This window comes from Kordia algicida OT-1, from assembly GCF_000154725.1.
Lineage (GTDB): Bacteria > Bacteroidota > Bacteroidia > Flavobacteriales > Flavobacteriaceae > Kordia > Kordia algicida.
In genome coordinates this window covers 1754674-1812344 of the sequence record NZ_DS544873.1, presented here as the reverse complement: position 1 = coordinate 1812344, position 57671 = coordinate 1754674, and the positions used below count along the sequence as shown (strand labels likewise).

General features: G+C 34.0%; 58 protein-coding genes, 2 pseudogenes and 1 riboswitch (2 of these 61 only partly in view). Of the genes and pseudogenes, 29 read left to right on the top strand and 31 right to left on the bottom strand.

Features of this window, described 5'->3' with window-relative positions:
• Window positions 1–1658 carry the 3' portion of a VIT and vWA domain-containing protein gene (locus KAOT1_RS07680; RefSeq protein WP_007094199.1) on the top strand. The gene continues 499 nt to the left of window position 1, outside the view, so the window shows 1658 of its 2157 coding nt (coding positions 500–2157); its start codon lies beyond the left edge, outside the window; it ends in the stop codon at window positions 1656–1658.
• Window positions 1659–1662: 4 nt separating this feature from the next.
• Complete coding sequence (locus tag KAOT1_RS07675; RefSeq protein ID WP_007094198.1) at window positions 1663–2673, top strand: hypothetical protein; 1011 nt, start codon at window positions 1663–1665, stop codon at window positions 2671–2673.
• Window positions 2674–2682: 9 nt separating this feature from the next.
• Here KAOT1_RS07675 and KAOT1_RS07670 read toward each other — a convergent pair whose 3' ends face one another.
• On the bottom strand, window positions 2683–3399 hold the full coding sequence (locus KAOT1_RS07670; protein ID WP_007094197.1) for a carboxypeptidase-like regulatory domain-containing protein: 717 nt from the start codon (window positions 3397–3399) through the stop codon (window positions 2683–2685).
• 225 nt (window positions 3400–3624) lie between these two features.
• Between KAOT1_RS07670 and KAOT1_RS07665 the strand changes: the two genes are divergently transcribed.
• Window positions 3625–4197: a hypothetical protein gene (locus tag KAOT1_RS07665; RefSeq protein WP_007094196.1), complete on the top strand. Its 573-nt coding sequence runs from the start codon at window positions 3625–3627 to the stop codon at window positions 4195–4197.
• Between the two features lie 344 nt (window positions 4198–4541).
• Here KAOT1_RS07665 and KAOT1_RS07660 read toward each other — a convergent pair whose 3' ends face one another.
• From KAOT1_RS07660 to KAOT1_RS07640, 5 genes are all read right to left on the bottom strand, one after another.
• Window positions 4542–5360 (bottom strand): SDR family oxidoreductase, encoded by an 819-nt coding sequence (locus KAOT1_RS07660; RefSeq protein ID WP_007094195.1) that lies wholly within the window; start codon window positions 5358–5360, stop codon window positions 4542–4544.
• Between the two features lie 219 nt (window positions 5361–5579).
• Entirely contained in the window at window positions 5580–7010 is a 1431-nt protein-coding gene (gene rmuC, locus KAOT1_RS07655; RefSeq protein WP_007094194.1) for a DNA recombination protein RmuC, read from the bottom strand.
• A gap of 177 nt (window positions 7011–7187) precedes the next feature.
• Entirely contained in the window at window positions 7188–7667 is a 480-nt protein-coding gene (locus tag KAOT1_RS07650; protein ID WP_007094193.1) for a hypothetical protein, read from the bottom strand.
• A 9-nt stretch (window positions 7668–7676) separates the two neighbouring features.
• A complete protein-coding gene (locus KAOT1_RS07645; RefSeq protein ID WP_007094192.1) occupies window positions 7677–8204 on the bottom strand; it encodes a GNAT family N-acetyltransferase in 528 nt (175 codons plus the stop codon).
• 887 nt (window positions 8205–9091) lie between these two features.
• Complete coding sequence (locus KAOT1_RS07640; protein WP_007094191.1) at window positions 9092–9823, bottom strand: ABC transporter ATP-binding protein; 732 nt, start codon at window positions 9821–9823, stop codon at window positions 9092–9094.
• A 277-nt stretch (window positions 9824–10100) separates the two neighbouring features.
• Here KAOT1_RS07640 and KAOT1_RS07635 point away from each other — a divergent pair, with 277 nt between their 5' ends.
• A complete protein-coding gene (locus KAOT1_RS07635) occupies window positions 10101–10553 on the top strand; it encodes a hypothetical protein (protein ID WP_157560080.1) in 453 nt (150 codons plus the stop codon).
• A 65-nt stretch (window positions 10554–10618) separates the two neighbouring features.
• Here the strand turns inward: KAOT1_RS07635 and KAOT1_RS07630 are convergent, their stop codons facing one another.
• Both KAOT1_RS07630 and KAOT1_RS07625 read right to left on the bottom strand, forming a co-directional pair.
• Window positions 10619–11650 (bottom strand): FecCD family ABC transporter permease, encoded by a 1032-nt coding sequence (locus tag KAOT1_RS07630; RefSeq protein ID WP_007094189.1) that lies wholly within the window; start codon window positions 11648–11650, stop codon window positions 10619–10621.
• A complete protein-coding gene (locus tag KAOT1_RS07625; RefSeq protein ID WP_007094188.1) occupies window positions 11651–12868 on the bottom strand; it encodes an ABC transporter substrate-binding protein in 1218 nt (405 codons plus the stop codon).
• A 31-nt stretch (window positions 12869–12899) separates the two neighbouring features.
• A riboswitch (cobalamin riboswitch) is annotated at window positions 12900–13135 on the top strand.
• Window positions 13136–13201: 66 nt separating this feature from the next.
• Here KAOT1_RS07625 and KAOT1_RS07620 point away from each other — a divergent pair.
• Entirely contained in the window at window positions 13202–15064 is a 1863-nt protein-coding gene (locus KAOT1_RS07620) for a TonB-dependent receptor plug domain-containing protein (RefSeq protein WP_007094187.1), read from the top strand.
• Window positions 15065–15201: 137 nt separating this feature from the next.
• Here the strand turns inward: KAOT1_RS07620 and KAOT1_RS07615 are convergent, their stop codons facing one another.
• Entirely contained in the window at window positions 15202–16695 is a 1494-nt protein-coding gene (locus KAOT1_RS07615) for a S41 family peptidase (protein ID WP_007094186.1), read from the bottom strand.
• A 136-nt stretch (window positions 16696–16831) separates the two neighbouring features.
• On the opposite strand from KAOT1_RS07615, the gene KAOT1_RS07610 reads away from it, so the two are divergent.
• From KAOT1_RS07610 to KAOT1_RS07595, 4 genes are all read left to right on the top strand, one after another.
• Window positions 16832–17341, top strand: a complete 510-nt coding sequence (locus KAOT1_RS07610; RefSeq protein ID WP_007094185.1) for an RNA polymerase sigma factor — start codon at window positions 16832–16834, stop codon at window positions 17339–17341.
• A complete protein-coding gene (locus tag KAOT1_RS07605) occupies window positions 17328–17750 on the top strand; it encodes a hypothetical protein (protein WP_007094184.1) in 423 nt (140 codons plus the stop codon). Before KAOT1_RS07610 ends, KAOT1_RS07605 begins: the two co-directional genes overlap by 14 nt.
• Window positions 17751–17754: 4 nt before the next feature.
• Window positions 17755–18303, top strand: a complete 549-nt coding sequence (locus KAOT1_RS07600) for a DUF4252 domain-containing protein (protein WP_007094183.1) — start codon at window positions 17755–17757, stop codon at window positions 18301–18303.
• 86 nt (window positions 18304–18389) lie between these two features.
• Window positions 18390–18932 (top strand): DUF4252 domain-containing protein, encoded by a 543-nt coding sequence (locus tag KAOT1_RS07595; protein ID WP_007094182.1) that lies wholly within the window; start codon window positions 18390–18392, stop codon window positions 18930–18932.
• A 62-nt stretch (window positions 18933–18994) separates the two neighbouring features.
• Here KAOT1_RS07595 and KAOT1_RS07590 read toward each other — a convergent pair whose 3' ends face one another.
• From KAOT1_RS07590 to KAOT1_RS07580, 3 genes are all read right to left on the bottom strand, one after another.
• Window positions 18995–19549 (bottom strand): hypothetical protein, encoded by a 555-nt coding sequence (locus tag KAOT1_RS07590; protein WP_007094181.1) that lies wholly within the window; start codon window positions 19547–19549, stop codon window positions 18995–18997.
• Window positions 19550–19618: 69 nt separating this feature from the next.
• On the bottom strand, window positions 19619–20962 hold the full coding sequence (gene purB, locus KAOT1_RS07585) for an adenylosuccinate lyase (protein WP_007094180.1): 1344 nt from the start codon (window positions 20960–20962) through the stop codon (window positions 19619–19621).
• Window positions 20963–21031: 69 nt separating this feature from the next.
• On the bottom strand, window positions 21032–21604 hold the full coding sequence (locus tag KAOT1_RS07580) for a hypothetical protein (RefSeq protein ID WP_007094179.1): 573 nt from the start codon (window positions 21602–21604) through the stop codon (window positions 21032–21034).
• A 35-nt stretch (window positions 21605–21639) separates the two neighbouring features.
• On the opposite strand from KAOT1_RS07580, the gene KAOT1_RS07575 reads away from it, so the two are divergent.
• Entirely contained in the window at window positions 21640–22116 is a 477-nt protein-coding gene (locus KAOT1_RS07575; RefSeq protein ID WP_007094178.1) for a heme-binding domain-containing protein, read from the top strand.
• Between the two features lie 450 nt (window positions 22117–22566).
• On the opposite strand, the gene KAOT1_RS07570 is transcribed toward KAOT1_RS07575, so the two are convergent.
• Both KAOT1_RS07570 and KAOT1_RS07565 read right to left on the bottom strand, forming a co-directional pair.
• Window positions 22567–23256, bottom strand: a complete 690-nt coding sequence (locus KAOT1_RS07570; protein ID WP_007094177.1) for an SIR2 family NAD-dependent protein deacylase — start codon at window positions 23254–23256, stop codon at window positions 22567–22569.
• Complete coding sequence (locus tag KAOT1_RS07565; RefSeq protein WP_007094176.1) at window positions 23238–24422, bottom strand: tetratricopeptide repeat protein; 1185 nt, start codon at window positions 24420–24422, stop codon at window positions 23238–23240. The genes KAOT1_RS07570 and KAOT1_RS07565 overlap by 19 nt, the downstream gene beginning before the upstream one ends.
• Window positions 24423–24514: 92 nt before the next feature.
• On the opposite strand from KAOT1_RS07565, the gene KAOT1_RS07560 reads away from it, so the two are divergent.
• Entirely contained in the window at window positions 24515–25171 is a 657-nt protein-coding gene (locus KAOT1_RS07560; protein WP_007094175.1) for a TrmH family RNA methyltransferase, read from the top strand.
• A gap of 1 nt (window position 25172) precedes the next feature.
• Here the strand turns inward: KAOT1_RS07560 and KAOT1_RS07555 are convergent, their stop codons facing one another.
• On the bottom strand, window positions 25173–25646 hold the full coding sequence (locus KAOT1_RS07555; protein WP_007094174.1) for a DUF1801 domain-containing protein: 474 nt from the start codon (window positions 25644–25646) through the stop codon (window positions 25173–25175).
• 105 nt (window positions 25647–25751) lie between these two features.
• Between KAOT1_RS07555 and KAOT1_RS07550 the strand changes: the two genes are divergently transcribed.
• Window positions 25752–26117 (top strand): VOC family protein, encoded by a 366-nt coding sequence (locus KAOT1_RS07550; RefSeq protein WP_007094173.1) that lies wholly within the window; start codon window positions 25752–25754, stop codon window positions 26115–26117.
• A 6-nt stretch (window positions 26118–26123) separates the two neighbouring features.
• Here KAOT1_RS07550 and KAOT1_RS07545 read toward each other — a convergent pair whose 3' ends face one another.
• The 7 genes from KAOT1_RS07545 to rlmH form a co-directional block, all read right to left on the bottom strand.
• Window positions 26124–26630, bottom strand: coding sequence for a GNAT family N-acetyltransferase (locus tag KAOT1_RS07545; RefSeq protein WP_007094172.1), 507 nt, complete (start codon window positions 26628–26630; stop codon window positions 26124–26126).
• Between the two features lie 11 nt (window positions 26631–26641).
• Window positions 26642–28282 (bottom strand): alpha-amylase family glycosyl hydrolase, encoded by a 1641-nt coding sequence (locus tag KAOT1_RS07540; protein ID WP_007094171.1) that lies wholly within the window; start codon window positions 28280–28282, stop codon window positions 26642–26644.
• Between the two features lie 180 nt (window positions 28283–28462).
• Window positions 28463–29242, bottom strand: a complete 780-nt coding sequence (locus tag KAOT1_RS07535) for a carboxypeptidase-like regulatory domain-containing protein (RefSeq protein ID WP_007094170.1) — start codon at window positions 29240–29242, stop codon at window positions 28463–28465.
• 116 nt (window positions 29243–29358) lie between these two features.
• Window positions 29359–31134 (bottom strand): DEAD/DEAH box helicase, encoded by a 1776-nt coding sequence (locus KAOT1_RS07530; RefSeq protein ID WP_007094169.1) that lies wholly within the window; start codon window positions 31132–31134, stop codon window positions 29359–29361.
• A 187-nt stretch (window positions 31135–31321) separates the two neighbouring features.
• Window positions 31322–32308, bottom strand: a complete 987-nt coding sequence (locus KAOT1_RS07525) for a hypothetical protein (RefSeq protein ID WP_007094168.1) — start codon at window positions 32306–32308, stop codon at window positions 31322–31324.
• 6 nt (window positions 32309–32314) lie between these two features.
• The gene (locus tag KAOT1_RS07520) at window positions 32315–32893 is read right to left on the bottom strand and encodes a non-canonical purine NTP diphosphatase (protein WP_007094167.1); all 579 of its coding nucleotides are present in this window, start codon (window positions 32891–32893) and stop codon (window positions 32315–32317) included.
• A 14-nt stretch (window positions 32894–32907) separates the two neighbouring features.
• Entirely contained in the window at window positions 32908–33381 is a 474-nt protein-coding gene (rlmH, locus tag KAOT1_RS07515) for a 23S rRNA (pseudouridine(1915)-N(3))-methyltransferase RlmH (protein WP_007094166.1), read from the bottom strand.
• A 164-nt stretch (window positions 33382–33545) separates the two neighbouring features.
• Between rlmH and KAOT1_RS22825 the strand changes: the two genes are divergently transcribed.
• From KAOT1_RS22825 to priA, 6 genes are all read left to right on the top strand, one after another.
• A complete protein-coding gene (locus tag KAOT1_RS22825; protein WP_007094165.1) occupies window positions 33546–33695 on the top strand; it encodes a hypothetical protein in 150 nt (49 codons plus the stop codon).
• A gap of 153 nt (window positions 33696–33848) precedes the next feature.
• Window positions 33849–34709: a carboxylating nicotinate-nucleotide diphosphorylase gene (gene nadC, locus KAOT1_RS07510; RefSeq protein ID WP_007094164.1), complete on the top strand. Its 861-nt coding sequence runs from the start codon at window positions 33849–33851 to the stop codon at window positions 34707–34709.
• Window positions 34709–35656, top strand: a complete 948-nt coding sequence (locus KAOT1_RS07505) for a YihY/virulence factor BrkB family protein (protein WP_007094163.1) — start codon at window positions 34709–34711, stop codon at window positions 35654–35656. The genes nadC and KAOT1_RS07505 overlap by 1 nt, the downstream gene beginning before the upstream one ends.
• 68 nt (window positions 35657–35724) lie before the next feature.
• The gene (locus KAOT1_RS07500; RefSeq protein WP_007094162.1) at window positions 35725–36291 is read left to right on the top strand and encodes a chalcone isomerase family protein; all 567 of its coding nucleotides are present in this window, start codon (window positions 35725–35727) and stop codon (window positions 36289–36291) included.
• A gap of 15 nt (window positions 36292–36306) precedes the next feature.
• Window positions 36307–36738 carry a DUF2147 domain-containing protein gene (locus KAOT1_RS07495; RefSeq protein ID WP_007094161.1) on the top strand — a complete coding sequence of 144 codons (432 nt, stop codon included), beginning with the start codon at window positions 36307–36309 and terminating at the stop codon, window positions 36736–36738.
• Between the two features lie 72 nt (window positions 36739–36810).
• The gene (gene priA, locus KAOT1_RS07490) at window positions 36811–39264 is read left to right on the top strand and encodes a replication restart helicase PriA (RefSeq protein ID WP_007094160.1); all 2454 of its coding nucleotides are present in this window, start codon (window positions 36811–36813) and stop codon (window positions 39262–39264) included.
• A gap of 132 nt (window positions 39265–39396) precedes the next feature.
• On the opposite strand, the gene KAOT1_RS07485 is transcribed toward priA, so the two are convergent.
• On the bottom strand, window positions 39397–40089 hold the full coding sequence (locus KAOT1_RS07485) for a LytR/AlgR family response regulator transcription factor (RefSeq protein WP_007094159.1): 693 nt from the start codon (window positions 40087–40089) through the stop codon (window positions 39397–39399).
• 177 nt (window positions 40090–40266) lie between these two features.
• Between KAOT1_RS07485 and rpsF the strand changes: the two genes are divergently transcribed.
• The 5 genes and pseudogenes from rpsF to KAOT1_RS07460 all read left to right on the top strand — a co-directional run bounded on the left by rpsF (window position 40267) and on the right by KAOT1_RS07460 (window position 42344).
• Window positions 40267–40605, top strand: a complete 339-nt coding sequence (gene rpsF, locus KAOT1_RS07480; RefSeq protein WP_007094158.1) for a 30S ribosomal protein S6 — start codon at window positions 40267–40269, stop codon at window positions 40603–40605.
• A 2-nt stretch (window positions 40606–40607) separates the two neighbouring features.
• On the top strand, window positions 40608–40907 hold the full coding sequence (gene rpsR, locus KAOT1_RS07475) for a 30S ribosomal protein S18 (protein ID WP_193363745.1): 300 nt from the start codon (window positions 40608–40610) through the stop codon (window positions 40905–40907).
• 14 nt (window positions 40908–40921) lie between these two features.
• Window positions 40922–41371 carry a 50S ribosomal protein L9 gene (gene rplI, locus KAOT1_RS07470; protein ID WP_007094156.1) on the top strand — a complete coding sequence of 150 codons (450 nt, stop codon included), beginning with the start codon at window positions 40922–40924 and terminating at the stop codon, window positions 41369–41371.
• Window positions 41372–41549: 178 nt separating this feature from the next.
• Window positions 41550–41768, top strand: a pseudogene (locus KAOT1_RS07465) (carboxypeptidase-like regulatory domain-containing protein); the annotation flags it as partial.
• A gap of 105 nt (window positions 41769–41873) precedes the next feature.
• Window positions 41874–42344 carry a DUF6495 family protein gene (locus KAOT1_RS07460; RefSeq protein ID WP_007094154.1) on the top strand — a complete coding sequence of 157 codons (471 nt, stop codon included), beginning with the start codon at window positions 41874–41876 and terminating at the stop codon, window positions 42342–42344.
• Window positions 42345–42387: 43 nt separating this feature from the next.
• On the opposite strand, the gene KAOT1_RS07455 is transcribed toward KAOT1_RS07460, so the two are convergent.
• Together KAOT1_RS07455 and KAOT1_RS22820 are read right to left on the bottom strand one after the other, a co-directional pair.
• The gene (locus KAOT1_RS07455; protein WP_238528694.1) at window positions 42388–43455 is read right to left on the bottom strand and encodes a serine hydrolase domain-containing protein; all 1068 of its coding nucleotides are present in this window, start codon (window positions 43453–43455) and stop codon (window positions 42388–42390) included.
• Between the two features lie 106 nt (window positions 43456–43561).
• Complete coding sequence (locus KAOT1_RS22820) at window positions 43562–43717, bottom strand: hypothetical protein (protein WP_007094152.1); 156 nt, start codon at window positions 43715–43717, stop codon at window positions 43562–43564.
• 209 nt (window positions 43718–43926) lie between these two features.
• Here KAOT1_RS22820 and hisS point away from each other — a divergent pair, with 209 nt between their 5' ends.
• On the top strand, window positions 43927–45294 hold the full coding sequence (gene hisS / locus KAOT1_RS07450; RefSeq protein ID WP_007094150.1) for a histidine--tRNA ligase: 1368 nt from the start codon (window positions 43927–43929) through the stop codon (window positions 45292–45294).
• 218 nt (window positions 45295–45512) lie between these two features.
• Here hisS and KAOT1_RS07445 read toward each other — a convergent pair.
• A pseudogene (locus tag KAOT1_RS07445) lies at window positions 45513–46630 on the bottom strand (GTP cyclohydrolase).
• A 30-nt stretch (window positions 46631–46660) separates the two neighbouring features.
• Window positions 46661–47644: a transporter gene (locus tag KAOT1_RS07440; protein ID WP_007094147.1), complete on the bottom strand. Its 984-nt coding sequence runs from the start codon at window positions 47642–47644 to the stop codon at window positions 46661–46663.
• 178 nt (window positions 47645–47822) lie between these two features.
• Here KAOT1_RS07440 and KAOT1_RS07435 point away from each other — a divergent pair, with 178 nt between their 5' ends.
• From KAOT1_RS07435 to KAOT1_RS07425, 3 genes are all read left to right on the top strand, one after another.
• On the top strand, window positions 47823–48107 hold the full coding sequence (locus KAOT1_RS07435; protein ID WP_238528693.1) for a DUF4834 family protein: 285 nt from the start codon (window positions 47823–47825) through the stop codon (window positions 48105–48107).
• 82 nt (window positions 48108–48189) lie between these two features.
• On the top strand, window positions 48190–50691 hold the full coding sequence (locus KAOT1_RS07430) for a YfhO family protein (RefSeq protein ID WP_007094145.1): 2502 nt from the start codon (window positions 48190–48192) through the stop codon (window positions 50689–50691).
• A 15-nt stretch (window positions 50692–50706) separates the two neighbouring features.
• A complete protein-coding gene (locus tag KAOT1_RS07425) occupies window positions 50707–51990 on the top strand; it encodes a glycosyltransferase family 4 protein (protein WP_007094144.1) in 1284 nt (427 codons plus the stop codon).
• 77 nt (window positions 51991–52067) lie between these two features.
• Here KAOT1_RS07425 and KAOT1_RS07420 read toward each other — a convergent pair whose 3' ends face one another.
• Together KAOT1_RS07420 and KAOT1_RS07415 are read right to left on the bottom strand one after the other, a co-directional pair.
• Complete coding sequence (locus KAOT1_RS07420) at window positions 52068–53297, bottom strand: hypothetical protein (protein WP_007094143.1); 1230 nt, start codon at window positions 53295–53297, stop codon at window positions 52068–52070.
• 385 nt (window positions 53298–53682) lie between these two features.
• Window positions 53683–54330 (bottom strand): hypothetical protein, encoded by a 648-nt coding sequence (locus KAOT1_RS07415; protein ID WP_007094142.1) that lies wholly within the window; start codon window positions 54328–54330, stop codon window positions 53683–53685.
• A 225-nt stretch (window positions 54331–54555) separates the two neighbouring features.
• Here KAOT1_RS07415 and KAOT1_RS07410 point away from each other — a divergent pair, with 225 nt between their 5' ends.
• Window positions 54556–55239 carry a hypothetical protein gene (locus KAOT1_RS07410; RefSeq protein ID WP_007094141.1) on the top strand — a complete coding sequence of 228 codons (684 nt, stop codon included), beginning with the start codon at window positions 54556–54558 and terminating at the stop codon, window positions 55237–55239.
• Window positions 55240–55408: 169 nt separating this feature from the next.
• Window positions 55409–56365 (top strand): DUF3667 domain-containing protein, encoded by a 957-nt coding sequence (locus KAOT1_RS07405; RefSeq protein WP_007094140.1) that lies wholly within the window; start codon window positions 55409–55411, stop codon window positions 56363–56365.
• Between the two features lie 164 nt (window positions 56366–56529).
• Here KAOT1_RS07405 and KAOT1_RS07400 read toward each other — a convergent pair whose 3' ends face one another.
• Together KAOT1_RS07400 and uvrA are read right to left on the bottom strand one after the other, a co-directional pair.
• Window positions 56530–57069 (bottom strand): hypothetical protein, encoded by a 540-nt coding sequence (locus tag KAOT1_RS07400; RefSeq protein ID WP_007094139.1) that lies wholly within the window; start codon window positions 57067–57069, stop codon window positions 56530–56532.
• Window positions 57070–57084: 15 nt separating this feature from the next.
• Window positions 57085–57671 carry the 3' portion of an excinuclease ABC subunit UvrA gene (gene uvrA / locus KAOT1_RS07395; protein ID WP_007094138.1) on the bottom strand. The gene runs 2194 nt beyond the window's last position, so only the last 587 of its 2781 coding nucleotides appear in the window; its start codon lies off the right edge, out of view; the stop codon is at window positions 57085–57087.

Below are 57671 nucleotides of genomic sequence, written 5' to 3'. Positions count from 1 at the left end.
GTCCGCGATTCACAGGCGAAAATACTTCAGGCGAAACCGTGTTCAATCAGCCATATACAGAAAAAGGAGTAGGAGATACGTTCAATTATAATTTAGACGTACAAATCAACGCAGGAATTCCCATTGCAGATGTTTCTTCAAACACACACAACATCAAAGTTCACTATCCAAACACAAGAAAAGCAGAAATATCGTTGACAAGCGAAAACAAAAATCCATCAAATCGCGATTTCATCCTAAAATACAGCATGCGCGGCAATGAAATTCAATCAGGATTATTACTCTACGAAGAAAATGGAGAAAAATTCTTCGCGTATATGATGGAACCGCCAAAAGCTTCTGTAAACATAAAACTAACAGCAAAAGAATACCTATTCGTCGTGGATGTTTCAGGTTCTATGAATGGTTATCCAATGGAAGTTTCCAAAAAATTATTACGCAACTTATTGGTCAATTTACCAGAAACCGATCACTACAACATTCTACTATTCGCTGGCGGATCGAGCGTATTAGCACCAGAACCGTTGGCGTGTACAAAAGAAAACATTCAAAAAGGAATCAACTTCCTAACCAACGAACGCGGTGGAGGCGGAACTCGTTTGCTAAATGCACTAAAAACAGCATATGCATTGCCAAGAATGGACAAAACAAGCGCACGATCAATGGTAGTAATTACAGATGGTTACGTAAGTGTAGAACGTAAAGCGTTTGAAATGATCGAACAAAACTTAGGACAAGCCAATGTGTTTACCTTCGGAATCGGTTCAGGAGTCAACCGATATTTACTAGAAGGAATGGCAAAAATTAGCAACAGCGAAACGTTTATCGCAACCGAAATGAACGAAGCCAATGACGTCGCAGAAAAATTTAGAAACTATATAAAATCACCGTTATTAACGCAAATTCGAATCAAAGCAGAAGGTTTTGATGCGTATGACGTAACGCCAAGTAGCATTCCAGATGTATTTGCTTCACGTCCAATTTTAGTTTTCGGGAAATATAGAGGCGAAGCAAAAGGTACGTTGACAATTACTGGACAAACTGGAAACGGCGTTTTTCAAAAAGAATTTCGTGTAACCGATGGCATGTTGAGCAAAGACAACGAAGCACTTCGTTACTTGTGGGCGCGTAAAAAAATAGAACGTTTGGACGATTACAAAAGGCGTTTTGGAGACCAAACAAAACACCAAGTTACTCAACTTGGATTAAAGTATAATTTAGTCACACAATACACTTCTTTTGTTGCAGTTGATAATGAAGTTGTCAATAAAAATGGCAATCGAAAAACGGTAAAGCAACCATTGCCAATGCCAAAAAATGTTAACAATAGTGCCGTTGGAGCAGCAGCTTCTGTAAAAGGAAAAACATTCATTAAAAGAAAAAAACGTACCAAAACTGCGAAAACAATAGCTGATAAGTTGAATGAAAAAGCAACAAATTGGTTTCGTGAAAATTACGGAAAAATCATAGAAAAATACTTAAAAACCTATGATGGAATTCGTGTGGAAGTTGCCAAAGATGGAACGATTGTAAAAGTAGAAATCTTAATTAACGGAAGTTGGATAACGAACGAAGTTTTGCTAGAACGTATCAATTTGATGGACGCACATGAAGTATTTGATTTAGGCAAAAAAGTAACTATCACCATCAAAAAGTAAAAGGATGAAAACGATCTATTTTATAGTGTTTTTGTGTTGTTCGGTTTCCGCTTTCGCGGGAACTGAAACAGCACTAAATAAAAGTAAAAAGCAACAACCATTGGTGTTTATCGCAGGTTTTGATGAAGGCGACAATACGTATTACAGCAACGCGAAAAACTATTTTAACAATCAATATTGTCAGGTTGTGGAAGAAGCACAAAGTTTGTCGGAAATACTACATTGGTTGCGTTTGCATTATGATGCGAATGTATATGGCGATATTCATATAGTAAGTCACAGCAATCCGTGGCGCGGTTTGTCAATGAAAACTTCCACAAATGGCGAACGTATTACTTCGGAAACGTTGCAAGTAGCGATAAAAAATAGCGAAATTATTCCGTTAGTTTCCAATTTCTTGGGAAAAGACACGAACATCGTTTTTCATTCCTGCGGATTGGGAACCAATAAAAATCTGTTGAAAAATCTTAAAACAGCATTTACCGCAGATCAGAACATTCATGTATTTGCTTCGGAATTCTTTAATGTATTTGGCGGAAAGTATGCAGGACATTATTTGGCAAAAACCTATTACGGATATTATCCAACGGCACATTCGCCAGGACCGAGAGCATTGGCGAAGGAATTTAAAAAGAACTATCCGAACGTACAAACAGATTGGGAAACGGTTTTAAAAACACGCGCCGAGCAATTACCAGGCGAAATGTATACGTATCGTTTTAATATTCCGGTGGAATGGGAATTTGAGTTTGAAGCCAAAGAAGACATTCCCAATTTTAAGAACAAACAAGAAATCATAGATTGGATTTCGGAAGATGAAAACTTACTCAATACGATCAAAGCATTCAATATTCCGATAGAAAAATTTAGATGGTTGACAAAAATTCGTGGGAACACGTTAACAATCAAAGGGAAAACAACGGTTCTATGTGTCATGCAACCGATTATGAAATCAGAAGTTTCTAGTGAATATTTACCTGTGGTTGTAAACGAAAACAGTTACACGAAAGTGTGAACACAATTATTAAAAGAAATCAGCATACATTTTTTCATAAAAATCGGGCATATGTTTTTTTACTTTTCGCGCCAATTGCCATTGATTTACTTTTTTAAAAGTTCTTGATCTTGTGACAGATTCAAACGTTATGCGTGAATTTTTTATTTTAAGAATTTTAAAAGACATCTTTTCATTTTTTGGAATCGAATTTAAATAGCCAAAAGAAATTTTACCCGAAACTTTAGAAGCTTCTTTGGGAATACTAATTTCTATTGGATGATAACCAACATAGCGAATTTCGAGCGTGATTTGAGAAGTTGGTTTGTTGATAATGGTGTTTACATTTCCATCAAAATCGCCAATAAATTCTTTGTTTTGTTCTTTAATAAGTACAGAAACACCAGGAAGCGGAACTTCTTCATCAATGATAGTCAAATCGATTTCTAGGTTGTCACTCGCGTTCGTTTGTATATGATAATCTTTGTGCAATTTGGAAGTGTAATCGCTTTCAAAAGTCAATACTAGCGAATCATCATCAGTAATTTGATAGCTTCCTTTTCCAAAAGAAGTTCCTTGGCAGCCGCTATCAACATAAGCAAACTTGTCTGTTCCGTAAAACTCAAATACTTCTACTTGAAAACCAATATCTTTTTTTTGAACGAAATACATTCCGTTGGAAATTGTCTGTGCAGAAATTTCAGAAATAATGAGACTTATAATGAGTAACAAATAGCTTTTTTTCATCACAATGATTGTTTTATAAAGTAAAAATAGCACGTTTATAAACCTTGTAAAATATAGAATGAGTGAACACTACGGTTGATTGAGTAAACTTTTTTAATATGAATTTTAACAATTTACAACGAATTCTAGATAAGTCCTAACGAATACTAAAGCTAGCCAAATTGTACTACAATTTTGCCTGATATTTGAACTATAAATCAAGTATAACAATTAAAACAAACAATTATGAAACGTACAACATTCACAGTATTAGGATTAGCCGCAATGACATTCGTAGCTTGCAACACAACACCAAAACAAGAAGTAACTCCAGCAGTTAAAGAAGTAACTAAAGAAAATATAGCGGTAGAAACCACAAAGCAGTTTGAAGAAAAAGCAATGGAAGATTGCATTGCATATTCAAAAATCGTTAATGATATTAAATTGATGGAAGCTTTTGAAGCACAACGTGTAGCAGATAGTATTGCAAAAGCTGAGTTGGAATTGAAAGAAGCATTGGCAAAAGCGGAAGAAGCAAAAAGAAAACGAGCATCAACACCAGAAGCGTTGGCAAAAAGAGCGAAAGAAGCTGAGTTATGGTTTGAAACCAACTACGCAAACACAGTAAAAGCATATAACAAAAACCACGAAGGTTTACGAGTTAAATTGACAACAAATGGTAATATTTACGAAGTAGCTTTATTGGTAAATGGCGAATGGATAACAGATCAAAAGCTAATGAGAGAATTGGAAAAAGTTGAAGTTAGCAACGAATTAGCTCCAGGAAAAGCAGTCGCAATTACGGTAAAAAATGCGTAGTATGAATTGGTTACCAAACGAACGGAAACGTGACAAAAACACCTTATCTACATAAAAGATAAGGTGTTTTTTTGATGAAATGTCAAAATTTTACTTGTATTGAACTGAGTTGGAACATCGAGAAGTATTTGGGAATAGCGAACAACAAATAACGAATAACAAATATTACATGTTTAAGTATTCTGCTGTAAGAAGCAGATTCGCTCCAAAACTCAAAATATAAAAGTATTTGAAACGTCTTTACGAGCGTTTTGAAAAAACGCGTGGTAATCAGTTATTGAAAGTTCACTAAATTTTCTTTGAAGTACTCAAACAACGCTTTGAAAGACTTAGTGTGAAAAAAATCAAATCACAAACACCATAGGATCAGGATACTGATACGAATAATCAAGTAGTTCTTTACTTTTCATATTAGCTATTTTTTTGAAAGAAACTTCGTCTGTGTCTTTAAATTTTGGTGGAGTTAAGCCAATTTTTTTCGCGGCTAACGTATAGAATTCTTCCCGTAACGGATGCTCGTCAGCACAACCATTGATAATTTCTCCCCAAACATTTCTATCAGTAATTGCCTGAATGAGTCCGATGCAATCATCTTGATGAATCATGTTGATCGGCGCTTTTCCATTGGCAACGTCTTTTTTATTTGCCAAAAATCGTCTTGGAACTCTGTCATATCCAAAAAGTCCTGCAAAACGGAGAATCGTCAATCGATTTTTTAATGTAGCTTTAAGCAAATTTTCCACAGCAAATACTGCTTTTCCAGAAGCTTTTTCTGGTTGATTGTGTTGATCTTCCGTTACCCAATCGTTTGTATTTTGATATACAGAAGTAGAACTCACAAAAATAACACGCTGTGTTTCATTGGTAAATGGTAAAATAGTCTGAATTTGCTTTTGGTAGATTTCTTCAATATTTGGAACTCGTTTCGGAGGAAAATTAATTACGATTACATCACTATTTTTGAAAAAATCGATCAATAACTCATCGTTTTCAGTCGTTCCAAGTGTAAAAACATACGGTTGAATTCCTACTTCTTTTAGTGTTTCAACTTTTTCCGCAGAAGTTGTAGAACCTTTTACAGTATAGTTTTTCGCTATAAAATGCTTTGCTAATGGCAATCCTAACCAACCACAACCTAATATGCTAATTTGTTTATTTTTCACAACGTATTTTATATTTTAGAGAACTATAATTGAATTATTAAAAATGTCAATTCGAATGAGATTTTTTATGTTGAGCAGAGTCGAAATGAAGGGATTTTTATCGATAAATACTCAAACTTTCAAGTTGTTCACGATACACTAAATCAAAGATTTAAAATCGAACTGACATTTTATATTTCAAACTAAAAAGGTATTTTTTTAAAACCCAAAACCCAAAACCTAAAACAACTTCCTTGGTTCTTCATTTTCAGAAATAGCATCTGTATCTGATTCACTTTCGGCACGTTTCAAAATAGATTCTGGAAGTGATTTCTTTGCTTTCGCGCCCATTTTTTTAATCTTTTCAATACTTTTGATGATGTTTCCACGACCTTCAAAAAGTTTGTTCATTGCAGAAGAATAATCAGATTTTGTAGCGTCAATCTTTTTACCAATTCCGATCAAATCATTCATAAAACCTTCAAATTTGTCATACAATGCACCAGCTTGTCGCGCAATTTCAATCGCGTTTCGTTGTTGCTTTTCATTGTTCCACATTGTATCAATGGTACGCAAAGTAGCGAGTAACGTAGTTGGCGTTACAATCACAATATTTTTTTCAAATGCTTTGCTATATAAAGTAGAATCTTCATTCACAGCAATGGCAAATGCAGGTTCTATCGGAATAAACATCAAGACAAAATCGGGACTTTCTATTTCGTATAAATCTTCGTATTTCTTTGCAGAAAGCTGATCTACATGACGTTTTATTGATGTTAAATGTTCTTTTAAACTCAACTCTTTCATTTCATCTTCGCTGTTTACATAACGTTCGTATGCGGTCAATGAAACTTTGGAATCGATAACCATTTTCTTGTTGTTTGGCAAATTAATCACCACATCAGGCAACACACGCGAACCATCTTCACGATTAAAATTTTGCTGTACTACATATTCACGATCTTTTTCCAAACCACTTTTTTCCAAGACGCGTTCTAAGACCAATTCGCCCCAATTTCCTTGCATTTTACTATCACCTTTCAAGGCTTTTGTCAAGTTCACAGCTTCTTGACTAATCTGAATATTGGCTTTGCTCAGTTCAGATAATTTCTCGCGCAAAGCAGAATGAATACTAATATTTTCCTTCTGACTGTCTTCTACTTTCTTTTCAAAATGCAGAATCTTCTCTTGAAGCGGCGTCAAAATATTTTTAATATTCTCTTTATTTTGTTCGGTAAATTTGGTCGATTTTTCTTCGAGAATTTTATTGGCAAGCAATTCAAAATCTTTGCGAAGTTGTTCTTGTTGTTGTTTGAGCGATTCGTCACGTTCAATATTTTGTTTTTGTAGACTTTCAAATTCAGAATTCTTTCGCGCCAATTCTACATTTAAGAAATCTTTTTCACGTCTAATTTCTTCGCGTTCGTGTTCTGTTTTGCTCAAACTTTCTTTTACCGTTTGTAATTGCTGTTGAAACGACTCGTTTTGCTTCTCATTTTCAGTATGCATCGAAATTTTCAAATCTTCAAACTGCGATTGCAACTGCCGATTGCGTTCTTGCAAACCTTCTTGTTGTGCTTTGGTTTTTAAATTTCCGATATACATTCCCAAGAAAATACCAACGGCTAAAAAAACGACAATAAGCACTATATAAATTACGATTTCTGACATGAATTAGATTTTGCGTAAAGATACTACTTTGTATCAATTTTGAATTTAAAATGGTGAATTATGAATAAATTATTGCTGACTTAACATCACAAAAGAGGTGTAAGTAAAAAACACGATATAAGTTATGTTTACACTCAAGGATTTCTAAATACTTTTGGAAAATCGTTTTTTAAAATCTTAGCTGGCATTCTTATGTAACTTTCGCGTTTTAAAAGCCACAACAATTTCAATAAAAACCGTTAAAACAATCGCAAAATATCCTGAATATAAAAAGTTAGCTAAAACTTTATTCATGGAAGTTGCCATTTCTCTTGTGGTTGTTTCGCCCATATTACCTCGAAGTATGTCATTAAAATTATTGATAGAAATACAAACTAAAATAAAACATACAATTAGTAAAGCGTTAAAAAACAGAAAGATGTAATTGGCATATTTAATTTTAAACCGCGTAAATAAGATGCGAACAAAACAAGCAAACACAATTAAAATAAGCATAAAAATAAATAACAAATACTTCGTAGGAATTACAAAATACGTATCGTGTATATTAATATCTACTGTTGTGTCGCCCGTTAAATTATCGAATCCAAAAAATACGCCTGTAAGTAGCACGACACCTGTAATAATGGTAACGACATATAAAAGTTCTTTTTTCACGTTTCTTTTTTAATTTTTGTTCATGTCTGAAAGTTGTTCAGAAAACAAAAGTACCGTATTTTTTTCAGCAAGTTGCACTTCTTTTTCAAACTGCAAACCAATTTTATGCAGTAATCCGATAGAAGCGACATTGGAAGCGTCAGTAATAGCAACTACTTTGGAAATTTGTAACACTTCTTTTGCGTGCGTTAAAGTGGCTTTTGCAGCTTCAAAAGTATATCCTTTTCGTTCAAATGCTGGCAAAAGAGCAAAGCCAATATCAATATCTTCTAGTGAATCTCTGTTGACCAAACCACACATTCCAATAGGTTTTGAAGTATTTTTGAGTTCCATTAACCACAAACCAAAACCGTTTTGCGCATAACTTTTAAGCAAATTTTCTTCAATGTATTTTTTTGCGGCTTCTAGTGTGTGGATGTTGCGATCGCCAATAAACTGAATCCAAGAAGGTGTATTGACCAATTTCAAAACAAAATCAGCGTCTTTCAATGAAAATTCGCGCAAGCGCAAACGATTGGTTTCTAATATCAATTTCAAAATATCGTCTTAAAACACTAAAGTATCCAATTAAAAGAGAAAGAAAAAACTACTAAAAAATAGTTTTGGCACGGTACTTGTTTTATACTATAACGTAACGCGGTGAGGACATTACACAGAGCTGGTTACTCGAAGTAAAGAGAGTCGCATTACATTTTGGTTGGTTAGTTAGTTAAAGAAAACACTTCACGCTTGTGGAGTGTTTTTTTTAGTAAAAAAGTTAATCTTACAAAGTCCTTAAAATGTACACACACTTGTAAGTCGATATTTATAGCTACGTGTTAACAAAACTTTTACTTATTTAACAAATAAACCGCTCTTTTTTAAGAATTCATGTAACATTTTGGCACAGAAGTTGACTTATATATTGTGTATTACGATAATGACCACGCAAAGAGTTGGTTACTTGAGCAACGCGAGTCGTATTACATTTGGTTGGTTAGTTAGTTAAAAAAACACTTCACGCTTGTGGAGTGTTTTTCTTTTTAGCATACTTTTCTAAACTTTAACACAAACACGGTTAATTTTACAATAAACTTTCCGTTTTGGCACGGAAGTTGGATTATATATTGTGTATTACGATGATGACCACGCAAAGAGTTGGTTACTTGAGCAATGCGAGTCGTATTACATTTTGGTTGGTTAGTTAGTAAAGAAACACTTCACGCTTGTGGAGTGTTTTTCTTTTTAGCATACTTTTCTAAACTTTAACACAAACACGGTTAATTTTACAATAAACTTTCCGTTTTGGCACGGAAGTTGGACTATATAATATGTATTACGATGATGACCACGCAAAGAGTTGGTTACTTGAGCAACGCGAGTCGTATTACATTTTTGGTTGGTTAGTTTTTATTGAAACGTCTTATCGCTTGATAAGGCGTTTTTTACGTTTTGGAAGTTGTATTTTTTACTTTAAAACTGCCAGAAGAAGCATCAAAAGTAATTAAATCGTTTGGAAACAAAGCTTCAAAAATACCTTGTTCAATCAATTCGCAAGGAGTTCCTGAAAAAACGCTGCCATTATTCATCACAATCATTTCATCACACAGCTGAATTGCCAAATCAATTTCATGCGTAGAAAACAACATAGTTTTTTGTGTATCGTGTGCTAATTTTTTTAAAAGATTCAACACATACGCTTTGTGATACATATCCAAATGTGTGGTTGGTTCATCTAAAATAATCATAGAAGTATCTTGCGCTAATGCACGTGCAATCATTACTTTTTGCAGTTGTCCGTCACTCAAGGTGTAACATTTTCGGTGTTTCAATTCGAGTAAATTTGTCTTTTTTAAAGCACTTTCTACAATGGCGTGATCGTTCTTAGAGAGATTTCCAATCCAATTGGTATATGGTTGACGACCGAGTGCAATCAATTCTACAACGGTTAAATTTTTGGAAGGAATTTGCTCAGTCAATACCAAACTAATTTCTCTTGCTAATGCAGCATTCGAATAGGAGTGAAGCAGTTTATTTTGTAATAAAATCTCTCCAGAAAGCGGTTCTTGAATCTTTGCCAACGTTCGCAACAACGTAGATTTCCCAATTCCATTTGCACCAACCAACGCGACTAATTTCCCTCTCGAAATCGTAACGTCAATCGCTTCTGCGATCACTTTAGCATTTGCTTTGTCTTGATAACCAATAGAAAGCGAAGTCGTTTGTAAAACCGGATATGTCTTTGTTGTAGAAATAAGTTCTTTATTGAGCGGACTAAAGTACGAATTTTATTTTTTGCTCCTAATAACATGAATTTCATAAAATACGTTTTCTTTCAAATCATAATCTATGTTAAAAATGAGAGAATTAATGATTGTTGGACTATTTTAGTTGAAAAGATTAATTTTTTTATAGTTAATGCGATATATATTTTTCCTCTTAATTCCATTTCTATTGTGTGCACAAACAAGTGATTTTTCTGAACTTTATTCTTTGGAAGATAATGAGCAAGTCACGATAGACATCATTATCGGCGGATGTTTTCACGTAAGTACGAATGCTAAGGTTTTCATCACAAAAAAAGAAACATTTTATGAGTTTATTTACATAGAAAATATATACAAAATTATAAAGAAGATTGACAGGAACCTTTTACTCTATCGAGATAAATTAAAAAAATGGATTGACGAAAATACGGAAACCTTAGCAAAATATGGGGCGAGAAAAATTATCACAGAAGAACAATATCAATCCAAAATTAAACTATTACATAACACAATCAAAGGTAATAAAGGTCGTTCTTCGAGGTTTGCTGGAGATTTTTCCATTATCAAAATCAATTCAAAACGTTTACAATTGAAAGAAAGTTTTTCTTGTAAGATAGTTTTGAACTTACAAATCAAATAATGATCTCAGAAACAACCTTAAATCCTTGAATTGAGCAAAGCGAACCTAAAAGCAAAGCGATCTATCTAAAAAATCATTTTCCGTTTTCTCACCAATAACCAAATCACTACTGGCGCGCCAATCATTGAAGTAATCGCGTTGATAGGTAAGGTAATTTCGCTAAGTGGAACTTGCGCAATACTATCACAAATCAACATCAAAATTCCACCAATCAAACACACGCTTGGCACTAGAATTTTATGATTGGTTGTATTAAAAAACAAACGTGTCAAATGCGGAACCGCCAAACCGATAAAAGCAATCGGACCAACAAAAGCGGTACAACTTCCAGCCATCAAACTAGTGGCAATAATCACAATATAACGAGATCGTTTGATGTCAATTCCGAGACTTCGTGCATAATTTTCACCCAAAAGAAAGGCATTTAATGATTTAATAGAAATAATACTCAAAATAATACCTAAAACAATCAAAAAACTAAGAATGCTCAATTCTTCCCAGTTTAAATTTCCTAACGAACCAAGCGTCCACAACATAAATTGTTTCAATTCTTCGGCATCGCTAAAATAGGTCAATACGCTTACAATTGCTGCAGTAATGCTTCCAAACATCAATCCGATAATCAAAATTGACATCGTATCTTTTACACGAAACGAAACAGCCATGACGGTTAATAATACCAGAAAACTCCCTAAACTTGCCGCAATGACCAAACTATAACTCGATAATAAAAAAGTTCCTAAAAAACCGCCAAAAATAGACGCACCCATAATCAACAACGCAACGCCTAAACTTGCACCAGAACTCAATCCGAGGACAAAAGGTCCAGAAAGCGGATTCCTAAATAATGTTTGCATCAACAAACCACTTAACGACAATCCAAAACCAACTAAAACTGCCGCAATCGCTTTTGGCAATCGGATGTCTAAAACGGTAATTCGCCAGGTTTCTTTCTCAATTTCGCCACCTGTAAATGCTGCGAAAATTCCATCAAGCGGAATTCCTACAGAACCCAAACTGATATTGAGCAAAAAACAGGCAATCAATACAAAACTAAGTACGATAAATGTGATGCGATATGATTTTTGTGCAACCAATTATAACAAAGGTTTAAAAAAGTATGGTTCGTAATTTGGTAAAATCTCAGGATGAATCGCTTTGATAATATCTTTTAACACAATATCTGGTCGTGTTGGTGCCAATTCATAATACATCGTTCCGCCTGTTTTACCAATCGTATTAGCGGTACTGTAGATTTTTTTATTTTTAAAAGGTGCAAATTTTGTGTACAATTCACTAGCTTTTTTGAGGTCTTCATAACTTTTAAAGCGTGCAGGTCCAATCCAAATATCTGCTTCCGAAGCTTTGTCTAACACACTTTCAATACTTAACGATAAACTTCCTGTTCCTTCCGAATCTTTCCAGAGATAATCAGCATTTGCATCAATCAAATATTGTGCTTGAAAACTTTCGCCCGCAGGCAAATACCAAATATCTTTATACATTGCGCCCGCTAGAATCGTAGGTTTTGTAGTGGCTTTTTTTGCCAATTCTTTAGCTTCATTGTAATTTTTTTCAATCGTATCAAAAACTTCAGAAGCTTTTGCTTCTTTATGAAAAAACGGCGCAAAAAAGTGAATCCATTCTGCGCGTCCAAGTGGCGTTTTTTCTGTCCAATCGCCATTGTAAACCACAGGAATATTTGCCTTTTGAATGGTTTTATACGTCGGATTTGAATTATTGATAGAAAATCCAATCACCAATTCAGGTTGTAAATCAATTAATAATTCAATATTTATCTGATCGTTTTGTCCAATATCTTTCACCTTATCGGAATCAATCAAAGCACGTGTTTTTTCAGAAGAAATGTAATCAGTATCTGGAAAACCAACCAACGTAGTTTCTACCCCAAGCATTTCTAAAGTAGGAATGTGTGTAGTAGAAGTTACTACAATACGTTCAACAGGAGTTAATACAATTGCATCATATGCATCGCGTGGCAGTGTCATAGCAGCGGCTTTTTCTCTCGGAATCAGTGCATAGGTAAAATCTTTATCAGCATCTGGCCAAGGCGATAGTACTTTAATAATCGTTAAATCTCCTTGTTTTTCAATAGTAAATCCTTTGGCGTGTTGAAGTGTACTTGTATTTTTTTCAGAAACGACAGGAATTGGAAGTTTTTGCTCTATAGCTTCTTTTTTCTCCGTTTTACACGAGAAAGAAAAGATGCATAATGTCAATAATAATAGGTAAATCGATTTGATAGGTTGCATAAATGGTGTTGCTAATTTTTTCAAAAATACTATTATTTTCATGTTTTATGTAGATAGATTCTAAAGAATGTTTATTTTTGCGCCGAATTTTGGTTTCGAGACTACGTTAGTATTCTCGGATTAAAAGGGAATCAAGTGAAAAGGCAACGCGCCTTCAGTCTTGAACTGTTCCCGCAACTGTAAGCATGTGCTGGCTTTGTTCAGTACCTCACTTCAAAATGAGTTGCTATAACTACATGACCACTGAATTTTCGGGAAGGTATATAGCAAATTGCAAGTCAGGAGACCTGCCAAATTTCATAATTAATGTCAAACTTTCGGGATAAAAGTTTGCGTATGGAAACCCATACTTTATTCCCATAAAACGAAAATTAAATGAAAAAAACAGTACTATCTGTTAGTGCCTTGTTTTTGGCTTGTACTGCCGTATTTGCACAACAACAAGATGAAACTGAAAACCTTGATGAGGTGGTCATTTCTGATTCGCGCCATGCGTTGAAAAGAGAAAATTCTGGTAAAACCGTGATTACGATTTCGAGTGAAGAAATTAAAAAAAATCAAGGAAAAACCGTTGCCGAAGTTATCAATACCAAAAGTGGAATTGAAATTTTGGGAAGTAGAAGTAACGCCGGACAAAACTTGAGTTATTTTGTGCGTGGAGGAAACAATCGTCAGGTATTGATTATGATTGATGGAATTCAGGTAAATGATCCTTCGTCAATTTCAAATGATTTTGACTTACGTCTGATTGCGTTAGATCAAATTGAGTCTATTGAAATCATAAAAGGTGCTTCAAGTACATTGTATGGAAGTGGCGCAGCAACTGCTGTAATTAGCATTACGACCAAGAAAGCTTCGGAAGATAACATTGCTTTGCGTGTGAATAGTTCTTTTGGAACGAATCAATCACAAGACGATTCCGATTATAATATCAACGATTTTTCAAACAGTGCGCGCATTGATGGAACGGTTGATAATTTGTCGTATGTAGTAGGTTTTGGACATCAAAATACAGTTGGTTTATCGGCTGTAATTGGAGAAGAAAGCGATCGTTTTTCACGAATTAATACCAATGTTCGTATTGGATATAAATTTTCGGATGCTTTTGAAGCAAGTATTTTTGGAAACATGGACAAGTTTAAAAACGATTTTGACAATTCTTCGCCAAGAGTCGATGCCAATTTTACAGGAGAAAGTGAACAATATCGTTTTGGAATTGCTCCAAAATATACGTACAAAAATGGTAGCGTAACCATGAATGCTGCTTATACAAAGATTGATCGTGAATTTCGTTCAAACTTTCCATCTACGTTTGAAGGAGAAACTATTGCGCTAGACATTTTTAATAAGTATAACTTTAGCAACAAATTTTACACCGTTGTTGGATTGAATTATATTGACAACCAAACGGTTTTCGCGGAAGAACAATCGTCTTCCATCGTAGATCCGTATGTAAATGTTGTATATGTATCTGATTTCGGAATGAACGTAAATGCTGGTGGACGTTTAAATAATCATAGTGAATATGGAACACATTTTACCTATAATTTAAATCCATCATATCGTATGCCACTTGGCAAAGGTTATGTAAAAGGATTTGCTTCGTATAGTACGTCATTTATCGCACCAACCTTGTCGCAATTATTTGGGAATTTTGGACCAAATCCAGATTTAGAACCAGAAGAAAATACAACGTTAGAAGGTGGAGTAGAAGTGAAGTTATCTAAAAAATTACGTGCAAGTGCCGTATATTTCAACAGAAAAGAAGAAAACTTTATCGATTATGTTGTTACGGATTTTACAACGTTTGCTGGAGAATATCAAAATGTAGAAGATGAGTTTACTGTAAATGGTTTCGAATTTGAAGTATTTGCAACGCCAATTGAAAACTTAACAATTGATGCAAACTATACATTTACAGAGAAAAAAGATGTAAAAGTGTTGCGTATACCAAAACACAAAGCAAACTTAAATGTTGGCTATGCATTTTCGTCTAAAACGAATGCAGGATTGTCTTATCAATTTACATCTGAGCGTTTAGATACTGATTTTACTACATTTCAAGATGTTACGTTGGAATCTTTCAACTTGATTGGTGCAAATCTAAATCATCAATTTAGCAAACGCTTAAGCGCATTTGTAAACGTATCAAATATATTCAACGAAGAATATACCGAAATTACAGGATTTACAACCAGAGGAACAAATGTTCGTGTTGGTTTTTCGCTAAACCTGTAAAGTTTATTTAATACAATAGTATGTCGATTAAAACCATTGGGAAACCGATGGTTTTTTTGTTTAAAAAAATAAAGTATAAAAAATGCTTCTAGAAATATAGAAGCATTTTTTTTATCGTGAAATGAATTGTTATTCCGTTATTCTGGAATCACTACTTTATGATTTTTCAATGCATCATTGTCTTCAATATTGATGTCAATATACATACGGTTTCCTGTAATTCTTTGTAGTTTCGTATCTGTAATTCCTTCAATAGGTAATGCTTTGCTACTATTGAAATTTAGAGGTCTTCCTGCGGCTGCAATATCTGCTAAGGCTGCTGCTAATAAAGGTTCATTTTCATCACCAAGAACGCCTAAATTTGTCAAATCTTCTGCGAGAACAATATCTGGATCCAATCCGTTAGTGTAGTTAGAGAAGCCTGCGCTATTCTCCAAACGAGAAATTAATGGTTGCATTGCCCATTTATGATTTGGATTCAACTGTTCATCTCCAAATGTCCATGAAGGCGAATCGTATAAAGAAACGGATGCTTCATTTTTTCCTGTCGTCGTTGTTCCTACTTGCACAACATCAATGTACGGATCTAAAGAGTTAATCACTAATTCACTTGCAGAAGCTGTACTTCCTGTAGTAATTATGTATACTTTAGATAGTCCTAAACTGTTGATTCCTGCACCTGTACTCAACGTGCTACGGAAGTAGCGATTTTCTTGCTCGTCTGTCAATATTGGTTGAATTTTATCGTTGTAACGGAATTTTGTAAATAATTGTCCTTCAAACTGTCCAGTTACCATGCTCCCTAAGTTGATCGCACTACTTACAAAACCACCAGGATTGTAACGGAAATCTAACACTAAATCAGTCACACCTTGCGCTTGAAAATCTGCAAAAGCACCATTTAATTGCGTATCAAAGTTTGCGATAAATTGGTTATACGTAATGTATCCAACTTTTTTTGCACCAACATCAATAGTTGTCGTTACCAAAATTGGATTTTCAGTAAGATTCGTTTTTGTTAAATCAATATTTCTTCCGTTTGGTGTAATAGATCGTACTCCATTATTAACAGTCAAATCAGCTAGGTTAAACGTATACGAAGTTGCATCTAACAAACCTAAATTATTATCTGTGGAAGAATTAAAGTATAAACTTTCTCCATTTACAGCATAAATAATATCTCCACGGCGAATATCTTTTCCATCCGCATCAGAGTTTGGCACAATATAACGTACATATCCAATAACTTCAGAGCTTCCACTGTTTAAAAAGATATATCGGACATCGGCTCCATTTGAATCTGAATTTCCTTGTTGTGATGCTTGTAAAAGATCGTAATCATCTACAATAATGCTAAAACGGTCGTCAGGGTGACGTAAATGTTCAAATAAATCAGCAGGGTTTGGATAACTGTTTAGAAAAGAAATATATCCTTCTGCATCATCAAGCTTGCTATCATCTAAATCAGCCACTTCACCTTGCCAAAAATACCATAAATTTAATCCTTTCCATACAAAATCTTGTACCTCTAAATCAGCAGAAACGCTAAACAGATTATCATCTTGATCTGTACAACTTACCGTAACGATAGAAGCCGTGACAAATAGAAAGAGCAACTTTTTTATATTCATAATTTTCTTTATCATAGTTTGTTTTTACTTTTATAAACACTAAAAATAGCGACATTATTGTAAAATAAAAATTATTTGTAACAAATTCGTAACTCGTTCGTCTTCCTTATAACTAACCGAAATTAATAGATCAAAAATGAAACAGGCAGATTTTTTAAATATGATATTGCCTTTTAAAGACAAGCTATACCGATTGGCAAAGCGTTTGTTGGTTTCTAGTGAAGAAGCAGAAGACGCAACCCAAGAAGTATTGTTGAAATTATGGTCTAAGAAATCGAAGATTAGTGCTTATAATAATGTGGAAGCTTTTGCAATGACAATGACTAAAAATTATTGCTTGGATAAACTGAAATCAAAACAAGCCAGCAATTTAAAATTGGTTCACAGTAATTACAAAGATGAAAATACCTCATTACAAAAAGAAGTAGAATTAAAAGATAGTGTCAGTTTTGTACATGAAATTATGGAACAGCTGCCAGAGCAACAAAAAATCATCATACAATTGCGTGATGTAGAACAGTATGATTTTGAGGAAATTGCCAAAGTTGTCAATATGAATCCAACAGCAATTCGCGTCGCATTATCTAGAGCAAGAAAATACATAAGACAAGAACTTATAAAAACACACAACTATGGAGTTAGCTAACATAGAAAATTTATTAGAGAAGTATTTTGAAGCAACAACAACGGTTCAAGAAGAACAAGAGTTACAAGCGTATTTTTCGCAAAATAATGTGGCGCCGCATTTGCAAGAATACCAACCCATGTTTCAGCACTTCGCTAATTTAAAAAGTGAGCAGTTTACTCGCAACGTTCCATTAAAACCTAGAAAAAACTATTTAAAATGGATTTCAGTTGCCGCCGTATTCCTTCTTACTACCGGACTATTTTTTAACGAATGGAAAAAACAACGTGAAGCCGAACAAGCTTTTGAAGATTTCAAAATGACCATGTCTCTTGTGTCAGAAAGTTTCAATACAGGAGCAAGTCACATCAATCATTTAGCACAATTTGAAGAAACAACAAACAAAATTTTTATAACAGAAAACAATTAAAAACATGAAGAAAGTAGTATTATTAGTAATGTTAATGGCTTTGCCAATACTTACATTTGGACAAAATATTTTTGAAAAATATGCAGATAATGACGAAGTAACGTACGTATCTATTAAACCTAAAATGTTTAGAATGCTTGCCACTATGGGAATGGATGCCGATGATCCTGAAGCAAAAGAATTTTTAGAAATGGTAAATAGTATGAAAAGTTTAAAAACACTTGCTACCAGCGATACTAAAATTTCTGCCGACTTAAAAAGATGGGTAAGCGGTCGTTCATCTGAGTTAGAAGAATTAATGGAAGTGAAAGACGGAGATACGCGTATGAAATTCTACGTAAAAGAAGGAAAAAGCGATACGCACGTTAAAGAACTTTTAATGTACATTACAGGTATTGAAGACAAAGTAAAAATGAAAGACAGAAGCATCAATACCGTGGTGGTTTCCTTAACTGGAGATATCGATTTAACGCAAGTATCAAAGCTTACCAGTAAAATGGACATTCCAGGTGGAGAACACTTAAAAAATGTAGATAAGAAAAAGAAAAACTAAAAACACATAGTTTTTACCACGCGTCAATGGATACGTATCTATTGGCGCGTTAGTATTTAAATTCATCATCAAAAAACAATCAAAAAATGAAAACGATACCATCAATCTTAATATTATTACTTGTTGCTGTTGGCATGAGTAGTTGTTCTGATAAAAATAGCTTGCAAAATTATATTTTAGACAATGCCGAAAGAGTCGGTTTTTCTTCAAGTACAGTTCCAATCAGTTCTATCAAAGAACAAGGAATGGAAATGACAGAAAAGCAAGAAGAAGCTTTTAATGCCATTGATCGTGTAAATATTTTAATGTTTAAAGCGAGTCCTGAAAATCAAGAGGAATTTATTGCAGAAAGAGACAAAGTAAAAACAATCTTAAAACAAAAGAAGTACGAAGAACTGATAGATTTAGGGAGAAACGGAGTTATCAAATTTTCAGGAGAAGAAGAAGCTATTGATGAAATAGTTATTTTATTATCAAATAAAGAAATGGGATTTGCCGTTACCAGAATTGTCGGGGATGATATGAACATGAAAAAATTCATGGAACTCTATCAAATGGTAAGTCAGCGTGATGCTTCTAAAAACAACTTCAACTTTGGAGAATTGACTAAATTTATTCCAATAAACTAAAAAAAGGATGAATGTATGTTAAAATACATTTACCCTTTTCTTTTTTTAAAGTCAGTTATATACTATAATTTTTTATCGAAAATGCTGCTTGAGAAAAAGTAAATTATTACCAACGCAATAATCGCTAAAATGATAAAAAAGGTAATTTCCTTAATTTCTCTTTTCTTGGTTTGCAGACGATTTTGATACTCTTTCTCAGTAATCTCTGCATGAACTTCTTTATTATATGTATCTAAAAAATCAGTCTTAAACTTCCCGATACCTTTCATAAATTCTTCAGAACTTACGCCTTCTTTTGCTAAAAAAGTACAAGTAAAACTATCGTATAAGTCAAAATCAGAAAATTCGTTAACCTGATCGTTTACAACAGATAGTGTATTCACATCGATCATTGGAAGTTTCACAGAACCTTCCATGATGTCATTTAATGATAGCTTCTTAAGAATTTCCTCTAGATTGTTATTCATACTTCCAAAGTGAATTCCAGAGCCATAATTTTCTTTAATAAAGGATTTGAGCGCTTTGTTATAGACTACTTTTTTAATTTGTAATCTTCCGTGATGCTGCGCTGTATCCAAACCTTTATCATCTTTCGAGTGTGTGAGTTTGATATTCACAGGATTAAATTTTGTTAGTTCTTGGCATTGCAAAATTAAAAAAAAAACAATGCCGACAACTATGAAAAGCTATATTCCTGTATAATTATTTGGATTTATGCTTTTTAATTCAGATTTTATATAGTCCGAAACGTCTAAAGTATCAATAAAACTAGCAATTGATTTTTGCGTTATTTTTTCGTTAGTTCTCGTAAGACCTTTAAGTGCTTCATACGGATTTGGATAACTTTCCCTTCTTAAAATTGTCTGAATCGCTTCTGCAACAACCGCCCAATTATTTTCTAGGTCTTGGTCAAATTTTACTTTGTTCAATAATAATTTATTCAATCCTTTTAGTGTCGATTGAAATCCAATAACGGTATGCCCAAAAGGAACACCAACATTTCTCAGCACAGTAGAATCTGTTAAATCGCGCTGTAAACGAGAAATAGGAAGTTTGGCTGATAAATGTGAAAAAACGGCATTGGCAATTCCTAAGTTACCTTCACTGTTTTCAAAATCAATCGGATTTACCTTATGTGGCATTGCTGACGAACCAACTTCACCTGCTTTAATTTTTTGTTTGAAATAATCCATGGAAATGTACGTCCAAAAATCTCTATCCAAATCAATTAAAATGGTGTTGATACGTTTCAATCCATCAAAAATTCCTGCTACATGATCGTAATGTTCTATCTGAGTCGTAGGAAACGAGTGATGTAATCCTAAAATTCGTTCAACAAAATCATTTCCAAATGCTTTCCAGTCAATTGTTGGATACGCAACCTTATGTGCATTAAAATTTCCTGTAGCACCACCAAATTTTGCGGCATGCGGAATTCCTGAAATAGATTCCACTTGCGCTTCAATACGCGTAATAAATACTTCAATTTCTTTTCCCAAACGCGTTGGAGAAGCAGGTTGTCCGTGCGTTCTTGCCAGCATAGAAACATCTGTCCATTCAATGGCTAACTCTTTTAATTTTTCTAAAACACGTACCAATTCAGGAAGATATACGTTTTGAATTGCTTCTTTGATAGAAAGCGGAATCGCCGTATTATTAATATCTTGAGAAGTCAATCCGAAATGGATAAACTCTTTATATTGTGAAATTGCCAATTGGTCAAATTTCTCTTTGATGAAATATTCAACAGCTTTCACATCATGATTGGTTACCTTTTCAATATCTTTAATCGCTTGTGCGTCGGCTGCGGTAAAATTTTCATAAATACTGCGCAAATCGTCATACAAAGACGCATCAAAATCTTCAAGTTGTGGTAATGGCACATTACACAAAGCGATAAAATATTCAATTTCAACCAAAACGCGGTATTTTATTAGTGATTCTTCACTAAAATAATTGGCTAAAGCGATGGTTTTGTTACGATATCTTCCGTCAATAGGAGAAATTGCATTAAGCGTAGTAAGTGTCATTGTAGTTGTGTTGTTGTTTTAAGCTCACAAATATACTTTTTAGATTGCTTGAAATAAAATTTTAAGACTTCATTTTCTAGCTTTTTTAATTCGTTTTATAAGGTCTCTAGCTCTTGCTTTAAATGCGGCACTTTGCGAATGATAATCACGCTCCAAGATAAGAACTAATTCTTCATGAATCCAATCAAACTCCTTTCCTAGTAAAAACAATGAACGCATGGAATACGCTTTTACAGCTACTTTTTGATCGGTAATCATCCAATCAAAACAAGTTTCTGTAATTTTTTCACGATGTTTTTTGGTTAATTTTTCTTTTGTCTGATTGGGATTTTTATGATAATATGCTTCAATCAAATATTCAGCAACTTTTGCTATAGGACGTACAGCAGGATCTAAATGTACGGTTTGCATGTGTTCTGTATACACATCTAAATGTGGAAGAATGGCGTCTAAACGTTCTCTAGCAACAAACTCAAACAACCAAGCGGCTCTAGCAGAAATTTTATCATCAACTGTAAAAACAACCTTTAATAATGTGGGAAGCAACGCAGGATTATTTAAAACAATTTTTGCATAATAATTTCGCTTCTCGCGAGAATGATTTACATAATTTAATTCTGAATAAAGTTGTTCAAATGTCATTGTTTTTATAATTTGGACTGCTTAAAAATAATAAAATGAAGATACTTAAAAAAATAGCGGTTTTAGCATTAATTGTACTGATAGTTTTACAGTTTTTCGGACCAGAAAAGAATGAAGGGGATGTAACTGATTTACAAGCTTTTCTAACAGAAACCAATCCACCAGCATCTGTACAAGCTACATTAAAAACGGCTTGTTACGACTGTCATTCTAGCAATACGCGCTATCCTTGGTATGGAAATATAGAGCCAATTTCTTATTGGATGGCAGAGCATGTGGAGCATGGAAAAGAAGAATTAAATTTTTCTGAATGGAGTTCGTACTCATACAAACGAAAAGATCATAAACTAGAAGAAGTAATTGAAGAAATAGAAGAAGGTCACATGCCAATTTCTTCTTATTTATGGACACATGGCGACGCAAAATTAACAGAAGCCCAAATCAAAGAAGTAGCAGATTGGGTAACAAATGCAAGAGCGATGATGGCAATTGGTCAGGAAAAGCCACAGTAGTTTTTTTGAAGTATAGAGGTTTTAGTATTTAACGTCAGTTCGATATAAATCATTCAATTTATATGTATAGTAATTTTAGAGATAATTCTGCTATGTAATTCATTTTTAAGGCTTTACTTTCTTTTTCTTTGCTTACCCAAAGAATACTGAATCAAGTTCAGCACAGGCATCAACAAAAGAAAGGGAACTTTTCCAGAGGTATTTTTAGTTTTTCTTTTATGGAAAAACTAAAACCGCATGAATTTTTCTAAATTTTCTCCAAGGTTTCGAAAATTTTTAACGAAAAACTCCTGCTATACTGCGGAAAAGAATAGTTTCAAACTAAAGTTCTTACGTCGAACTCACGTTATTTAGAATTTAGATTTCAAATAGGAATTGTGGTTTTGAAGTAAAAATATATTTTTAAGAGCCAAGAGCCAAGAGCCAAGCGCCAAGAGCCAAGAGCCAAGCCTACTTAATAAGTTCATTCACTACTTTTGGCACACCAACAGAAGCATTTTCCGCAATAACAGTAAGGTTTTCGTACGATTTTTGTGGAACCGCAGGATTTGGATCTATAAAATAGATTTTAGTATTTTTTGGTACAAAATCAATCAAACTAGCTGCTGGATATACTTGCATAGACGTTCCAATAATTAGTAAAATATCTGCCTGAACACATTCGGCAACCGCCGTTTCAATCATTGGAACAGCTTCGCCAAACCACACGATATGCGGACGTAATTGCGCACCATTTTCACATAAATTACCCAATACGATATCATCAGAACAATCATACACTTTATATGGCGCTTTGGTGCTTCTTGATTTTGACAATTCGCCATGCAAGTGAATGATATGAGAACTTCCTGCACGCTCGTGCAAATTGTCTACATTTTGTGTGATAATAACGACATTATAGTGTTTTTCCAAATCGACTAAAGATAAATGTCCTTTATTTGGAGCTACTTCTTTTAATTGTCTTCTTCGCTGATTGTAAAAATCCAACACCAACGCAGGATTTTTTTCAAAACCATCTGGCGAAGCAACTTCCATTACATCGTGTCCTTCCCATAAACCATCAGCATCACGAAATGTTTTAATGCCACTTTCTGCGCTAATTCCTGCACCTGTGAGTACGACTATTTTTTTTCTTTCCATCTTTTGTAAATTGTAGCAGTTGGTAAATTTTCGAATTCATTTTCTTTATCGTCAATAAAATCTACCAAATCCTTTTTTGTATATACTTTACTGGCAATCATTCTGTCGAGCAACACAATACTATCTTCATGTTTATTTAAAGAATCGTACATGTATAATAAGCTCAGCTTGGCATTTTCAAAATCGGGATATTCTTTTATAATATATGTGTACGCTTTTTCAGCGGCTTCATAATCTTCAAATTCCCAAGCGGCATTTCCACGAATATATTCCACAAAATCATCTTCGGTAACTTCTTCTAAATCATCAATAATTCGCATCGTGGCATTGTAATCTTTCAGCATGATAAAATAATCAACAGCCATGAGTTTGGTAGTTGGATCGTCTGGAAACTTCTTTAACAATTCGTCAATCGCTTCCATATGATATACTTCGTTGATCTGGGAAGCAATCTGAATTTTCATGATATAATAAATCTTCTTCTCTCTAAATTCTCCTTTAATATTATTGATAAGATTGAATGCTTGTTTGTATTTTTCGTTGCCAATTAAAGTTTGAAAACGCGTCATAAACAACATGGTTTTAAGACGTTCTCTATTGTATTCGGTATCGGTAGATTCAGTCGGAACACTCAATTCGTACAGATTACGTAAAGTTTCACTAAAATATTCACCTGTTGTATACACATACATATCTTGCAATTTAAAATCGCCATCTACATATTGCAATTGGTAATCGTGATAATTTAAACCTTCCTCATCATTATATAGGCGAAATAATATATGGTATTTTTGTTCGTCTAAATGATAATAAAAATTCACAATATCATACGAAGAACCTTTTTCTATATCATCAATGATTTTTTGTGGAAATTGTGAAAACTTATCTTTAAATCCTTTTATGAATCCTTTATTAAAGTTTTTGATAGATTTACTTGGATTTTCGCCATTAACTTCAGAAATCACTTTGGAAGCAAAACTATCAATATCAAAATGGTCAACAAAAAAATCTACATCATTTTCATAGAAAGAACTGAGGAGTTTTTTTGCAAATTCAATGACTTTTTCATCATTAGTATCATTGTTTTTTGCATACGTATCTTTAGTTTCTTGCGCGGTAACGGTACCAAAGCAAAAAGTTAGTAACAAACAGTAAAAATATTTCATTGGTATTTGTTTAATGAATTACTAAAATAGACAAATTATCAGTGATAATGCTATTTTGTTGCTTGCTGTTTTTATGATAGCTTTGCAAGATGATGGATCGCAATTTATTAGAACATTTGGAAGGATATCTTACCGAACGCAGAAAAGAACTGTTTATCAAAGTGTTATCGAAGCGAACGCGTCATTTTACAGTTGCTGTAGAAGATGTGTATCAAATGCATAATACGAGTGCTGTATTGCGCAGTTGCGACGTTTTTGGTATACAAGATGTACACGTAATTGAAGCGCGATTGGGCAAAAAGATGGACAGAGAGATTGCCATGGGCGCACAAAAATGGGTAGACATTCATCGCTATAATGATACGCAACAATGCATAGACACGCTTAAAAAACAAGGCTATCGAATTATAGCAACCACACCACATGAAGATTCTCAGTATTTACACGATTTTGACATTACGCAAAAAGCAGCTTTCTTTTTTGGAAAGGAGAAAGAAGGTTTGAGCGAAGAAGTATTGTCGCAAGCAGATGAATTTTTAAAAATTCCGATGGTAGGTTTTACTGAAAGTCTAAATATATCTGTTTCTGCAGCAATTACCATTCAAGAGGTAACAACTAAACTTCGAAACTCAGATATTCCTTGGCAGTTTACCGAAGAAGAAGTCTTAGCAAAACGATTTGATTGGTGTAAAAAATCGATCAAAAGTATTGAAGATATTTTAAAACGTTACCACGAACAGAATCCGTAGTCTATTTAGGCTTTTTTGTTTGTTTCATCACATTTTCTTCATACAAATTTATCCAATCATTTGGAGACATTTTTGTTGCCAACTCTGCAATTAAATCATACGGAATATCGTCCATTTTTTTAAAGCGAATACAGCTTTTTCCCATGTCGAGCTTACGTTTGCAATGCTTTGGATATTCAGCCACAAACCATTCCATTAATTCTTTATTTGCGTAAATTCCCATGTGATATAATGCAACAAAATTTTTCTGTGAAGCATAACTAATAAATGGCAACGGAAGTTTTGGATCACAATGATAACCGCCAGGATATATAGAATGCGAAACCACAAACGAAGGCATATTGTAATTTACCTGTTCGGAGAAACCTTCGGGTAAATTTTCCTGAAGAATTTTTCGTATGTTGGCAATTACTTCTTTGCGTTCTTCGGGAAGTTGGTCAATATATCCTTCTACAGAGTTTGCTTCGTATGTCATAATATTTGGCTTTTTGAGAAATTAAAGTGCTAAATTATTAAAATAATTATCATTTTTTAATCAAAATAAAAAGTATCTTTAATCCAATCGATAAAATAATACATTATGGTTTCTTGGTTTGAAATTCCTGTGATAGACATGAATCGTGCACAAAAATTTTACGAAACAGTTTTTAAAGTCTCCATCAGGGTGGAAGATTTTGGAGGTTTGTTGTACGGTTGGTTTCCACCAAAACCTGCTACTGAAAGTTGTACGGGCGCGTTGGTGAAGCAAGAATCGTATGTGCCGAGCAAAACTGATGGTGTTTTGGTGTATTTTGCTTCCGAAGATGTTGCTAACGAACTCGCTATTATTCTTAAAGCTGGCGGAACTGTTGTACAAGGAAAAACTCAAATTTCTCCAGAAACAGGTTATATGGCAGTTTTTGTGGATACGGAAGGAAACAGGATTGCTTTATTTTCTAGAGCGTAAAGTTTCTCAACAGATTTTTTTTGTGGAATAAATAACACCAACATTTCCATCAAAATCAAAATCGTGTTCATATTGCAAGCCGATTTTTTCAAGAACTTTTATAGAAGCTTTATTTGCTTTCATTGCTCTGCCAACGATTTTTGGTAATTCTAAAGTTTTTAAGCCATAATCAACACAAGCTTTGGCTGTTTCTGTGGCAAAACCTTTGTTCCAATATTTTTTGAAGAAGCGGAAACCAATATCATATTCGTTATTTTTTGGTGTAAATTTGATGCCGCACCAGCCTAAAAACTCCTGTGATTCTTTATGAATAACTGCCCATCTTCCAATTCCGTATTTTTGGTAATGATCGTAATTTTCTAGAAACTCTTTTGCGTGATTGATGCTTGCAAAAGCAACATCGCCTGTGAATTTTATGACTTCTTCGTCTAAATTTAAATCATAAAAAGATTTCGCGTCAGCGACTGTAAGTTCGCGTAAATATGTGCGTTTGGTTTCTAAAATAATGTTCACAGGAAAAAGAATTATTCATGCAATAACACAATTGAAAACTCTGAGTCAATTGTAACTTTTCCATCTTTAACAGTTGCCGTTTTTCCTGAATAATGATCGGTTACTGTTGCACCATTTTCAAATTGTTTTCCAACATTGATTTCTTTTTTTCCTTTGGCTAAATCCAATCCAACAACCACTTTATCACTGTTGAAAGTTCTCGAAAACACATACGGACTTTCTGAAATCAGTTGATGCTTTCCAGCGCCAATCGCAGGATGTGCTTTTCGGAATTGTCCTAGTTTTTGCCAATGAGTTAATAGTTTTTTGGTTTCGGCATCATCCATCATTTCCCAATTCATAAACGAACGTAAAGTTGCATCACCATTGGTTCCTTCAATAATTAACGGACGTTTGGTTTCATCACCGTAATAGACTTGTGAAATTCCTGGCGTTAATAACAATTTTGTTGCCGATTCATAAGGTTTTGTTCTTGTTCTATCAAAAGGATCGCCATCATCATGCGAACTGATGTAATTCATCACGCTTTTTCCCTTTAAATCATTGTGAAGAATATTGTTGTATTTTGAGAAGATACTTTCGTAATTACCTTTTGCATCGTATTTAAATTGAAAGTTGATTAAATTGTCAAAACCATTTGCGTAATAATCTACTTTTTTATCGCCAAAGTCATAAAAACGCTTGTGATCTATGGAATAACCGTATAATTCACCCAACATAAAAAAGTCATTTTCATCCAAAACGGCTTCAGGATTTGCTTCTTTCCATTCTGTAAATGCAGTTTTTGCTTGCTTGTTTAATTCGTTCCAAGCACTTTCTTCTACGTGTTTTACGGTATCAACTCTGTAACCATCAACTCCATATTCACGCACGTAATCTGTCAACCATTTGATGATATAGTTTTTTGGAGTTTTCGCTAAACCCGTTTTTTTAAAGAATTCATCTAATTCTTTCATTTCGGTTTCGTAGCGACCTTCTGCTTTCCACTTTTCAACCAATGGAGTAGGCAAGGAGACAGTTTCTGTGCTATTTGTCAATACATCAGGAAGATTTTTTACAAGTGTACAACTTACTGCGGTATCGTAGTTTTGATAGCTACAACTTGGCTCTGTACGTACCCAAGTATCATTCCAAACAGGATCTTTTTCAGTTACAGGACCTGTGTGATTCATCACAACGTCCATTAAAATTCGGATTCCGTGTTCGTGTGCCGTTTCCATCAATTCTTTAAAATCTGCTGCTGTTCCAAAGTTTGGATCAAACTGAGTCCAATCTTTTGTCCAATATCCGTGAAAAGCATATGTATTTCCTGTGCCTTCATCTGTACTATCGTGAATTTGCTCTAATACAGGCGAAAACCAAATAGCGTTGATTCCTAAATCATCAAAATAGCCTTCTTTTATTTTTTGTGTAATTCCTGCCATGTCACCGCCCATAAATCCACGAAGTTTTGCAGGTTCTTTGGTTCTATCAAAATTAAGATCATTTTCTTTGTTTCCATTATAAAAACGATCTGTCAACATGAAATATACATTGGCAGCTTCCCAAACAAAAGGTTGTGCTTCAGTGGTTGTTTTAGCCACTTCTTTTGGTTCTGATTTACATGCGAAAAGACTGAATGTGATAAGAAATAAGATGAATAATTGCTTCATTTTGCGTGACGGTTTTGCGTTAGTATACTTGCAATATAAAGGTTACAACGCTATTTTCATATAGCAAAATTAAGAATCGATCAAAAAAGTGTTACTACAACGATTGAGTTGATTATTTTCTTGATAACTTGTGTTGGATGTTAGGTATTGGATGTGTAGATTGTGGAAAAAATAAAAAGTCTATTTTTTCTTTTGTCTGCTTAAAACTTTATATTCTTCATAACAATCGTTAATGGCATCAAGAATTTGTAGATCATTTGCGTTTGTAATGAATGTTTTAGAGTAGTTACATAACGAAAGAATTTCATCAATATCTACACGTTCTACTTGAAGTAATTCGCGCAACATTTGTCGGTCAAATTTAGAAGCGAGCAATTCACGAATTCGATCATCTTCTTTCATTTGACGCAGTTTGCGCATTTGTTGTGGTTTCTTCCCGAAAAGATTCTGTAAAAAATCGGCAGGATTAAATATGGCTCCTAATACTGTTGAGACTGCTCCAGGCGCTTTTTCTCCAGCTTCATATCCTGTAGAAAGCCCAGCAATACGATAACGGTAATTTGGACGAATTGGAACATTTTTGGCATCAATATCTAAATATCCTGTAAGTTGATAAGGTGTTAAAACTACTTTTTCAAGTGCGTATGCTAATTCCGTTAATCGAATCGTAGAAGAACTTTTGTATTTTAACATGTCGTTCGTAACACGTACTTTAATCGATTTGAATCCTAAAAAAGAAAAGAATAGAATGTCTTCCGCTTTTGCTTCAATTTCAAACTCACCTTTTTCATTCGTAATTACACCTTTTATTGTGGTTAAATTGACAACATGAACGGCTTTCATTGGCTTGTCGTCAGCATCGTTGACCACTTTAGCATACAACTTCTTCATGTCTTTGTCTTGAGCAGAAAGAGTACTTATAGTTAACAATAAAAGTAGAAAAGTGTATACTTTTTTCATAAATGCAATTTTACAGCAAAATAGTCTTTTCGACTAATTTTAGTATAAAAATACTAAACAAAACTATAAAAAGTGCGCGAAAGCACACTTTTTACTTAATATTAACAATATTGTTGTTATTTTCTTCTCGATCTTCCTCTGAATTTTTCGCCGCTATTTTCATTTCTACGACGTCTTCCGCCACCTTCAAAAGAGTTTTCACTTCTTCGGCTTCTTCTGCGATCTCCGCCACCGCCATCTCTGCGTCTTCGTCCGCCACCATCTCTACGGCGTCTTCCGCCACCACCGCCAGTGTTGGTTGATTCTTCTACATTTACAAAACGTCCTTCCACTTTAAAATCAGTGAAGTGCGCTAATACTTGTTCTTTTTTGTCGTTGTCTGTATTGAAGAAAGAAAAACTTTCTTTTACATCCACTTTGTACACGTCATCGCGACCTAAACTGAGCGTTTCTTTTAAGAAATCTTTTAAGCGCATCCAATCATAACCATCTTTTGAACCAACATTGATGAAGTAACGTGTGCTGTGTTCGTTGCTTTTACCGCGCGAGCCACGATCTTCGTTGTTTCCTTTTGGCTGATTTAAGTCTCTTGTTTTGCTGTAATAATTGAAGAAACGGTTAAATTCTACCGAAACCATACGTTTGATGAGTTCTTCTTTTGAAGTATCTTCAAAGATTTCCATGATTGCTGGTAAATAATCTTCAATTTCATCGTTAGCTTCCGTATTGTGAATTTTGTTTGCTAAATGAAATAATTGCACTTGACAGATTTCAATTCCTGTTGGAATCGGTTTTTGTTCAAATTTCTTTTGAATTTTACGCTCAATCGATTTGATTTTACGCATTTCACTTTTGGTTACAATTACCATAGAAACTCCATTCTTTCCAGCTCTACCTGTACGACCGCTTCGGTGTGTATAAGTTTCAATTTCATCTGGAAGTTGGTAATTGATTACGTGTGTAATATCGTCAACGTCAATTCCACGTGCAGCAACATCCGTAGCAACTAACATTTGAATTTGACGTGTACGGAACGATTTCATTACTAAATCACGTTGATTTTGACTTAAATCTCCATGAATTGCTGCGGCGTTGTAACCATCTTCGATTAATTTTTCGGCAACATTTTGCGTATCACGTTTTGTTCTACAGAAAACTACTGAAAATATATCTGGATTGGCATCTGCCAAACGTTTTAATGCTAGATAACGATCGCGACCACTTACAGCGTAAAACTCATGACGAACGCTATCTGAACCAGAGTTACGCGATCCAACCGTGATTTCTTGTGGAGTGTGCATAAACTTTTTAGCAATAGTAGCTACTTCTCTTGGCATGGTTGCCGAGAATAACCATGTGCTTTTGTCATCTGGCGTATGTGATAGGATAGAAGTGATATCTTCATAGAATCCCATGTTCAGCATTTCGTCAGCTTCATCAAGTACACAGTATTCAATTTTAGAAATATCTACCATTCGGCGATTAATCATATCTTGCATACGCCCTGGCGTTGCGACTACGATTTGTGCACCTTTCTTTACTTGTCTTGCTTGATCTGTGATACTTGCACCACCATAAATAGCGACCACATTGATGTTTTCGTATTTAGAATAGTTTTTAAGTTCGTTGGTAATTTGCAGGCACAATTCTCGCGTAGGCGATAAAATCAGTCCTTGCGTTGTGCGACTGTCTGCGTTTATTTTTTGAATTAACGGGAAACCAAAGGCGGCAGTTTTTCCTGTTCCTGTTTGTGCAAGCGCTACAATATCAGTTTCTTCGTTAAGTAAAATTGGAATTGCTTTTTCTTGTACTTCACTAGGCGTTTCAAAGCCCATATCCTGAATTGCACGCAAAAGCGAGTCTTGAAGACCTAATTCTTCAAATTTTGTCATACTATAATTTTAAAAGGTTCGAACAGCTTCTTGCTGTCTTGAGAAGTTACATGGAGCGTTACGACCTAATAAAATACCCTGACGCTGCATAACTTCATCCCGCTCTGGGATTTCAAGCGGCAAAGGTAGTGTTTTATTTTTAAATAGAAGTTTTTAATGTAATTATTTGTAAATCAGTTGTTTTTGTTCAGTCTGACAAAGAGACTTTAATTTGCGGATAGTCAATTCCGAAGGCTTTTTCGTTTTTGAAGGGAATTTTGAGTGTGTCAGTTTTGTTAAATGGAATCCAGATTTCGAGTTCGTCGAGGGTTTTGAGATTGTATTGATTTAATGAAGTATCAAAAGACGCAATTTGTAGCGTATTATCATTTTTGAGTTTCAGATAAAAATTTCCGACATAGTTCATGTCATTAGAAATATCTGAGATGGTAATATATTGCTTTTTTCCATGTTTATTTTGAATAACTATTGTTGGATAGTCATATATTTCTCTTTTTAAAGAACTTATAAAATAGTGGTCATATTTGGTTTTAATAGCGCTGATAAAATCGTTAGAATGAAAAATATAATTACCTTTTAGATCAAATAATTTAAACTCACATGTGCTAGTACAACAACCGTAAATAGTGGTTAGAAAATAGCCTTCTTTGTGATACGTTTGTAGATTATCACTGTAAAAATTAAGCTCATACGATATATTACAGATACTTTTTGGATGAAGAAACTGTAGATTGTGTTTAGTTCCTGTGCGTCCTGATACTTTTAAATCTTGATATCGTTGAGTGAGTCTAGTTAGAATATAATCCGTTTTAAAACCTACTGAGTCTACTTGTGTGATATCTTTAACGATTGTTTTTTGTGTATATGTACCATGCTTACCAATTTTAACATGCTTGTCTTTAAAAGTTGCTTGGATATTATAGATACTATCAAATCGATCAAAAGCATATTTTCTAATACCAAAATTTTCATCGTAGGAGAAGATAGTATCGTGTCTTAAAATTTTAAATCGATACAAATTACCATTTTCCTTTGGTAGATTTATTTTCAATAAAGTATCATTTACTTTTTGAAGATATACTATTTCTTTTTCAACAACAGTTTCTGTAACTGTTTTTGTGCAAGAAAAAATAAAAACAGAAATAGAAACAACTAAAGGTATGCGTAGATTCAAGATTGATTATTTTTTGGTGTTCAAAAAATCAATCAATTTTTGTACCGCTTTTCCGCGATGTCCGACACGATTTTTTTCAGCTAATGATATTTGTGAGAAGGTTTCCGAAAAACCATTTGCCATAAAAATAGGATCGTAGCCAAAGCCTTTGTCGCCTTTTTTCTTTTTGATGATGGTTCCCTCACAGATTCCTGTAAATGTATGTTGTTCGCCATTTAAAATTAATGCAACAACCGTTTTAAAATGTGCAGAACGATCTTCTTTGTCTTCCAAATTGTGCAATAATTTGTTCATATTATCATCTGCATTTCGTTGCGAACCTGCGTAACGTGCAGAAAAAACACCTGGTTCGCCGTTTAAAGCGTGTACTTCCAAACCTGTATCATCGGCAAAGCAATCGTAACCGTAATGTTCTTTTACATATTGTGCTTTTTGAATTGCGTTTCCTTCAATTGTTGGTTGTGTTTCAGGAATATCTTCTTCACAACCAATGTCTTTTAGACTTAAAATTGTGATATGACTTGGAAGTAACGATTGTACTTCTTTGACTTTGTTTTGGTTGTTGGTGGCGAATACGATTTTCATGGATTTAAAATATGTTAACGATGATGATAAGGTTCATTTCTCAAAATAGTAAAAGCTCTATACAATTGCTCTACCACAAAAAGACGCACCATTTGGTGTGAGAATGTCATTTTAGATAAGGAGACTTTTCCCTGTGCTTTCGCGTAAACGTTCTCAGAAAAACCATACGGTCCGCCAATTACAAAAACCAATGTTTTAATACCCGCATTCATGCGCTTTTGTAAATAGTTTGAAAAATCTATGGAAGAAAATTGTTTGCCGTTTTCATCCAACAAAATCAAAACATCTGTTGGAGCGAGTTTCTTCAAAATCAATTCGCCTTCTTTCTCTTTTTGCTGTGCTTCGCTGAGGTTTTTGGTGTTTTTCAAATCGGGAATAATCTCCAAGGTAAATTTAATGTAGTGCGACAAACGTTTCACATACTGATCGATCAGCTGTTGCAATTGTTTATCGTCCGTTCGACCAATAGCGAGCAGTTTTATATTCATACAGCAAAAATAACAGAAAATTTAGGAATTAAAAGTGCCGTGAATTTCCAAAGCCTCTACAAGCGAATAAGTATATTTAAAGTGTAGTATAACAACGGTTTATCTGTAAGAAAAAACTATGAGTTCTTTGTATCTTATGGTTTTAACCTAAAAAATATATAACCATGAAAAAACGTCATTTAAAAAAATCATTAACGCTTCGCAAAAAAATCATTTCAATGTTGCACATATCCAATGTAAAAGGCGGCGGTCCAACAGTTGGGTCAGATTGTTTCTCGCATTGTTTAGGGCATGAATGTGAAGCACATCATTAAACTGAATAAGTCTTAAAAAAACATCAATCATATTCAGTAAAAGTACCATCTTTTTAGTTGGTGCTTTTTTTATTTCCAATAATTCTATGCGCACATTTTGGATATGCAATATAAACTTTGCAATTTTGAAGTAAATACAATTTTACTAAAAGAATGATTTCAGAAACGCAATTTCAAAAAGAATTAGAATTAATAATTTCAAATGCTATCCGTGAAGATGTTGGAGATGGCGATCACAGTTCACTTGCTTGTATTCCAGATACAGCCACAGGAAAAGCAAAATTATTGGTAAAAGATGAAGGAATTATAGCAGGAATTGAATTTGCTAAAATGGTTTTTGAATATGTGGATTCTGAAATGAAGGTAGAAACTCTTATTGAAGACGGAAGTCCTGTAAAATACGGAGATATTGCTTTTTATGTCACAGGAAAATCACAGTCCATTTTAAAAGCAGAACGTTTGGTGTTAAATGCCATGCAGCGTATGAGCGCAATTGCAACCAAAACAAATATGTTTGTAAAACTGCTTGAAGGAACAGGAACAAAAATTTTAGACACGCGCAAAACAACTCCAGGAATCAGAGCATTGGAAAAGTGGGCAGTCAAAATTGGCGGCGGCGTAAATCATCGTTTCGCTTTGTACGATATGGTCATGTTAAAAGATAATCATATTGATTTTTGTGGAGGAATCACACAGGCAATCACTCAAACAAAAACGTATTTAAAAGAAAATGATCTAGATTTAAAAATAATCGTAGAAGCACGCAATTTGGATGAAATTGCAGAAATTCTAAAAACAAAAGGTGTCTACAGAATACTGATTGATAACTTTAATTATGAAGACACGCGAAAAGCTGTAAAAATGATTGGCGAACAATGTTTGACAGAATCTTCAGGAGGAATCAATGAAAAAACCATTCGCGAATACGCACTTTGTGGTGTAGATTATATTTCTTCGGGTGCGCTCACGCATTCTGTATACAACTTAGATTTAAGCTTAAAAGCTGTTGAATAATGTCTAAAGAAATCGAAGAAAAGCTAGACCGGATTCCCGTACTAAACATTTTAGTTTCGATACTCAGAAAAATAAAGCTTCCTGGGCTTGAAGGTCTATCTATCTACGATTTAATGGAAATGTACATTGTTGGAATCATCAATGGTGCGCTTACATCTCGCGCAGGTTCAATTGCTTTTAGTTTTTTTATGGCAATATTTCCATCATTACTATTCTTGCTAAATTTACTGCCTTACGTGCCTATAGATGGTTTCCAAGGAAGTTTTATCCGAGCGATTACTTCCTTACTTCCTGACGAATCAGGAAATTTTATGAATGAAATTATTGTAGACATCGTAAAAAACAAACGTGGCGGACTCTTGTCATCAACATTCTTACTTTCTATATTCCTTATGGCAAATGGCGTAAGTGCTATTTTTGCAGGATTTGAAACCTCATATTACATTTTAAAAAAACGTAGATTCTTTCAGCAATATCTTTACGCATTAGGTGTCGGATTAATTTTGGCATTGTTGTTGATTTCTACTGTAATTGTATTGGGATATACAGAAATATACATTGTACGAATCAGTGATTTTGCAGTAAAAACAACAGGATTCAAAATTTCACAAACAAATGAATTTTGGATCACTATAGCAAAATTTTCATTTCTAATCGTCATGGTATATCTCGGAACAGCAATACTATATTACTTTGGAACGCATCAAGGAAGACGAGCAAAATTCTTTTCGCCAGGCGCGTTGCTTACCACAGTATTAATTGTATTAACATCCTATTTATTTGGAATTTACATTGCCAATTTTTCTCAATACAATGAATTATATGGTTCTATTGGAGCATTATTAATTCTGATGATGTATATCTGGCTAAATGCCAATATATTACTCTTAGGATTTGAGTTAAATGCTTCCTTAGACATGTTAAGAATCAAAAAGGAGACATCCTAAATTTATTATGTTTGCATAATAAAAAGTAGTATATTACAAACGAAAATTATAAATAAACCCAATAAGAAATGAAAAAGACAATTTATGCGTTAATCGCTTTTTTAATCGTAGGTATGAGTGCTGTAAACGCTCAAATTGAAATCGGATCAGCAACACTGCCAGAAACGGTTACTTTTGAAAGTCAAAAACTTGTATATAATGGAGCAGGAGTACGTAAAAAAGCATGGTTTAAGCTTTATTCTGGCGGATTGTACTTGAAGCAAAAATCAAGTGATGCAAAAGATATTATGAATGCTGATGAAACAATGGCGATAAAATTGCATATTACATCACGATTGATATCTAGTAGCAAAATGATAAATGCTGTTGATGATGGTTTTGAAAACGCTACTGGTGGAAATACCGCACCAATTGCTACCGAAATCGAAAAATTTAAAGGCTTCTTTAGTGACGAAATCAATGATGGAGACATATTTGACATTGCATACATCAAAGGAAAAGGAGTTGTAGTCTACAAAAACGGAGCCGAAAAAGGAGTCATCTCTGGATTAGAATTCAAAAAAGCACTTTTCGGAATCTGGTTGTCAGACAAGCCAGCAGACAAACGTTTGAAAAAAGGAATGTTAGGAAACTAATACTTGCACAATCGCATGAAAAATACAGCATATTTTTACATTACCTTACTATTGCTTAGCGTTCAAATTAGTGTTGCGCAAAGTGTTGTTGGCAAATGGAAAACCATTGATGACGAAACGGGAGAAGCAAAATCAATTGTAGAAATCTACGAGCAAAATGGTAAAATCTATGGGAAAGTTGCAGATATTTTAAATCCTGCCAAACATGATGGATTGTGTGAAAACTGTAAAGGACACCGAAAAGACAAACCTGTCTTGGGAATGGTTATCATGAACGATTTGGAAAAAGATGATGACGAATACAAAGGCGGAAAAATTCTAGATCCAGAAAAGGGCAAAGAATACAAATGTAAAATTTGGCTTGATCCTGAAGACAAAAATAAACTATACGTTCGAGGTTATGTGGCGTTTTTTTACCGAACTCAAAATTGGTATCGCGTAGAATAGCAATCGACAAAAAGTATAAAAACCACTCCGAAAACGAGTGGTTTTTTTATGCAAACTCAGTATCTTTGAGCAATGCCATATTTCATAGACGTCATATTGCCAATTCCGCTACAGCGACTGTTTACCTACAGTATCACAGAAGCTGAATCACAATTTCTCCAGCAAGGAATGCGTGTAGCTGTTCCATTTGGAAAAAGTAAAGTATATACGGCGTTGGTTTATAAAATTCATCAAACGGCTCCAGAAGTTTATGAAGCTAAAGAAATTCAGCAAATTCTAGATGAGCAACCAATTATTACTCCACAACAGTTACAACATTGGGAATGGATTGCAAGTTATTACATGGCAAGTTTGGGCGAAGTATTTCGATCTGCTGTACCGAGTGCTTTTCTATTGGAAAGTGAAACCATCATCACTAAAAAAGACAAAACTGAAGTAGATGAAAGCTTGTTAAAAGATGACGAATTTCTAATTTTTGAAGCATTACAGCATCAATCCTTATTGAAAATTCAGGAAATAAGCAGCATACTCGGAAAAAAGAATGTGTTGCCAGTTTTAAAACGTTTGATTGATAAAGAAGTCATTCAAGTATATGAAGAAATTTATGAGCAATACAAACCAAAATTGGTTCGATATGTAAAGCTTCACGAGAAATATGCAACTGAAGAAAATTTACAAAAATTACTTGAAACACTCAACAGAGCCAAAAAACAACGCGAAGTAATTCTTACGCTATTTTCCCTTTCCGCTACAGCGAAAAAACCAATTACTGTCAAAGAACTAACCAAACAAAGCAATGCGAGTTCGGCGGTTATAAAAGCATTGATAGACAAAGAAATTCTAGAAGAATATTACATTCAAAGAGATCGAGTAAGCTATAACGGAGACGAAACGGAAGACTCCAAACAACTCAATCAATATCAGCAAGAAGCTTATGAAACTATACAAACGGCATTTCAAACGCAAGATGTTTGTTTGCTGTATGGAATTACGTCTTCAGGAAAAACAGAAGTATATGTAAAGCTAATTGAAGAAATCATAGAAACCGGAAAGCAAGTTTTATACCTCTTGCCTGAAATTGCGCTAACGACACAATTAATCACACGATTGCAACAATATTTTGGTGAAAAAGTAGCCATCTATCATTCCAAATATTCGGTGCATGAACGCGTTGAGGTTTGGAATAATGTATTGCATGGTAAACAGAAAGCACAAATCGTTCTGGGAGCGCGTTCTTCATTATTTTTACCATTTTCCAATTTGGGACTCATCATTGCCGATGAAGAACACGAAACCTCATACAAACAATTTGATCCTGCGCCGCGCTATCACGCTCGCGATGCTGCAATTGTATTGGCAAAAATGCATCAAGGAAAAATCGTCTTAGGTTCGGCAACGCCAAGTATAGAAAGTTATTACAATACAAAGATTAATAAATATGCGTTAGCAACCATTACACGGCGTTACGGCGATGTACTTTTGCCAGATATGGAATTAGTCGATATCAAAGAAAAGCATCGTAAAAAACGTATGAAAGGTCACTTTTCCGATCGTTTGTTGGAGGAAATTGAAGAAACTATTGAAAATGGAGAACAAGTAATTCTATTTCAAAATCGTCGTGGATATGCGCCAATTATTGAATGTAAAACCTGTGGACATTCACCACAATGTCCCAACTGTGATGTGAGTTTGACATTTCATCAATACAAAAACCAATTGCGCTGTCACTATTGCAGTCATCACATTGCCATGCAGCAACAATGTTTGGCGTGCGGAAGTCACGAATTAGACACCAAAGGTTTTGGAACGCAGCAAATTGAACAAGAACTCACAGAATTAATGCCCAATGTAAAAGTCGGTCGTATGGATTTAGACACGACACGCGGAAAATATGGCTATCAAAAAATAATTTCGGCATTTGAACAGCAGGAAATTCAGATTTTGGTCGGAACACAAATGTTGACCAAAGGTTTAGATTTTAGAAACGTGAACTTAGTCGGAATTATGAATGCCGATAGCATGTTAAATTTCCCCGATTTTCGAGCGCATGAACGGAGTTTTCAACTCATTCAACAAGTTGCCGGTCGCGCTGGAAGAACCAAAAAGCGTGGAAAAGTTATCGTTCAAACGTACAATCCGTATCATCAAATATTGCAACAAGTTTCTGTTGGAGATTATGAAAATATGTTTAAAGATCAATTGAATGATCGCAGGCAATTTCATTATCCGCCATACTACAGATTGATAAAAATTACACTCAAACACAAAGAATACAATCGTGTAAATGAAAGTGCGGCTTGGTTTGCAAAATCGTTACGCAACAGTTTTGGAGACAATGTATTAGGTCCAGAATTTCCGCCAATTGCGCGCATTCGGAACTTATATCTAAAAAACATTCTATTAAAAATACCAAAACAGCAATCGTTAGGAAAAACCAAAGAAGTAATTTCACGAATTAAAAATAGTTTCTTGTCAATTTCTGAATACAGAAGTGTCCGTGTTATTATTGATGTAGATACGGTTTGATGTTTCGAGTGTTGGATTTTTGATCTTGGGAGTTTTCGAATAGTAATTGTAATCAAAAATGAAAAATCATTTAATTATTGAATCTTATAATCTTTCAATAAAAAAACAGAGAAGTCTGAGCGAAGCCGAATGCTAAATATTAGAAAGTGCTTCAGACAATTCCACCTTCTTATTTCGACTTAGCGGAATCAATTGACCTGCAATTTCTACATTTTTACTATTGAAGCGATCTACTTTGTCTAAATTCACAATATAAGACTTGTGAATTCTAAGGAATTTATTTTCAGGTAATTGCTTTTCAAAAGCTTTCATAGTAGATAATACTACAATATTGCTTTCGTCAGTCACTAATTTTACATAATCACCTAAAGCTTCAATCCACTTAATACTGTTTAAAATAACTTTGCGTTTCTTCAAATTACTTTTAACAAAAATATGATCGTCATCCTCGTTACTTTTAGATCCGTAGTTAGATTTTTCGAGCGCACGCGCAATGGCTTTGTCAAAACGATCTTTTGTTAACGGTTTGTGTAAGAAGTCAGTAACATCATAATTAAATGCTTTGAATGCATATTCAGTTTTACCTGTAACCATGATGACTTGTGGTGGATTTTTTAATGACTCTAGCAAGTCAAACCCATTGAGAACGGGCATTTCTATATCCAAAAAGATTAAATCGACATTATTTGTTTTAAGTCCATTTTTAGCCTCTATAGCGTTGCTATACTCTGCAATTAAGTTTAAAGAAGGATGATTTAGCGTCAACTTGGCGACTGCCATTCGTTGTATAGAAGAATCATCTACAATAATACAGTTAAGCTTCATACGTTAAAAGCGATTTTATAAAATTTGGGTACATGCAATGTTATAAAAAATAAATTAAAGACACAACAAAATCGCGTATTTATTATGGATATTCATCAAAAAAAAGAACTATTTTTGTTTGGTTTATAACAAATAAACAGTACATTTGCGCTCATTTTTAATTAAAAAATAGTATTTATGAATCATTATGAAACTGTTTTCATTTTAAATCCCGTTTTATCTGAAACTCAGATAAAGGAAACAGTAGCGAAATTTGAAGATTTCATCGTTTCTAGAGGTGGCAAAATGATTTCAAAAGAAAATTGGGGGCTAAAGAAGTTAGCGTATCCAATTCAACACAAAAAAAGTGGTTTCTATCACTTATTCGAATTCCAAGCTCCAGGTGAGATAATCAACCAGTACGAGCTAGAATTTAGACGTGACGAGCGTATCATGCGTTATTTAACTGTAAGATTAGATAAGCACGCAATCGCTTGGGCTGAGAAAAGAAGAAATAGAAAAACCGCTAAATCTTAAGAATTATGTCTTCAATAGAACAACAAGCAAAAGGAAAAAAAGAAGGAGAAATTAGATATTTAACTCCTTTAAACATAGAGACTACAAAGGCAAAGAAATATTGTCGTTTTAAGAAGTCAGGTATCAAATACATCGATTATAAAGATCCAGATTTCTTATTAAAGTTTGTAAACGAACAAGGTAAATTGTTACCACGTCGTTTGACAGGAACTTCATTAAAGTATCAACGAAAAGTGTCTGTAGCTGTAAAAAGAGCACGTCACTTAGCATTAATGCCATATGTTGGCGATATGTTAAAATAATATAGAGGCAGATTATGGAACTTATTTTAAGACAAGACGTTGAAAATTTAGGATTTAAAGATGATATCGTAACTGTAAAAAATGGATACGGAAGAAACTACTTAATTCCTCAAGGATTTGCAACATTAGCAACAAGTTCAGCTAAAAAAGTTTTAGCAGAGAACTTAAAACAAAAAGCATACAAAGAACAAAAATTAGTTGATGAGGCTAACGCAACTGCAAAAGCATTGTTAGACTTAGAGATTAAAATTACTGCAAAAACAGGAGCTGGAACAAAATTATTTGGTTCAGTGAATAACGCAAACTTAGCAGAAGCACTTGAAAAAGCTGGTCACTCAATTGAGAAGAAATTCATCAAAGTAATTGGTGGAAGTGTAAAAAGAACTGGGAAGTATGAAGCGAAAGTAAGATTGCACAGAAGTGTAATTGTTGACTTACCATTTGAAGTTATTGCAGAAGCATAATAAAAACAAACAATGTTTGTGTAAAAGCCACTCAAATTTGAGTGGCTTTTTTTTGATCTTTTTTTAAAATAGTTTCTTTATCTTTAAAGAGTAATTTAAAAAAACTAAAAAAAATATTATGGTAGAAGAAAGAATTGAGGGCGTAGTAACAGATAATAATCAATAACCTTTACCAGGTGTTGTGCTTATTTTGCAAAAGGATGGCAATGAACACAAAAAAGAAGAAATAAGCAGAGCTGATGGAAGTTTTGTCTTTACCAGACTTACTCCTGGAGGATATATACTTCAAGCACAAATGACTGGTTTTACGACTGAGAAACGACAAATCCAATTAGGTTTAAACGAAGTTTTAAAAATTGATGTTGTTCTTCAAGTTTCGCAAACAAGAGGGAACTAACATTCTCAATTATTAAAATATAGCACAATAAATTTTATTCCTTTTAAGGATAATTGTAAGTTTGCACACTTTTAAAACAAGTGTGCTTTTTTTATACAATATAACATGAAATATACGCGACTTTCCAAAGAACAATTAGAAGAACTTCATCAAGAATTTATCAACTTCTTAGCAACACAATCAATTACGGCTGACGAATGGGTAACTTTGAAAACAGAAAAGCCTGAAGTTGCTGAAGAAGAAATAGACGTGTTTAGTGATTTGGTTTGGGAAGGTGTATTATCGCAAACAAAATATCTAGAAAATATTTCACCGCAACACATGTACTTATTCCACTTGCGTGAAGATGAAATGAAATTGATTGCTGTAAAAATTCTAAATGACGCGATAGACATTACTACGAAAGAAGGTTTTGCTTGGTTACGTGAAAACTACACTACAGAAGAAGTAGAAATTTTAACAGCAAACAAGGGGTATTCAAACGATAGAAACGCTGATAAATTTGCTTTAATTCAACAAGGTTCCAACATTACCAAAGGACAATTATATCAATGGTTTGAAACCATGATGGCGTAATTTTTGAAAAAAATCTATCATGTTAGTTGATTATTGAAACTCTTTACGGTTTTGTCTTCTTATTTTGTTTCTTTATAATTTTTACAATTCTATTATTTATGATTTCTGATAAATTCCAATTGTACAATTTAGGGTCGGTTGTACTGTAAAATGTGACAACGACCGTGTCAATATCTTCATAATAATTTGCAAAACTTTGATACCCAGGAACCCAACCTGCATGTTCATATTTATAAATGGAGTCGTATATTGCTTTCTCGCCAGTTTTAAACACAGTTCCATCATTTAAAGCTCTAATAAAATTACCAACATCTTCAGCAGTTGCGAGCATGCCATGTTCATTTTCTTTTAAATCAGGAGTATAACCTTCATGGTAACCACTCATTACATTTTCTAAATTCACGTCGTTCAATGAAGCAAACGTATGGTTAAGATTTAGCGGAATTAATAGCTCCTTTTGAATAAATTGAAAGTTATCATAACCGAGCACATTATCCATAATTCTATTAATTAAAAGATAATTTGTGTTACAATATTCATAATCTTCATCAGGTTTAAAATTTGCAGGTTGATCTAAAATTAAAGCGAGACTTTCTTCATAGGTTTTTTTAGGTTCTCCCCAAAAATTTGGCGCATCTGTAAAATTTGGAATTCCGCTTCTATGCTGTATCATAAGTCTCAGGGTAATTTTATCAGCGTTTTCAATTCTTCCAACAAGTTCAGGCAAATAATCAGCGATTGTTTTATCTAGTGAAAGCTTTCCACTATGTACCAATTTAGTCACCGCTACGGCATCATACAATTTACTAATGCTGGCAATTTTGAATAAAGCAGAAGGTTTTGCGGGAATTTTAGTTTCACGATTGTGCCAACCTGAAGCAAAATATTGAGGTGATTTGTTTGCTTGGTCTACATACACAATCATTCCATCGAAACCATGACCAATAGCTTCATCTGCTTGTTCTTGAACGGTGTTTGGTAATGGAAGTATCCACGCTTTTACTAATAACCAAGGGACAAAATACAACGAGATTACAGTTCCGACGAGCAATACAATTCTAAAAATTCTTTTCTTTTTTGTTCCCATGATGAGTTCTATGTTTGATAACATTTGCAAAACTGAACAAAACTATTAAGAATTTAAATTTTTAATACCCGAATTGTTGAATAAAACTGACAGACTGTAATAATGTGTCATATTTTACACATAAAATTCATCATTTTCGTTCCTTTCCAAAACGATCCATTTTACAACCGCAGTTTTTACAAGTATTTCCGCCCCATAAAATTTCTTTCCAACCTTTTGGTTTGCGAATTTGTGGTTGTTTTTCGTTGCATTTTGGACAATGAATTGGTTTGAAATTTAGTGGCATGATTTATTTTTCTATTGATAATTTGTAAGATAAAAAAAATAAAATCTCATTTTTAAATTCAAAAGTGATAATTTCTAACAAACAACAAACAACAAACAACAAACAACAAACAACAAGCAACAAACAACAAACAACAAACAACAAACAACAAACAACAAATCTTTCAATCCCTAAAAAATAGACTTATATTTGCGCCACAATACAGAATCATGGCACAAAAACCAAGCATACCAAGAGGAACAAGAGATTTCTCTCCGATAGAAGTTGCAAAGCGTAACTACATTTTCAATATCATAAAATCAGCTTTTCAAAACTTTGGATTTCAGCCAATTGAAACGCCATCGTTTGAAAATTTAGAAACATTGACAGGGAAATATGGTGAAGAAGGCGATAAGCTGATCTTTAAAATATTGAATTCTGGAGATAAAGTAAAAAAAGCAGATTTGAAAGCGTTGGAAGATGGAAATCTGGCACGTTTTTCAAATTCGCTATCTGAAAAAGCGTTGCGTTATGATTTAACAGTTCCTTTTGCTCGTTATGTAGTACAGCACCAAAATGATATTACATTTCCGTTTAAACGTTATCAAATTCAACCTGTTTGGCGTGCAGACAGACCCGCAAACGGACGTTTTAGAGAGTTTTTTCAATGTGATGCAGATGTCGTTGGTTCAAAATCATTGTGGCAAGAAGTTGAGTTTGTTCAATTGTATGATAAAGTATTTTCAAACTTAGGTTTGAATGGTGTCACGATTAAAATTAACAACCGAAAAATTCTTTCAGGAATTGCAGAAGTCATCGGAGCAAAAGACAAGTTGATCGATTTTACAGTCGCATTGGACAAATTAGACAAGATCGGTGAAGATGGAGTCAAAAACGAAATGCTTACGAAAGGTATTTCTGCGGAAGCGATTGAAAAAGTACAACCATTATTTAGTTTTTCAGGAAATTTAGACGAAAAATTAGCACAATTAAAAGGCTTACTTTCAAGTTCAGAAGAAGGAATGCAAGGAATTTCGGAATTGGAATTTGTGTTTGACGCGATTAACGTGTTAGGTTTGGAAACAGCCACTTTAGATTTAGATATCACACTTGCCAGAGGATTGAATTATTACACAGGTGCCATCTTTGAAGTTGCTGCGCCAGAAGGTGTAAAAATGGGTTCAATTGGCGGCGGCGGACGCTATGACGATTTAACGGGAATCTTTGGATTGAAAGATGTGAGCGGTGTTGGAATTTCGTTTGGTTTAGACCGAATTTATTTAGTGTTGGAAGCACTCGATTTGTTCCCAGAAACTGTTTCTGATAAAGTAGATGTGTTGTGTGTGAATTTTGGAGAAAAAGAAGCATTGGCTTCCATGCGATTGATTAAAGTATTGCGAGAAGCAGGGAAAAGTGCAGAGTTATTTCCAGATAATAAAAACATGAAAAAACAGATGAATTACGCCAACAAACGTAACATTCCATATGTGATTATTATTGGAGGAAACGAACTTGAAAATAACACGTGTGTTGTAAAAAACATGAAAAACGGAACGCAATTGGAAGTTCCTTTTGATGAAGTTTTGACGGCTTTTTAGGTTTAGTATTTAGTAGTGAGTATTGAGATGTAAGTATTGAGATGTTTTGAAGTACTTCTCGATAGAAAATCTTTTTAAGATTTTTACTCGAACAGACGATTGTTGTTTTGAAGTAAAATTGTACTTTTTAAGAGCCAAGAGCCAAGAGCCAAGAGCCAAGAGCCAAGAGCCAAGAGCCAAGAGCCAAGAGCCAAGACCCAAGACCCAAGACCCAAAAATCAAAGATTTTTCTTATACGTTTTACGGCGTTTGTGTGTTACAGGTTTAAAATGCTTCCAAAGTTGATGAATCGCAGTGTTTTCAATCAATTCGGGAGTTCTGATACAAGTTTTAATGTTCTTTTCTGTAAAAGTCAAGTAGTATTCCATAAAAATGATGCAGTCAATCCTTTGTTTTGATATTCAGGATGCACACCAATTAGGTAAAACGTAATGTTTTTTGGCTTTCTGCGTGCTTTCAACATATGGAAAATCCCGAATGGAAATAATTTTCCGTTGACTTTCTGTAAAGCTTCCGCAAAAGAAGGCATCACAATCGCAAATGCAACCAATTTATCATCTTTATCAACAATGAATTTTATAAACTCAGGATTGATGAATCCGATGTAACGCTTTTTAAAGTATTCTTTTTGGATGTCATTAATCGGAACAAAAGAAGCTAACGAAGCGTAGGAAGCATTAAACAAATCAAACATTTCATCTACATACGGTAAAATATCTTTTGTTTTTGTAAAGTTCAACGGACGTAATTGATAACGCTTTTTGATTAAATTTTGAACGCGCTCAAAAAACTCAGGCTTTACATTTGAAAAAGGAAACTTATTTTCTAAATATTCTTTTTCCTTTACCAATCCGTGGTGAATAAGATGCTTCTCGTAATACGGATGATTGTACCAAGTAATCATCGTACCTATATGATCGAAACCTTCCGTAAGTACTCCAACTTTATCTAAATTTGAAAATCCCACAGGACCCTCCATGTATTCTAAATTGTGTGAGCGACCAATTTCAGCTACTTTGTCTAGCAAGGCTTTTGAAACTTCCAAGTCATCAATCATATCAAACCATCCAAAGCGCATTTTGGAAAGTTTTTGTTCTTTTACTTCAATCCAATTGACAATTGCGGCAACGCGGCCTACAATTTTTCCATCTCTGAATGCTAATAAAAAAGTAGCATCTGCATCCAAAAACGCAGGATTTTTCTCTTTATTAAAAGTTTCTAATTCATCTTTTATAATTGGCGGAACCCAATATTTAGAACCTTTGTAAAGACTAAAAGGAAATTTTACAAATGCTTTTAATTCCTTTTTATTGGCTACTTCTCTTACTTCAATCATTGACTTTCAATTTGGTTGGCAAAAAAGGATTTAGTTGTCGTTTCCGTCGTCTTCAAACTTCTCCAACTCTTTTTCATCTTTCTTTTTATTTTTCGGATCGTCTCCTTTTGGATCTTGCTCGTCAATCGGAATCAATTCGTCTACGTGCATGTCATCAAATCGGTAAGAAAGTCCCACGCCAGCAAAGATTCGCGTTGGCGTATTTTTTACACCTGCGCCAATATATGCATCTAGTTGGAAATCGTCTCCTAATAAATACGCTCCACCAGCTCTAAACAACGCATCTGCATAACGATCGCTGTCAATTCCTTGATGCTCGACAAAAGCAGACCATTTTGGATTGTCAAACGCATGTGTCAACGTTAAAATATAGCTTAATTCTTTGGAATCGGAAGTAATTCGGTCATACGTAATATTTGATACAAAAACCCAACGACCTGCAAAGTGACTCTGTGTAGCAACCGTTACTTTTGGACTTACAGAAGGTTCTGTACGTGGAAAATACGGATTGTCTGAGAATACAAAATTTGCACCTGCATAAATTCCGATAGCAGGAATTAAATCTTTCCAACGAAACGAATTGTTGGCTTTCCAGCTATATAAATTAGGTTTTTCTAATTCAGATTTCAAATACGGGTCGTAAATCATATATTTTGCACCAATCGTATGCGATAAAAAACCGTTTCTATTAAAATCGAATGGCGGATTGGAAGCATTATTGGTAAATGTATCAAACTGATATGCGCCTTCCCAACTAATTTCTAGTTGTTCTTTAAACAGCCCATAACGCACGGCGAAATCCAATCCGAATGCGTTTACTTCTGTATTTAAATTTTTATGCTCTTGTCGGTCAACAGACATTCCAGCTTCAAGCTGAATTACATTTTTTCCAACAGAATATGCACTAATAGAAGCACCAGGACGATTTGAATTAATCACTTCTGTATATTGCGCAAAGCTGGAAGTTGTTATAAATAAAAAACCTAGAACTGCTAAGATGGATTTTGTTTTCATATGTCTTTTATGTGTTGTTTTTAGTATGCTTAAAAACATTCGTAAGTACGATAGTGTAGTTCGTATAAAAACTAGCTACGAATGTTTCTTCATTTTTTAATGGGTTAAAGTCAAAACTACATAAAATTATAGTTTTTTATCTAGTAAATACGATATTAAATGTGCATAAATTGTATTTTTGAAAAAATATACGTCAAGAGAAATTATGTTAGTAAATTTAGTCAGAACACTATTAATAATAGTTCTAGTTGTCTACGGATTACGAATTTTAGCTAGATTGTTTGGACCATTCATGTTGCGTTATGTTGCTAAAAAAGCTGAAAAAAAATTTTCAGAGCAATTTAAACAGCATGCTGAAAACCAACAGCGCACAAAAGAAGGAGAAACTACTATAGATAAAATGCCCAATACAAAGTCGTCCAAAAACGTTGGAGAATATATAGATTTTGAAGAAGTCGATTAGTGATTTCATCAACCAAAAACACCTTTTCAGAAAAGGTTTAGTATATTGCTTTTTAATCTTTACATGCTAAAAAATACATCAAGTGAATTTCGATCTTAAAAAAATAATTCCTCACATCGTCGCATTATTATTATTTGTTTTAATGTCATTGGCTTATTTCTATCCTGTAGTACAAGGGAAAAAAATTCAGCAACAAGATATTGTCCAATATGCGGGAATGGCAAAAAAACAAAATGATTTTCGCAAAGCAACGGGAGAAGAATTGTATTGGACAGATAGCGCTTACGGCGGAATGCCAACGTATCTTTTAGGAGCGCGTTACCCACATTCATATATCAAAACATTAGATCGTACACTGCGATTTTTACCGCGTCCGGCAGATTATTTATTTCTTTATTTTCTTGGGATTTATATACTGTTGCTCGTGATGAAAGTCAATTGGAAACTCGCCATTTTGGGCGCTGTCGCCTTTGGCTTTTCTACCTATTTCATCATAATTATTGGCGTTGGTCACAACGCAAAAGCACATGCAATTGCTTACTTTCCGTTGGTTTTATCAGGAATTTTGCTCACGTTTCAGCGGAAATACGTCTGGGGATTTTTACTTACCGCAGTCGCCATGTCATTAGAAATTATGACGTCGCATCCGCAGATGACCTATTATTTAATGTTGTTGGTTGTAATTCTTGGCTTGGTGTATTTGGTAAAAGCATTTCAAGAAAAAGAGTTGCCACATTTCTTTAAAACTGCCGGATTGTTATCCGTTGCCGTGGTACTCAGTATTGGTGTAAATGGAGCAAGTCTGTTAACCACAAAGGAATATGCTGATTGGAGTATTCGTGGAAAAAGTGAATTGACCATCAATCCAGATGGTTCTAAAAAGGAACGCCAAGGACTTTCTAAAGAATATATTACCGAATATAGTTATGGTAAAATGGAAACCTTCAACATACTTATGTCGCGATTTATGGGTGGAGGAAATTCTGAAGATTTTGGAACCAATTCCAAGTCATATAAATTTTTATTGCAACGAAACATTCCAGCAGGACAAGCTAGGGAAATTGTTAGAAACATACCAAGTTATTGGGGACAACAACCTATTGTTGCAGCGCCAGCGTATGTTGGAGCCGTGATTATCTTTTTGGCATTGCTCGGATTGTTTTTAGTGAAAAATCGTGCAAAATGGTGGCTCGTTGGCGGAATTGTCATGTCATTGCTTTTATCATGGGGGAAAAACCTAAATTTCCTCACAGATTTTATGATTGATTATTTCCCGTTATACGGAAAGTTTAGAGCAGTTTCGTCCATACAAGTTATTCTAGAATTGTGTATTCCTATTTTGGGAGTGTTAGCATTGGCGCAATTATTTAAGAAAGAATTTTTAGCAGAAAAAAGAAAACAAGCAGCAACCGCTTTGTATATAAGTACAGGAATCATCGGTGGAATTATTTTGTTTTTGATTGCTTTTAAATCGTCTTTATTTGACTTTACAGGATTGAATGATGCATATTATGAACAAGCTGTGTTTGGACCAGAATTCATGGAAATCATTCGTGAAGATCGTGCGGCAATATTGACAAAAGATGGAATTCGTTCGTTAATTCTTATTCTATTAACTGCAGGAGTTTTGTTAGCTTTTATCAAAGAAAAGGTAAAAGAAAATGTCGTTATTATTGTAATTGCAGGATTGCTTCTATTCGATTTGGTTGGTGTAGCAACTCGTTACGTTTATGACGATGGTGATTTATATGTAAGCAAAGCACAGTTTGAAAATCCGTATAGAACTTTAGAAGTAGACAAGCAAATTTTAAAAGATAAAGGTCATTACAGAGTTTTTGAACCTCGATTGCGATTGGCAAATTCACGTACGGCATATTTTCACAATACACTTGGCGGATATCATGCTGCAAAACCAAGACAATTTCAAGAAGTATATGATTTTTATTTAGATCATGGAAATGGAAAGTTTGAAGTAAATGCGCGAAACGTCAACATTATAAACATGTTGAATGTAAAATATATTATTAAAGATTTAGAAGGCGAACAAGATCAAGCTGGAGCAGGAGCAGTGGCAATGTTGAATCCGTATCCTAACGGAAACGCTTGGTTTGTAGAAAAACTAAATTTTGTTGAAAAAGCAGATGATGAAATGTTGTCTCTTTTTGGATTGAACACAAAAAATGAAGCGGTAGTTCGCAGCGGACAAGAAGCTACCAATAATTTACAAGAAACCTACAAAAAAGATTCTTTAGCAAACATAGAATTAACCGCATACAAACCAGATGCATTGACCTATACTTCTAAAAACTCAGAAGCTGGCTTTGCAGTATTCTCTGAAATTCATTATCCACACGGATGGAATGCGTATATTGATGGAAAATTAGTGCCACATTATCGTGTTAATTATATTTTAAGAGGATTGGAAGTTCCTGCGGGACAACATACGATCGATTTTAAATTTGAGCCTACAGTAGTAGAAAAAGGAATTTCGATTTCGTTGATAAGTTCAGTGTTGTTAATGTTGTTGATTGTTGCAGGTTTGTATTATGAATACAAGCGAAGGAAAGAAGTCAAAGAAGCATAATGATCCCCTAAAATTATGGCTAAAAAAGTCGTCATTGTTTCATATTATTGGCCGCCTGCTGGTGGACCAGGCGTGCAACGTTGGTTAAAATTCGTAAAATATCTGCGTAATTTTGATATTGAACCTATATTGTTTGTACCTAAAAATCCCAATTATCCGATGTTGGACGAAACGTTCTCAGAAGATATTCCAGAAGATATTACCGTTTTAAAACAATCGATTTTTGAACCGTATGCGATTGCAAATTTGTTTTCAAAAAAGAAAACGAAGAAAATTAGCAAGGGAATTATTGCCAAAGAAAAGCAAACTTTTATCGAAAAGTTATTACTCTACATTCGTGGAAATTTCTTTATTCCTGATGCACGAAAATATTGGATAAAACCTTCGGTAGCATACTTAAAAACGTATTTGACCGAAAATGCGATTGATACAATTATTACAACAGGTCCGCCACATAGTTTGCATTTAATAGGATTAAAACTTCGTAAAAGTCTAAATATTAAATGGTTGGCTGATTTTAGAGATCCGTGGACAACGATTGGATATCACGATCAATTGAAATTGACGAAAAAATCACAAGCAAAACATAAAAAGTTGGAAGCTGAGGTTTTACAGACTGCCGATCAAATTGTTACGACAAGTTTTACTACGAAAAAAGAATTTTCTTGTTTGACACAACAACCAATTGAAGTAATTACCAACGGATATGATGTAGAAAAGTATCCAACAACAATAATGGACGAAAAGTTTACGATTTCACATATTGGTTCGTTACTTTCTGAGCGAAATCCTGAAATTTTGTGGGAAGTGTTGGCGGAATTAATTCAAGAGAATGAAGCTTTTGCAAGCGATGTTCAGTTGCAGTTTGCAGGAGTCGTTAGTGAACGAATTCAACGAAAAATTGAAGCAGTTGGTTTGAGTGATTACACAACATATTTTGGCTATGTTTCGCATCAAAAAGCATTGCAATTACAACGCGCTTCGCAAATTTTATTGGTTATTGAAATTGATGCCGAAAAAACAAAGGGAATCATTGCAGGAAAATTGTTCGAATACATGGCAGCCGAACGACCGATTATTGGAATTGGTCCAAAAGATGCAGATATTGCAAAGATCATTCAAGAGACTAATACAGGAACTTACTTTTTATATACTCATAAAGCGAAACTCAAAACACAAATTGTAGCGTATTACGAAGCATATAAGAAACAACAATTGAAAGTTTCACCAATTGGATTGCAACAGTATTCGCGCAAAGCGTTGACAAAAAAGTTAGCCGAAGTATTGCACAAACTATAATACGACTTTTAACGAAAAAACCTTACTCAATTTTTACATCAAGTAAGGTTCATTTTTATAACTAATACAACTAAATTTTAATTTCTTTTTCTAGAATTTCTTTGTCTGCTGTTTGTCGCTTTTCTTTGTGAAGATCGGCTAGAACGTTGTGTTGCAGATTTTCTTTGTGTTGAACGAGTTGATCTTGTAGCTCTCGAAGAACTATTTCTTTGTGGTCTTACAACAGATCGTCTGTTAGAACTACTGTTATTACGCACAGAACTGTTATTTCTTGTTGATCTTGTTGGCTTTACAGCTCTTGTGGTATTTCCACGAGTCGATCTAGTGTTTGCTCTTGTATTATTGTTGTTAGAACGAACGTTGTTGCCACGAGTCGATCTTGTATTCGCTCTCGTATTGTTGTTATTGCTTCGTACACCACTTAATCGTGTGTTGTTACGTGTGTTATTTCTCGTTGTACTTCTTATATTATTGTTACGCGTGTTTGCACGAGTTGTTTGATTTCTAGTATTGTTACGAGTTGTTACAGCGGTACGTGTATTTCTTGTGTTAGTATTGGTACGTGTTACGGTTCTTCTCGTATTGTATATAGCAGCATCATTTCTGCGAGTTACACGACGGTTGTTTCTGTATACATTTCGTCTGTTTGTATTTACGCGTGCGGCACTGTGGTATACATGTCCAACTCTTGCTCTTGCATAACGGTATCTGTAATTGTTGTAATATGGACTACAGAATGTATAGCGAATTGGCGTGTAAAATCTTCTATATGGACGAACACTTACTACACAAAAACCAATGTTTGGTCTGTAGAATACATCATTGTAAAACGCGGTACGTCTGTGAAACCTGTTAAAAGTATTGATATAACCTCTGGTGTGTGAGAATCGTAATAACGAATCATAGTAAATGAATAATCCACCAACTTGTACTAAATTTCCAAATCCATCATAATTAAGATTTACTTGTCCAATTCTAAAAACTCTCCCGTAATAATCGTAAAAAATAGGTGTGTTTTCTATTTGAATAATTGCTCCATAATCATCATACTGAACATACGGATTGTAATCATATCCAGAATTAAAACTAATACTAAGTCCTGCTGCATTTATATTAGCGCTTACGCCTGTGTGCAAACGATTGATAAAAAAGTCAAACTCTCCATCGTCATACACAGAAAATGTAATGCCATCTTCTACAAATGAAATTGATTCATTTAATCTATTTGAAGTAGTTGTCCGTTTTGCTTCGGCAGTTTGTGCTACCAAGAAAAACAATCCTGTGAGTGCTATTAGTATTTTTTTCATAACGTATAGTTTTAATGTTCTCTTAATACTAACCAAACAGTGTGCCAAAAAAATAGGAATTTACTTTTTAGGTTGCGCATAAATTCTAAATATGAGCAAAATAACCGCCATAAAGTATGGTTTTGCCATAATGGAAAGTAGTTGTAAATAACTACTTTAGTTGCCGATATAGTAGTGCTATGTACGTGTTATAATCACATAAAGAAGTTTAGTTATAATCGTTTGATGTGAAATTAAATTTTGTAGTTTAGTTGGCTCTTTATGGATTGTAATACAAAAAATGGCGAAGAAATAATTGGAGCGTTTTCTTTATACTATAAAAAAACAACCTCGTGAAATCCTGAAAAGGTTCACGAGGTTTTGTGTTATTAGAATTTAAAAGAATTTATTTCTGCTTTTTTAATTTCTTTCCACTATCATTTTTTCTGTAATAGTATAAGTCATCATCATTAGCTGGAAAATCATGTCCGTTATCAAAATCATCATCAATGTGTACATTTCCATGATTTATGGTACCATTTACAATTGGTTTTATGGTTCCAAATTGTCTAACTAATCTTCCCCAACGGTTATACTTTAAACGCAAGCCACCGATTTGCTTAATTTTTCCATGTCTGTTGTGGTAACGCATGTATATAGAGCCAATTCTTTTTACTCTACCAAGTCTGTCATAATTGATAAATAAATTTCCAATTCTTCGAACTCTACCGTTAAAATCGTGTTCTACTCGAACACCAATATTTCGAGTGTTTCTAACAGTTCCTTTGGTTCTTACTCCTGGCGCACCAAAGGTAACGTTTACAGAGCTTCTTCGCGTTCGTCTGTAAGTAACAGGATGTGTGTTAAAATCGAATTCTCCATTAAGGAAAACAAAAAATTCAACACCTCGTTCTACAAACTGAATTGGTTGTGCGTAACGATAGCGATTGGTTAACCCATTTTCGCTTCCGTGTGTTTGGTCGCTAATTACATTTGCCTGTGTAGAAGTTACACTAAGTAACAATCCTACAAATAAAAGATAAAAGTTTTTCATATTGTGTACTTTTAGGGTTATGCCTACTCGTAAGCTTTTCGGCGTGCGCTATTTGTTGTTATTAAAACCAATTTGCGTGCCAAAAATATAGCAATCTGTTTATCAGTGTTTTAAGAGTTGTTTTGAATCGCTTTTTTTGAGAAATTTTTTAAAAAGAGAAGAAAATGTGTAACGTTTTTTATTTTTTTTGACTAATACTATCAAAGTTTTTTAAGCAAATATTTTATGGGAAAGAGAAAAATAAGTTTGAATAATCCGTGGTTTGTCACACTCATATCCACAATGGTTGGTATTATTGCTGGTTTGTATATCACGAGTTTTTTTGAAAGTAATAGGTTGTATAATGCTAAAGAAAATGCATTAAAACAAGTAGAAAGTGAACTGAAGGATAATTATAAATTACTGAAGGAATTTAATGAACGACTTTCTGAAAAATATGAACCTGTTGGATATATTTTATCTAATTTAAACGAAGAAATGAATCTCATTATTCATAAAGATTCGCTAGAGAGCTTTAAGAAAAATACGGAAAAAGTCTTTACTTATGATTCGTTCACTGCTGTAGATGAAACTAAGATCAAACTACATGGAGATTTTGATTTTAACATTGAAGCAGGTTTAATGGGAAGAAATTTATCTGATATCGTTTGGAATTCTTATAAGCAAACCAATTATTTGTCAATTACAGACTTTGAATGTCTCACAGCTATAGAGACGTATTATCAACTTCAAAAGGAAGTAAATGGAAAAACAGAAGTATGGAAAAATGATTTTTTTCAAGCAGATTTTACTTCCAATCTAGAAGAAACTAACAAGTTTATGAATAATTGGCGTGTCCTTTTAATGAAACAAAAACTCTTACTAGATTATTACAAATTTATAGATAACATACTTGCCAATTGTGAATAGAATTTAGCATCTTTGTACAACCAATATGCCAACCAATAGTATGTCCTCTCCAAGTAAAAATTGCTCAAATTGTGAGTATCAATTGACTCAATATCATAACTTTTGTCCAAATTGCGGGCAGAAAGTTGATGATAAATTGAGCATGCGATTGTTGTTTCATAATACAATTATGAACTACTTTTCGGTAGATGCACGATTTTTCAGGAGTTTCATTCCGTTGCTTTTGCGTCCTGGTTTTTTAGCAAAACAATACGTAAGCGGAAAACGATTAATGTATTTGCATCCGGCGCAATTCTACTTATTCGCTTCTATTGTGTTCTTCTTTATTTTTTCAGTATCTACTCGAAATGCACAAAAAGAATTTGAAAAAGGCTTGCGTGATTCGTTTGGAAAAGAACAAGCTATAATTAATGAAACAAATCGAATTCGCGATTCTATACAGCAAGCTTTGGAAATACAAGCCGCCAAAATGGAAGGTAAAGATAGTTTGGTGATACAAGAAATGGCAAATAACTTAAAAGGAAAAGATTCGCTTTCTAAAAAATCGTCAAAAAATAAAAGTAATAACGTAAAAGGAAGTATGTTAGGCTTTAACTTTGATACTAAAGTTTTAGACTCATTAACGAGGGCAAATGCAAGTACAGATGTAAAACTCAAAGCGCTGGGCTACAAAGATTCTGATGGTTGGTTTGCAAAATTTGTGGGGAAACAAATCATAAAATTTAGAGAGAATAGAGGAGTTGGAATTCTAAAAGCATTTTTAGACACGATTCCGATTTCGATGTTTTTCCTGATTCCAATTTTTGCGTTCTTATTAAGAATTCTCTACAGAAAACGTGGACGATTTGCGCACCATATGGTATTTAGTTTCTACTATTTTGCCTTTATGTTTTTGGCTTCAAGTATCCTAATTTTAGCAAATTATATTATTGACATTCCAGATTGGATAGACTTTCTCATTATCGCTTCCACGTTCTTTTACCTTATTATAAGTTTGAAACGTTTTTATGAACAAGGATATATCAAAACTTTTTTTAAGACTTGTATTTTATCGTTTATCTATTTGATATTCGTAATTCCTGTTACGTTTGTCATGTTGTGGGTTGTATCGTTTTTCTTGTATTAATCTGTATTCAGAAGCTTCTTTTTTAAAGTTGTTTCCTCAGAAAATAAGATTTAAAAACATAAAAAAACCGTTTCGTATGCTTGGAAACGGTTTGGGTTTGATATTCAACTAACCAATAAAAAATCAGCTTCGTTATATCTAAAACAGTCCAAGTAGATTTTTCCCTACTTTCTAAACGATTGAAATTTTTCTTTTAACGTATCAATCAGCTCTTTATGAAATGAAAAGATAGTCTGTATGCTTTTTGTGTTTTCTTCAAAGTTTAAAGAAAAAGTAGTGTGAATTTTATAAGAATCTGGCATTTGCATGCCTTTTATGGTCGGTTCAAATGCTGTACGTTGCATCAATTGATCGAGTTGATGTTTTCTAAATAGGATTTCAATTTTTTCCTTTAGATATGTCGCTTTGCAGCGGAGTTTCCAGTGTTGATTTTTCAATAAAATTAGCTTGGTAAAATGATCGATGGTAGAAAAATTAAATTCTGGAGCATTTTTAATATTTTGAATATTAATTGTATACGTAGCAATGATGTAATTCCCAAAATCATATACAATTACAAGAGAAGCATCGTTATGAATCATTTTTAGATGATACTTTACAAAATTAAGTTGACTACCAGAATCACCTTCAACAATTGATTCTTCAACCGTAAACTCGCCGTTATGTTGATCGGAAATGCGTTGCAATTCTTTTTCAGGATCCATCAATCAAACAAAGTTTTATAATTTTTCTTTGAGATATGTTCCTGTAAACGATTTTTTATTTTTTACAATTTCTTCAGGTGTTCCTGATGCAACCAATGTTCCACCATTTTTTCCACCTTCCGGACCTAAATCAATGATATAATCGGCACATTTTATCAATTCGATATTATGTTCTACCACAATAATAGAATGTCCTTTTTCAATCAAAGCATCAAAAGAAGCCAGTAATTTTTTAATATCGTGAAAATGCAAACCTGTTGTTGGTTCGTCAAAAATAAACAATGCCTTTTCTTTCGTATTTCCTTTTACCAAAAACGATGCAAGCTTGATACGTTGTGCTTCTCCACCAGAAAGCGTCGAAGAACTTTGTCCCAACGTCACATAACCCAAACCAACATCTTGCAATGGTTTTAGTTTGCGATATATTTTTTTCTGCTCATGTTTTGTGAAAAATTCCATCGCGTCATCAATAGTCATTGTTAAAATATCGTCGATATTTTTTCCTTCAAAAGTAACTTCAAGTACTTCTTTCTTAAAACGTTTTCCGCCACAGGTTTCACATTCCAAATGCACATCTGCCATAAATTGCATTTCAATCGTAA

Bases quoted from the DNA above. Each gene is read 5' to 3' on its own strand.
- KAOT1_RS07675 (WP_007094198.1), top strand. From the start codon at position 1,663: ATGAAAACGATCTATTTTATAGTGTTTTTGTGTTGTTCGGTTTCCGCT.
- KAOT1_RS07670 (WP_007094197.1), bottom strand. From the start codon at position 3,399: ATGAAAAAAAGCTATTTGTTACTCATTATAAGTCTCATTATTTCTGAA.
- KAOT1_RS07665 (WP_007094196.1), top strand. From the start codon at position 3,625: ATGAAACGTACAACATTCACAGTATTAGGATTAGCCGCAATGACATTC.
- rmuC (WP_007094194.1), bottom strand. From the start codon at position 7,010: ATGTCAGAAATCGTAATTTATATAGTGCTTATTGTCGTTTTTTTAGCC.
- KAOT1_RS07625 (WP_007094188.1), bottom strand. From the start codon at position 12,868: ATGAAAATAATAGTATTTTTGAAAAAATTAGCAACACCATTTATGCAA.
- KAOT1_RS07620 (WP_007094187.1), top strand. From the start codon at position 13,202: ATGAAAAAAACAGTACTATCTGTTAGTGCCTTGTTTTTGGCTTGTACT.
- KAOT1_RS07615 (WP_007094186.1), bottom strand. From the start codon at position 16,695: ATGAATATAAAAAAGTTGCTCTTTCTATTTGTCACGGCTTCTATCGTT.
- KAOT1_RS07610 (WP_007094185.1), top strand. From the start codon at position 16,832: ATGAAACAGGCAGATTTTTTAAATATGATATTGCCTTTTAAAGACAAG.
- KAOT1_RS07605 (WP_007094184.1), top strand. From the start codon at position 17,328: ATGGAGTTAGCTAACATAGAAAATTTATTAGAGAAGTATTTTGAAGCA.
- KAOT1_RS07600 (WP_007094183.1), top strand. From the start codon at position 17,755: ATGAAGAAAGTAGTATTATTAGTAATGTTAATGGCTTTGCCAATACTT.
- KAOT1_RS07595 (WP_007094182.1), top strand. From the start codon at position 18,390: ATGAAAACGATACCATCAATCTTAATATTATTACTTGTTGCTGTTGGC.
- purB (WP_007094180.1), bottom strand. From the start codon at position 20,962: ATGACACTTACTACGCTTAATGCAATTTCTCCTATTGACGGAAGATAT.
- KAOT1_RS07580 (WP_007094179.1), bottom strand. From the start codon at position 21,604: ATGACATTTGAACAACTTTATTCAGAATTAAATTATGTAAATCATTCT.
- KAOT1_RS07575 (WP_007094178.1), top strand. From the start codon at position 21,640: ATGAAGATACTTAAAAAAATAGCGGTTTTAGCATTAATTGTACTGATA.
- KAOT1_RS07570 (WP_007094177.1), bottom strand. From the start codon at position 23,256: ATGGAAAGAAAAAAAATAGTCGTACTCACAGGTGCAGGAATTAGCGCA.
- KAOT1_RS07565 (WP_007094176.1), bottom strand. From the start codon at position 24,422: ATGAAATATTTTTACTGTTTGTTACTAACTTTTTGCTTTGGTACCGTT.
- KAOT1_RS07560 (WP_007094175.1), top strand. From the start codon at position 24,515: ATGGATCGCAATTTATTAGAACATTTGGAAGGATATCTTACCGAACGC.
- KAOT1_RS07555 (WP_007094174.1), bottom strand. From the start codon at position 25,646: ATGACATACGAAGCAAACTCTGTAGAAGGATATATTGACCAACTTCCC.
- KAOT1_RS07550 (WP_007094173.1), top strand. From the start codon at position 25,752: ATGGTTTCTTGGTTTGAAATTCCTGTGATAGACATGAATCGTGCACAA.
- KAOT1_RS07540 (WP_007094171.1), bottom strand. From the start codon at position 28,282: ATGAAGCAATTATTCATCTTATTTCTTATCACATTCAGTCTTTTCGCA.
- KAOT1_RS07535 (WP_007094170.1), bottom strand. From the start codon at position 29,242: ATGAAAAAAGTATACACTTTTCTACTTTTATTGTTAACTATAAGTACT.
- KAOT1_RS07530 (WP_007094169.1), bottom strand. From the start codon at position 31,134: ATGACAAAATTTGAAGAATTAGGTCTTCAAGACTCGCTTTTGCGTGCA.
- KAOT1_RS07520 (WP_007094167.1), bottom strand. From the start codon at position 32,893: ATGAAAATCGTATTCGCCACCAACAACCAAAACAAAGTCAAAGAAGTA.
- rlmH (WP_007094166.1), bottom strand. From the start codon at position 33,381: ATGAATATAAAACTGCTCGCTATTGGTCGAACGGACGATAAACAATTG.
- KAOT1_RS22825 (WP_007094165.1), top strand. From the start codon at position 33,546: ATGAAAAAACGTCATTTAAAAAAATCATTAACGCTTCGCAAAAAAATC.
- nadC (WP_007094164.1), top strand. From the start codon at position 33,849: ATGATTTCAGAAACGCAATTTCAAAAAGAATTAGAATTAATAATTTCA.
- KAOT1_RS07505 (WP_007094163.1), top strand. From the start codon at position 34,709: ATGTCTAAAGAAATCGAAGAAAAGCTAGACCGGATTCCCGTACTAAAC.
- KAOT1_RS07500 (WP_007094162.1), top strand. From the start codon at position 35,725: ATGAAAAAGACAATTTATGCGTTAATCGCTTTTTTAATCGTAGGTATG.
- KAOT1_RS07495 (WP_007094161.1), top strand. From the start codon at position 36,307: ATGAAAAATACAGCATATTTTTACATTACCTTACTATTGCTTAGCGTT.
- priA (WP_007094160.1), top strand. From the start codon at position 36,811: ATGCCATATTTCATAGACGTCATATTGCCAATTCCGCTACAGCGACTG.
- KAOT1_RS07485 (WP_007094159.1), bottom strand. From the start codon at position 40,089: ATGAAGCTTAACTGTATTATTGTAGATGATTCTTCTATACAACGAATG.
- rpsF (WP_007094158.1), top strand. From the start codon at position 40,267: ATGAATCATTATGAAACTGTTTTCATTTTAAATCCCGTTTTATCTGAA.
- rplI (WP_007094156.1), top strand. From the start codon at position 40,922: ATGGAACTTATTTTAAGACAAGACGTTGAAAATTTAGGATTTAAAGAT.
- KAOT1_RS07460 (WP_007094154.1), top strand. From the start codon at position 41,874: ATGAAATATACGCGACTTTCCAAAGAACAATTAGAAGAACTTCATCAA.
- KAOT1_RS07455 (WP_238528694.1), bottom strand. From the start codon at position 43,455: ATGTTATCAAACATAGAACTCATCATGGGAACAAAAAAGAAAAGAATT.
- KAOT1_RS22820 (WP_007094152.1), bottom strand. From the start codon at position 43,717: ATGCCACTAAATTTCAAACCAATTCATTGTCCAAAATGCAACGAAAAA.
- hisS (WP_007094150.1), top strand. From the start codon at position 43,927: ATGGCACAAAAACCAAGCATACCAAGAGGAACAAGAGATTTCTCTCCG.
- KAOT1_RS07440 (WP_007094147.1), bottom strand. From the start codon at position 47,644: ATGAAAACAAAATCCATCTTAGCAGTTCTAGGTTTTTTATTTATAACA.
- KAOT1_RS07425 (WP_007094144.1), top strand. From the start codon at position 50,707: ATGGCTAAAAAAGTCGTCATTGTTTCATATTATTGGCCGCCTGCTGGT.
- KAOT1_RS07420 (WP_007094143.1), bottom strand. From the start codon at position 53,297: ATGAAAAAAATACTAATAGCACTCACAGGATTGTTTTTCTTGGTAGCA.
- KAOT1_RS07415 (WP_007094142.1), bottom strand. From the start codon at position 54,330: ATGAAAAACTTTTATCTTTTATTTGTAGGATTGTTACTTAGTGTAACT.
- KAOT1_RS07410 (WP_007094141.1), top strand. From the start codon at position 54,556: ATGGGAAAGAGAAAAATAAGTTTGAATAATCCGTGGTTTGTCACACTC.
- KAOT1_RS07405 (WP_007094140.1), top strand. From the start codon at position 55,409: ATGAACTACTTTTCGGTAGATGCACGATTTTTCAGGAGTTTCATTCCG.
- KAOT1_RS07400 (WP_007094139.1), bottom strand. From the start codon at position 57,069: ATGGATCCTGAAAAAGAATTGCAACGCATTTCCGATCAACATAACGGC.